Raw genomic sequence first — 57125 nt, forward strand, 5'->3', positions numbered from 1 at the left:
TCTACTATTTTTGAACGCAAATCGATGGAGTACGCTTTCATTGTCATTCTCGATGCACTAATATTTACTGTACCTCATTTACCTCGAAACTGCTGTAACATTGTTGCTGCAAAAGCGGTTTTTACTTCATCCACCTCACTTGACTCATCCAACTTCATTTGCAAAAATTGCCGAATCAGTGGATATAGACGATATATTCCTTTAGCCTGAGATTTTAATAAATGCAGTTTACACAATTCAGCTATAGCTTTCTCGCAGAGTTCTTGTTCATCATCATCTTCTATCCGCTCAACAAATAACGGAATATCAGCCAAAGCAAACAAACTCAGCCAACAGCCTAATTCTTGTGCATTTTCATCCAACTGTTCCCAACTCAATGCAAAAGCTTCAGCCACGCCATATTCATAACGCATCAATGGGTTAGCCTTGGCGACTGCTTCGTGTTCCAGTCGCTTTTTCTCCAGCCGCTTCAGCAGTGTCTCCAAAGACAAATCTGGCATTTTATCCAGATATCGCCCCACTAACTCTAATGCCAAAGGCAAATATCCCAAGAATTTACAAATTCTTCTCGCAACCCAAGCCTCCTGTTGCAGTCGTTCTCTGTCAACCAGCGATTTTAATAATTTCATCGCCGCCAATGGTTTGAGAACACCCAAAGGTAATTGTGACAAAGTTCTATCAAATCCCTGGCGCGTTGTCAGCAAGATTTTAAACCGGAGTGATTCTGGGGGTAGATAACGCTGAACCTGTTTTTTGTAGTCAGTGACATCATCAAACACCAGCAGTACTTCACCTTGTTGCCAATTTTGCCAGCAGTACTTCAGCCTATCTGCTAATTCCCAGTTGTCCGGTGCAATGAGTTTAAATTTCAATTCAGCAAATCTGAGAATCTGAATTCCCACATCTATTCCCTGTGCTGATAACCAGCAAACCCCACCTTGATAATTCTGCAAATGCTGTTTGGCGTATTGGGTAGCGAGTTCAGTTTTGCCTACTCCACCCATACCCGCCACAGCTACAATGGCAACTTCCTGAAATGTTTGTAATTGCTGGTGCAGGTTTTGTAGTTCCGCCTCACGTCCCACAAATTTTTCAAATGGGACAGCAGGGGGAATATTTTGATGAATTTCTTTAATTGTGGGGTGGGCATCTTGCCCGCCATTATATTTCCTTGTCAGGCAAGCCCGTAACTTTTCTAGCTTACCCCGCCTTTCAGAATTGGCTAACTCAGGATAACTCTGGGCGAATTTGTCATAAACCTCAGTCATCCGTTTTTTGAAAGCAGCAGCGCCGATGTTCAACTCGCTGGCAACTTTTGCCTCACTCTTACCTGAGTTTTCAGTCTTCAAACGCTCTACAAAAGCTGCCGTTTGCTCTGGAGATAAGCTATGAGTAGCAGCTTCTTGTGCTAGAAAATCAGCCCATTGCATAGACGGCTTGTGAGATTTCTTCTCGATTCTACTTAATTTCTACTTTATCTCTACTTTGTCTACATCTTTAGGGAATCTCCTCTCTTCAACGCAGAAATATCATTTGCATAGAAACATTTAAAAGAGGTTCAAGCCGTGAAAACTGCCTTAACAACTCCAGTCAACTCCAATCAAACTACTCAAACTTCCCAATTGATCCCCGTCTCGTCAACATCGCTAGAGAAACCATCTACCTGGATGCGAGACGGGTACAGTCCTACTGAAATCATCCTTGCAATGGCAATTTTGACTTCATTATCGATTGGGGGAATTGCTACTGTGATAGTTGCGATTACGGGTTTAGTCAAAACTCTAGTACCCGTGATGGTGCGCCCGACAAGCGAAAAAACTAAGTAGCTCTTGCCTTTCTTTAATCTGCGTTCACAAATTCCAAATAATCATTGCTAAGCTCCTTCACCGCCAAGTCATAGAATTGCTTCCCATGTTCCGGTGTAGCCAAGCTAGGATTTGATCCCATGCGTCCATCTGGGTAATGCGCTCGAAAGTTAGCAGCACCATAAATTCTGTGTCCAGTTCCAACTTCTGGTGAGAGGGGTGCTTGCTTAATCGCCTCTGGATAAACGTATTGGGTGAGCGCTACTTCACTTGGGGTGGCATGAGAGCCTTCTTGGTTGCCATATAATTCTTTAGCAAGCTTATAAACAGAACCGCACATAAACCAGTTAGCCACTTGACATTGCACCCGTTGGGCATTCGCAATCTGCAAATCTTCTAAGTGGGCGTAAGTTTCCGAGAAAGCAGCTTTGAGAGTAGCAATATTGCCGCCGTGTCCGTTGATAAAGTAGAACTTGGTAAAACCAGCTTTAGCTAAACAAGTTACATACTCTTGAACTACCCGAATCAAAGTACTGGGACGCAGACTGATTGTCCCAGGAAAGGCGGTGTGGTGCAGTGCCATCCCCACATTGATTGTAGGGCCAACGATCGCCTGGGTTGCATCACCGACACCACGGGCGATCGCTTCTGCACAAATCGCATCAGTGCCAATTAATCCCGTTGGCCCATGTTGCTCAGTGGAACCAATAGGTAAAATAATACCCTGAGACTGCTGTAGATAAGCTTCGACTTCCTGCCAAGTACTTAAATGAAGTAACATTTTTTATAATTTTCCTCATTAAAATTGCGGTAGGAAACAACCTTTGCTTGATAGATCACATCTTCTATGATTAATTCCCCACTAGTACAATTATGAACTCTCTATCTTTCACATGGAGTTAATCACTATGAAATATCGTTATTTCTGCCAAATTTTGATTGGGTTAAGGTAGATTCTTGCTCTACAATAGTCTTTTCATCACACCATTTTTGGCGTGACATTATGTATTAAATCAAACTTCTCAAATGAGCAAGCGCTATTTTTAGCATTCATTCTACCAAAAAAAATAATGGTAATGAAAGTATCGACAGATATATTTTAAAAAGTTTCCGGCGATTATTTTTTCAGTTTATTAAAAATGATTTATCTATCACTTTTGTTAACAATCAGATAAAATCTATTAACCTTAATTTCAATAGCAATTTTAATGAATATCCAGGCAGCAAGAATTACGACAAAGATGAAGCCACAAAATCCTACAATTATACTTTGGGCTGTTAGCCATCAATTTAGCAATAATTAGTAATAAATTTCTGCCAAATATTATTTAGGGGATGAAGTTGCAACGAGTTTTGTAATATACGGATACAAGTAGTTTACTAATGCCACTTTATCCTACGACTCTCGTTGCGAACCTCCCTACAATCAAAATCTGAACTGAGTTATGAGATGTTTGGGTTTTAGAAAACAAAGCAGATAAAAATGCTTCGGAACCAGCACATCTCTACTTTTGATTAATCAAAGTAATAATGTTTTTTCACGTCACTTGTTATTTCCCATACACAGGACATACCAGCAGGAAAAGTTACTAAATCGCTTTTACCCATCTGCACTGGCTGTCCACCATCAGGAGTAACAGTTACATCACCTTCTAAAAAGTAACAAGTTTCTTGAGAATCATACGTCCAAGGAAACTTTGATATTTCCTTTTTCCAAATTGCCCATTTGGACACACCTAATTGATTAAGACGCTCTTGACTGGGTTGATGCTCAATTTTAATTTCCATGCCATGTTTACTTTGGTTATTTTCAGCAGTAGGACTGAATATCTTCTCCACACTGATCTACTAAATAACACAAAGCGCGAAAACGCAAGCCTACAAGTTGATCATAAAGGGGATTGAGCTTGCACATGGGGGGAATATGTCCAATTTTGCGACCAAACAGCATCACATCACGCTCAAAGGGACACTGAGCAGGAATCAGTTTAGCAATAAACTTAGCTAATTTAGGATTCGGAATTTCGAGTTTGTCAAGCCATATACGTAATGGTTGCAGTAAATCTAATTTAGGCTGAGCAAACTTGTTTTTAGCCCCTACTTTCTGGTTTTCTCCTACAGCATTAATAAAAGCAGGGAAAACAATACGCCGATTATTTGTTTTGATCATTGTTGTAAGCAAGGTTTTCCTTGTGTTGATAAACTATTCGCCAATTTGAGATGTTACTGGGCAACATATTTCTGTCATTTGTTTTGTGCTTATATATATGAAACAAGCACAAAACAAATAATTAACATGGAGTTTTGGAACAGGTAAATGGTTTAACTAATTGATATTTAAACCCACCAAATTATGAATAACTGTCCCACTAAATACAAAATAACAAAGAAATTATAAAAATGGTATTTCTTTAACTTATTAATTGCTGACACCCAAAAGAGCAATGTCATATCTTGAATATAAATGTTTGGTTTTGAAACTACACAGTACCTTGAGATGTACTTTTGCAGACAAAATTGCGGTTTTGCTCTGACTCCAGCTAGAGATTCTAGGATTAGCCCTTCATGAAAACAGATTCTAGGGTATTGAGTATCAAATGAAATGTCATGGATGTTACATAAACTGACCTGGATATTATTTAATAAGTTGCAAAACCCGGTTTGATAAGTACAAGCTAATACATTTGTGCAATGAACTGTAATTTAGGTAAAAATGGTTACAGAAATCTGGAAAGAATACTGTGTTTGAACCCAAATAAGACCGAAAATTTAGAGCTTGGTCTACCAATATTTGTTGACAAAGCTACTATTGTATATGTTCCTATAAAAAAACTATCTTTGGTGATGCCAGCTGCGGGCTATGCCTACGCAGCTGTAAACGACGTAATTGCTATGGTCGGTGGTAAAAAAGAAATATGGCGATCGCATTATTAATCAGTTAATCAGCAGTAACAGAAACGACAATTTTAAGCCTATACCTTAGCGAAACCTCGCTACTAAACTATTCTAGAGCAAGTTTAGCGCTCCCTAACTTCTGGGTATTTCCAAGCTTTTTAGAAGATAACTAGATAATTCACAAAATCCTTCTCCTTCGGCAGATGTAGTTACATAAGCAGGCTGATATTGCAATTTATTGACATATTCCAGCACATTTGCCACGCCCACAGAAACCGGAAAATAACTCTGATTAAACAAGCTTTCATCATTGGGGCTATCGCCAACGGTGACAATTTGTTCTGGCGAATACTCCAGCAAGTATTCACGCAATACCTGCAACAAGCCCAGAGCCTTATCTTGCCCTTGGGGTTTAATATGGCACTGCACATTGCTGTAGGTGAATCCCCAACCCATCTGCTGACAAAGATTATCCAGGGTTTGTAGTTCACTAAAACTCAAAGCAGCTACATCAAAAGTCCAGTCAGTAATGCGAAAGCAATTGTCAGCAGATTCCTGAATTTGGGGAAATTTGGTTTGTAATTGCTTAAAAGCTGTAGCCAAATGCTGGCGATGTTCAGCTAAATCGGGAATAGGTGTTAAGGTTAGTGGTTTCTGGTTCTTGGATGGAAAGAATAAACCGCCATTTTCTGCCATAGCCCCTGCAATCGGCATCAAGCTACTCAATCCACTTACCCAACCGGCTGAACGTCCCGTGACAATTAGCACTTGGATGCCAGATGCAGCTAAATCCTCCAGCGCTTGCAAGAGTGTAGCAGTAAATTTTCCTCGTTTAGTTAGAGTGCCATCCATATCTGTGGCAACAAGACGAATATTGCTCAAGCAAGTAGATGAAATCTCAGACAAGGGTCTTAGGTTTGTTGAACCCCCAGCAGGGACGCTCAAGTGTCTGGACATATGCAGTTTGAGAAAAGCTGTAAAAAATATTAATGGTACAGCAAGATGGTATTCAAGATTTGGGCATCCTAAAAATCAGGAGTCAAGTTTTTCAGTTTGTCAACTATGCTCACTTCGATGTTTCTTGCCCAATCCCCAGGGTCAAAGACTAAAAAGGCATTTCAGGAAGTGCCAACAAGCGATCCTCAAACACCACCTTTTTTAGTGATAACCTCTGGAGGGTTGGCTTTAGCGGTGATTGCTTTGATTGTGTATAGCAAACTCCAGATGAATCAGCTGGAGAAAAAAATCAGGTTTGAAAAATTCCGCGTGCGAGAACTAGATAAAAAGTTTAAGCTGGCGCTAGAAACAATTCGCAAAATGGAAACTAATCCCGATTTGGTCAACTCACGGGACTTTAACCTAGATTATCTGCGAATGCGGATGTCAGAGGAGGTGTTTCATTTTGCAATCCTTAATCAAGTTAAGATCAAGGTCAAAGATAAAATTTCTCAAGCTCTGCGTCCAAATCAAGCTCAACAAGGAACATTAGGAATTGCTAATAGTACTGGACGACAGGTCGATGAAACTTTTGATGTAGAGTATGAAACTGGTAGCCCAACGAACCCTGCTAAGCGAGTACTGTTTCGCATCCAAATCCGGTTAATGAAGTTACCGACGCAAGCGACTTCTGCAACTATTAGCCAAATTATTGACTGCATTGAAACTTACCTGAGTCCAATAGAAGATGAAGATACTTGGCAACCGACAATTCAAGGTCGGATTGCTTCCATGCATTGGGATCAAAAGGCTAAACCTACACCTCTTTTAGTGCTAGAACAATCGAATGAAGGCGTGAATGTGACTTTTCGCACTAGTCGCCAACCAAATGCTCCAACTCAACCTCAGCAACCTGGAATCAAAAAATCAGGCTCGGCTAGACAATAGACCTGCTTTAAAACTTTGTTTTCAGTATTCCTTGTGATTCGCTAGATTAAATATTCTTATTGACTAAAAACACTGTAACGATGATACGGAATTATTTTGAGCGCTTTGGCAAGTTTTAAGTAAATAATTTGACATACGTAATCCACAAATAAGTGTGTATAATTCTGTAATTAGGTATTAAAATTTACAGACTTTTAATTGTTATTTCATGTTGAAGCTAGTACCAGTTACCTTAATAGCAACAGTTCTCAGCCTTGCATTAATAGACAACCCCAGCGCTACATTGGCTGGAACCTGCGCTTCTAAGTGCGGTTCACGCCCAGTTCAGTTTATACCTGGTCAACGTGTCCGCTTGGAAGTGGTAAATACCACATCTGGCTTAGTAAAACTAGAGAAACTGCAAGGAACCGCTGCAATTCCCTTGCAACCTCGGCAGAAATTACAATTGGAGCAAGAAGACGGTACACAACCAAATGTCTCTCTTGTATTCTGGGATGAAACAGGGTTGCCACTCCAAGCAGTTGTTTCTAAACTAAACTTTGGTACATTACGTCTAGAAATCCGTCCTGGTAATAGTTACCCAGGCGATCGCTCTCTCTACATACTCAACGATGGTCGCGTAAACGTATTTTAAAACCCACATTATGATTTTGGAAGCAGTAATGCTCAGCGTAAAAAATACTACAGAGCAAGATTTTGAAAGCGCTTTCCAACAAGCCTCAGATCTGATTTCGTCGATGCATGGTTATATATCCCATGAACTCCATAAATGTCTTGAAGTTAGAGGCAAATATTTATTGTTGGTGAGATGGGAAACTTTAGAGGCGCACACAGTCGGATTTAGAGGATCTCCTGAATATCAGGAATGGAAACAACTTCTGCATCATTTTTACGATCCATTTCCGATAGTTGAACATTTTGAACTCATCTTATAAAGTAAACAGCTGGTAGAGTTTTTTGACTTTTGGGTATAAGTAACCAGAAGGGTGAAGCCATACTTCACCCTTTTGACTGTAAGCTAATACCTGATAGCTGACAGCTAATAGCTAAATGCCTGATAGACCTTCATCCGAACCCCCAAAACGCCACAGACGCTTGCCTGATCAGCGCTGGCAGATTTCCCCACAGCAAACGGAATTAGCCCAAAAGCTGGCGGTTGCGACAAATATCTCACCCACAATCAGTCAGCTGTTGATTAATCGCGGTATTGAAACACCAAAACAAGTAGAAACATTTTTAGATCCAGAGTCTTTAATCTTGCCTTCACCACTAGAAGAATTCCCAGATTTGGCGATTAGTTTGGAGTTATTGCAAGAGGCGATCGCTTGTCAAAAAAAAATCGCCATTTGCGGTGATTACGATGCTGATGGCATGACTAGCACTGCTTTATTATTGCGTAGTCTCCGCGCTTTAGGCGCACAAGTAGATTACGCTATCCCCAGTCGGATGCATGAAGGCTATGGCATTAATAAACGCATTGTTGAAGAATTTCACAGCGAAGGTGTATGGCTGATTCTCACTGTAGATAATGGCATTTCAGCATTTGAACCTATTGCCAGAGCTAGAGAACTGGGTCTTGCGGTTATTATCACCGATCACCACGATATTCCCCAACAATTACCACCAGCTAATGCTATCCTCAACCCCAAATTGATAGCAGAATCTTCACCATATCGCGGTGTTGCTGGCGTTGGTGTTGCTTATATCCTAGCTGTGTCTTTAGCACAACATCTCGGTCAGATGCAAGGTTTGATTCAGCCAATGTTAGCACTGTTTACATTGGGAACGATCGCAGATTTAGCTCCCTTAACTGGTGTGAATCGCCGCTGGGTGAAACGCGGTTTACAGCATTTACCGAAATCTCAATTACCTGGAATACAGGCTTTAATTCAGGTAGCTGGGGTGCAGGCGCGGGGAGAGGGGGAGAGGGGGAGAGGGGGAGAAATAACTAATGGTTCCTATCTGCCAAAATCCCAAATCCCAAATCCCAAATCGTTGAAGCCAGAGGATATTGGGTTTCGCCTAGGGCCGCGAATTAATGCTATTGGTAGGATTGGTAATCCCCAGACAGTGATTGAACTGTTGATTACAGATGATATGGGGGTAGCGCTGGAACTCGCAATGCAATGCGAACAAACAAACACCAGTCGTCAGCAAATGTGTGAGCAAATTGAACAAGAAGCGATCGCTTATGTAGAGACAGAATTTTTTACCTCTCTACAACAAGATCGTGTGTTATTTATTGTTCAACCCAACTGGCATCATGGTGTTATTGGAATTGTCGCCTCCCGCTTGCTAGAACGCTACGGCGTCCCGGTGTTCATCGGTACTTATGAGGACGAGGAACACATACGCGGTTCAGCAAGAGGAATTCCAGAGTTTCATGTGTTTGAAGCTTTGGAACATTGTCATGATTTACTTGGCAAATTTGGCGGACACAAAGCAGCCGGCGGATTTTCTCTAAAGGCGCAGAATTTACAGGCGTTGCGATCGCGTTTGAGTGAGTTTGCTAACCAGTGTCTTGAACCCCAGCACCTTAAACCTCTACTCAAAATTGATGCTCAACTCAATCTTAATGAAATAAATCAGCAGTTTTATCAACAGCTTAATGCCCTACACCCTTGCGGTATGGACAACCCTGATCCGATATTTTGGACACCTAATGTTCAAGTAGTTGAGCAACAAACCATTGGCAAGGGTCACATTAAACTAACACTCATCCAAAATATTGATAATCAACAGTATAAAATCAAGGCGATCGCCTGGCGTTGGCGCGACTATTTCCCTCTACCACTACGAGTGGATGTTGCATACAAACTACGAGAAAACCACTTTAACGGCAACACCACCATCGAGCTAGAGTTAATAGGTGTAAGACTCACACAGTCTCACCAAGTTTTTACCTCGCCACGTACCCCATCAAGTACCACCTTTGAATATCACCAGCGTCAGTATACTTGTGGTTTTTATAAAAATGGTTTGGGAACAGAATTAAGAATTAAAAATCCTGAAGGCAAAGTCTTAGTTATGCAGCCAGGATATATTATTGGTTTACTAGGTACTAATCGTGAGAATGCCAAAGAAGTTGATTTATCTCAACCACAGTATGACAGTATTATCCAAGCTGCCCTTAAAGCATTATCAGTCCTGAGTGCTGAGTTATGAGTTATGAGTTATGAGTTTTAACTTCAACAATTTTCTTCAGTTCAGCAACGCCAGTTGCCACAATCGAGGGAACCCCGAAATTCTTAATCGGAGGAAGCCGTCGCTCAGACTTCTCTCCTGCAACACACTGGCTCCTTTACACTTCTTTCTACTAAGCACTCACTACTCAGCACTCAGCACTCTTATAGATTTCCGTTGCGAAATGCCAGCACAAAGATTACCACTGGCCCAGCAATTATAATTAGAGCCACAGATAGTAATTGGAAAATAACTTCCCAATTGATACTGGTGAAGGTGTTAAATAAAGCGTCCATTTTTTCTCTTTTCCTCTCAATAGCCTTAAAAAATTCAATAGCTCAGTTGCAAAACCCGCCTTCGATCATATCCGGCGAGCGCCAGTCGCATTTAATTTACTTCACAAAAGTATAAGAAAAAACATAAAAACGTAAAATAGAGGGACTAACAACTCTTAACAAGGGGAAAAGGATGGTTTTTCCTTTGCCCCCTTACCCCCTTACCCCTTTCCCTTTACCCAATTCTCAATACCCAATCCCCAATCCCAAACAAATGGCAACTTGGCAATGTGTAAAACAATGTGGAGCCTGCTGTAATCTTGACCCAGCAGAGCGTCCAGACTTAGATCAGTATCTTTCACCAGCAGAACTGGAACTATACCTCAGCATGGTAGGTGAAGGAGGATGGTGCGTTAATTTAGACCGTACCACACGAGAATGTCGCATCTATACTAATCGTCCTCGTTTCTGCCGCGTAGATCCAAAAATATTTCAAGATATGTATGGGATTGAGCCAGAAGAACTCAACGATTTTGCCATTGACTGCTGTCGCCAGCAAATAGAGGGAGTATATGGCGATCGCAGTTTAGAAATGCTCCGCTTTGACCAATCTGTTGGGCTGTGATTTCGTTTCTCACTCTCTTCCTACTTTGTGGGGTTGCAATTTATTACAAGAATCTGAGAATATGATAAGAATATGAAAGTAACCTAGGAAGAAAATTACTGCCTGTGAAACTTGATTCTGCACCTTTGGGCTTTTCTGGCATATCTCAAACTGAGATCGAGCTAGAACTGGAAGACAGCATCGATTCTAAATTAACTACTGCGACGCTAATTGAGCCAGTTCAGCCTGTAGTTGCCGATAGTCCTCAAAAGCAGCAATCAGCAGTGGTAATTTTTGGTACAACCTTCATCACCATTTTTCTAGCAGAAATCGGAGATAAGACTCAGCTATCCACTCTGTTAATGAGTGCAGAATCTCATTCACCGTGGATAGTATTTATGGGATCTGCGGCTGCACTGATAACCACTAGTCTATTAAGTGTACTTTTAGGTAGTTGGATAGCTAGCCGACTCAGCCCGAAAATTGTAGAAAAATCGGCAGGAGTGATGTTGCTGGTGATTTCTCTAATGCTATTTTGGGACGTGTTTCACGGATAGTCATTTGTCAAGAGTCAAGAGTCAAAAGGTATTTTCTTGCCCTGCCCCTCTGCTCTGTTTATCCCCTACTTTCTCTCCATTCCCCACTCCCCCTTAATCAATATGGACTGGCATCTTTTAGGATTGAGCTTTATTACAGTTTTTTTATCAGAGTTAGGTGACAAAAGTCAGTTAGCGGCGATCGCGCTTTCCGGGCGTTGTCAATCTCCGCGCGCTGTATTCTTCGGTGCAGCAGGCGCATTACTATTAACAAGCCTTTTGGGAGCATTAGCAGGGGGAGCAGTAGCAGAATTATTACCCACACGCTTATTGAAAGCGATCGCTGCTGTCGGGTTCGCTATCCTCGCTGCACGCTTGCTGTTTTTTAACAATGAAGCTTCCTCGGATTCTGAGCAAACGCCCTAACTAAATCCTTTAGATTGTGCATTTAGATAAGCCATACAGCAAAAAGACGCCAAGTATTTCTTAGCGTCTTTGTGATTTCTATGTAAGATTTAACCTTTAAAATTGCTGTCGCCAGCACCAGCTTAAAAGTGTGCCACCAGCTAATAGCTTGACTATTTCTAATAGCCAATAACCACCATGCAGTAAATTCATTGTCGATGGAATTGCAGCAGCGGCTTCAAATAGATTGAGTTGAACTCCTATGGCGCACATTTGCGGAGTTAAGAAATAGGTGTCAAGCAGAGCTATAGTTAGCAGCAACGCAGATAAAACAATACCGCCAAGACGCCAGTGAGATTGAGTTTTGCTTAAAGCCAGCGCCCCAGTTAATACCACAGCAGCAGATAATAATTCCATGCGATTAAAATTCCAAAAAATCACATAGCCTGCTGTAGTAAAACCAGCTTGATTCATCATTCCAGAAAGATAAAGACTAGGCATAATTACCCAATCTAAAACTACACTGGCACTGAGCCAAAAGCCCAAAGTCAGCATGATGGCGGTTTGCCAAATTGGCCGCTTTAATTGAAAGCTAGAACTAGAAATAGCAGTCATAAAATAATTGCCTGTGTTGTACTTTTAGTGTGTAGCCTTACCAGTTAGTTTGACAACAAATATCAATTATCCTTTACAAAGTAATTGCCACCTCAAAAGCGATCGCTGTTATTTTTGGCTAAATCCTAATATCTTTGAATTTTGCTTGAGAAATATTACATTAAAATAAATTTCTTCAATTTAGAAAAACCTGTAAAAAATCAGTCCAAGTATAATTTTGGACTGAAAAATAAAAATTACTCATTTAAGTTAATGAACTAGCTTTAGGTATTGCTATTTCATGCATTAATTCAGACGCATTGTAGTTATCAGTGATAACTTGTGGACAACGCATACAGGCTGCCCTGCCTTCTTGTTGCCACCAACGACAATCTCGGCGTATGGAACAGGGAGGCAGTTCCGCTGCTACTGTGGGCAATTTCTCGACAATGTGCATTGCTAGGCGACAGTCTCTACCATCAAAATGCTGGCAACCTTTAGCCGCGCAGGGTGCTGCCGTCCGAAAAACTTCAGCGGGTGTAACTGGGCTAACTTTTGCCATCAGTTCATCTGTCACAAGTGTCGGCTGCTTAAGATAAGCTACACGGGGTTCTGTCACCGTCCCACTGATTAAACCAAAAACAACACTATCCGCCATTTCTGGTCTAGCACTTGGGCAAAGTGTGGTCTTATTAGTACCAATATTTTCCATCAGTAGAGCCTCCAACAAAGAGTACTTTTTTAACTTGAAGGCTGTAAACTAAGCTACTGGCGGATTAGTGGCAATTATCCCAACTGTAATCGGCGGCTTAACTGGCCGTTTAGGTGGTGTGTAAACAGAAATAGGCTGAGCAACCAGAGTCGAACCACCTACAATGTTTGCTGCTTCATCATCAGATAAAGTTGGCAAAGTATCTTCTAAATGTAAAGCTTCGTTCCGTCTTGCTACTGCATTCTCAACTGCTTGTTCAAGCAAATCTGTAATTTCAATTCTTTGTTTCCTTTCCATATCTATGCTCCTCTTAATTTTGGGAACTTGACTAAATTAGGTCTAAGCGCTAAGTAGTATTATTGCTTAATTATTCCTTAAATTGTAGACAATAAGAAAGTTCTTCAGCTAAATGTTAAAACTTTATATTCCATAGAAATAAACTATTTATGTCCCTAAAATTTTATAAATTATCAGTTGTTTATTACTACTTTTCCAGTCTACACCTCTGTATTTTGTATAATATTCCTGCTTAAGAACCTGTAGTTAATCCAGCCTTAAACTTCCATATTATTAAAGTCTCACATCTTGCAGCATTTTCACGAAGTCAGAGGGACGAAGGATCATCCTTCTTCCTTCTTGTTCAAGGCAGGTAAGACACCCAGCGCTACAACAAATTTAGAACTTACGCACTGAAGCCTGAAACCTAGATCCCCCCTAGCCCACGCCAGTCGCTTCACTTGGGGAGACCCCATCGCCTTTGGCGTCTCCCCTTGGGAGAAGACCGCGCTGGCTCCCCTTTTTAAGGGGGGAACTTCTAAAGCCCCCTTTTTAAGGGGGTTGGGGGATCTGAGTGCGTAAGTCCTGAAATTATTGCAAGAGTGTATCTTTTATAGAGGCGCAAAGCTAGCTTTATGCCTCTACCGCTGTATCCAAATGAAAGCCGTTAGAGTTAAATATTAACAAAAAATTGAAACATTTATGTCTCAAATATTTCTGAAAACAATAATAACTACAGAGCTTATTTCTCATGAAATGTCCAGACGCCCTCATCCCAATCTGCATCTGATGGGGGTGATTGCAACCAATGCTGACAACGTCGCAGATGTAACATAGCAGCTTTGTCATTCTTATCAGCTGACAAAACTTTGGCAAACTCGGCTTTAGCAAAGGTAAACTGGCGATTTAGATAATACTCGCGTCCTTTGTGATAATGCTCAATCACTTGCAATTTTTCGCTACTAATTGGCTCAGAACGCAAACTTACCAATTCGTATATGGCCACTGGCTCATTTCTACCCTTGACGCGAATGTAATCTAGTTCCCTCGCCCAAATATCATCTTGGCAAGGTTGATAAGTGTTATCGCTAATAATAATGTCGCAACCATATTGTTTACTAACACTTTCTAGTCGGGAGCCAAGATTAACACCATCACCAATGGCGGTAAATTCCATCCGCTTACTAGAGCCAATATTGCCACTGATCACGGTATCAGAATTGATGCCAATACCGATATTAATCCTTGGTTTATTAGCTATATAACGACGTTGATTAAAATCTTGTAGGCGATGGCGCATTTCTAGAGATGTTTGCACTGCCATCCAAGCGTGTTCTTCTAATGGTAAAGGAGAACCAAACACAGCCATGATCGCATCACCGATGTATTTATCAAGAGTACCTTTATGTTTAAAAACTGCCTCTACCATTGATTCAAAATATTCATTGAGCATACTCACCACTTCTTCTGCTTCCAAGTTTTCTGTCAAAGTAGTGTAACCACGAATATCAGAAAATAAAATTGAAACTTCTTTGCGATCGCCTCCTAATTTAGCATCATCCAATTTCAGCAATTCTTCCGCTAATTCCTGGGTCATATAGCGGTACATTGTACTTTTGAGGCGCTTTTCATCACTGATATCTTCCATCACAACCAGCGCCCCACGGACTTGCTGTTGATCGCTAGCATCAGCAATTGTGTTAATCGATAAATTAATACTGTGCTGTTCTGTACCAGTGGTCAGGAGTGTGCGATCGGGGTAATATTGCTGACGACTTTTTAAGTCTGTTCCATGTAAAGCATCCTGACACCACTTGCTAAAGTCGCTTTCTTTGATGCCAATCACATCATTAACTAATTTACCTTCTAAACGGTCTTCTAATTCCAGCCCCAGCAAACGTTTGGCACTTTCATTTGCAGCGATAATTAACCCGGCTTTATCAGTAGAAACCACTCCATTGGAAAGACTACGCAGAATGTCCCGCTGCATTTGTTCTTGTTGTTTGACTGTGGCAAATAACTGAGCATTTTGTAATGCCACACCCGCTTGAATATTAAAAGCTTCCATGAACTCTTCATCGTTGCGGTCAAAGCTAGCTTGGAAGCATTCGGGAGCCTTGGGCCAATACGCTGGATTATAAAGCGGAAAATCCCCTGATTTCTTTTTATTTACTAGCTGGGTAACACCAATTAATTCTTGATCGGCGTTAAACACTGGCATACACAGTAAACTACAGGTGCGATAGCCATTTTGCTGGTCAATTTGTTTGGCTGTCTCAGAATCAGGATGCTCATATAAATCAAAGGGAATATTCAGCTTTTTGCCAGAAGCAGCTACTATGCCAGCAAAGCCTTTACCTACAGGTATTCGCAACTCTTTTGTTGAGCCATCGTCTTGGGTGATTTTCGTCCATAATTGATGACGATCGCGGTCTATTAACCATAGGGTACTGCGATCGGCGTTCATCAGTTCCTTCGCTTCATCCATCACCCGTTTTAGAGTATCTTCTAAATCAAGACTGCTTTGAGAGAGCGACTTAATCGCTTTCATCAGCGCCGCCACCGCTCTTTGTTTTTGGGTTGCTACATAAAAAGAGCGCGACGACTCTAAAATCAGTCGAATTGAAGGAGCAAATTCTTGAAATAATTGTTCGTCAGCACTTGTAAAGCCTTTGGTATCAATGCGCTCTGCAAGTGGAGCATCTGGATTATTAACAGAGTTTAATTTATTTAGTAATTGCACCACTGCAACTAATTGCCCATGTTCATTCAACAGTGGCAAAGCCAGCATGGTGTAAGTGCGATAGCCAGTTCTTTTTTCTTGTTCCTGGGCAAAATGCGATCGCGGATCGTTATAAAAATCAAAAGGAATATTGATAACTTGCTTGAAAGTGGCAACTTCACCACCAATGCCTTTATCTGCTGGGATGCGAATTTCTAAAGAGCGATCACCCTCTGCCTCCGCTACTATTGACCAGAGTTCTTTTTTTTCTTCATCTAATAAAAATATTGTCGTGCGATCTGCCCCCAGTAATTCCCCGGTTTTCAAGGTAATTGAATGCAACATTTCTTGCAGAATTGTTTCAAACCCCTGATAATCAAGCATTGACAGGGTTTGATGGACAATCTGTAATTTTTGCTCGACATCCTTAACAACCTGTTTAAAAGTATCCTGAGTTAGAGGAGCAAGAAACGTAGAAATAGTTCCTTGCCTTGTGGCAAGAGCACCCACAGGAGCAGAATTTGGTTGTAAGTCATGGTTTTCTTGGTTACGAACACCAATCATCAAATCGGCGGTTTCCCCAGAACTACCTTGATACGCTGACATAACTACCATTTGATATAACAGGATTAGATTTTAGTAGGATGTTTAACAATGCAATTAAATTTATGTAAGTAGTGCTAAAAGCAACAATTGCTAGACATTATCCACAGTTTAGTCGCTTGTACAGTTAGCGTCATCCTGTAGAGCAAGGGGGATAAACTATCCAAAATTACTTGCACAACCGCCACAGCCTCACCCTCTACCTTCAAAAGCGGTGTAGTTTGCCATTCACATTCAGTAACCGGAATTTTCCTAACCTCCTGCGTGAAAACTGGCTATGGAAGTACAATCCAGTAGAAATTTCGCCATTGTGGATTACTTATGAAGCTTAACAGCCCACTAAAGAACAGTTCGGTGTAAGTAATCTGCCAAATCCATTGAACATCCAACCTGAAGATGCATTAGCTCGGCGTTGTTGAATCCAGGTATGAATTTACCGGGCTACGCCCCGCTTCTCTACGAGACGCTCCGCGAATGCTAACACCCAGAGACGCAGCGAAAAGTTCTGTTCGCCTCCGGTCTCCGTCAGGAGAAGGAGGGTTAGCCCGACCCAGGAAACTTTTCAAGACAGAGGCGCAGAGAGTAAAAGTTTAAGATGTTAAGTTTTGAAATTTCATACTTCAATTCAGCAATGCCATTAGCTCTAACTAATCTGCGATCGCTAGGTTTGCAGATATTACCATCTCACTTCACTATCATCTACTTGACTGGCAATACTTGTGCAGGTAATGTATACTTTGTTCCCAAATATACGGTTAAACTAACAGTTTCCTGTTCAAAATAGTCAGGTTGCCAGATTGAGATAGCAGCTGCTTCTTGTACTGGATACGTCTAATAAATTAATCTTAGTAGTCTATACGCAGTTAAGATGTTTAACTTACAAGAGTATAAAGTTGTGTAACAAATGTTTGGCTATTGCATAAAACTTACATAAAAGACGTAGATATAAAAGGAGACACTAAATTTCCGTCAGAAAAATTTCTAGATTACTAAGCTGCTTTTTGGTTTTCATTAATCTTCAGAGCAATTCATTTCCCAATGTTTGACTCAATTGCTGTTTTGTGAAAGAGGTAAATTTACAGATGATTTATAGATCAGGGCTAGCAAGTACTTTGGTGAAGAGTGGAGTAATGATTGCTTTTGCAATCCACGATCCACCTGATCCACGACCTTTACTACCTAAAATACAACCACTTACTGTCCCCAAAAAAGTCCCTAGCCAGTCTCCAGATACATCTAACCCCAGTCAGTCTCCAGATACATCTAACCCCAGTCAGTCTCCAAATACATCTAACCCCAGTCAGTCTCCAGATACATCCAACCTTATATAAGAAATAAATGACTCAAAGTGGCAAAGGTTGCTATTGGCAATTGGTTTTAGCAAGTCCTTTAATAACTGCTGGGGCATTAGCCTTTAGCATCGTCTCTCCTTTTGCAAATTCTGCCTTTGCCCAGAGTCTCATTACTCCAGATAACAACTTAGGAACTGAAAACTCTCAGGTTATTGAAAACTACCTTGGTAATCCTAACGAAGCTCTGACGGGTGGGGCAACTCGCGACAACAATCTTTTCCACAGTTTTCAGGAATTCAACGTTAGAGAAGGAAGATCTGCTCTTTTTTTGAGTCCCGGTAATATTCAGAATATTCTAGTTAGGGTAACGGGTAGTAACCGCTCCGATATTCTAGGCAAGCTTGAAACTTCTACTGGGTCTAATGCCAATTTATTTTTGATTAATCCTAACGGAATTATCTTTGGGCCAAATGCCACACTCAATGTAGGTGGTTCGTTTTTGTCCAGTACAGCAAGCGGGATCAAGTTTACTGATGGCACAGTTTTTAGTGCTACGGATCCCCAAACACCACCCTTGCTGAAAATGAGTGTACCAATTGGACTGCAATTTGGAAGAACTGCGGGAGAGATTTATCAGCAGGGAGCACTAGAGGTTCCAGAAGGTAAAACTTTGGCGTTGGTGGGTGGCAACGTCACCCTTAGTGGCAACGATAAAAATGATCTGAATCGTAGAACTCTAAAAGCACCAGGTGGTCAGATTGCTGTAGGAGGAATACTGGGAACAGGAACAATCGGGCTGAACTTAGATAGCAACAACCAACTCTTAAGCTTTCCTAATGATGTAGTGCCAGCAGATGTATTACTCAGCAATCTAGCTGTTGTTTTGACCGATGGCAATAGCGGTGGTTATATCCAGCTCCAAGGCAAGCATATTACGCTCACTAATGCTTCACTAATTCAAGCAGACAATAAAGGTAATCAAAACGGTAGAGGAATATCTATCCAGGTAGAGCAGTTAACTCTAAAAGACGGCTCGCAAATAAAAGCTTTTGCTCGTGAGGGTACGGGATCTGGTGGTAGTTTAACAGTAAGGGCAACTGACTCTATTCAAGTGATCGGAACTCATGCAGATGGTTCTCCTAGTGCTTTGTTGACTCGGACTGATGATGAAGGTACGGCAGGCCCTTTGACTATTGAAACTAGAAAGTTAATTATTGAAAATGGAGGAAATGTATCAACTACTGCTTTTCGGGGTAAAGGTAACGGGGGAACATTGACAGTAACCGCCTTAGATTTTGTAAAAGTGAGTGGAAATTCTGCTTCTTCTACAGAGAATCCTAGCGGCTTATTTACTCAAACTCGAACTACCGGAAATGCAGGTGCTTTGACAATTAACACTTCTGCATTGATTGTTCAAGATGGAGCAGTAGTATCAGCTGGTACTGGTAGCAATAGTCAGGGCAAGGGTGGGACTTTAACTATAAATGCCTCTAACTTTGTTGAAGTGAGCGGAACATCACCAATTGGTAAGTTTCCCAGTGGTTTATTTGCTCAAAGTAGAGGTAGCGGAGATGCAGGTTCTATTTTACTTACCACAAGGCAATTGATTGTGCGGGATAAGGCTGAAGTAACTGTAGCCGCCTTGGGTTCAGGGAATGCAGGCAACCTGGATATTGCAGCTCGCGAAATCCGTCTAGATGAAGGAAAACTGCTGGCTGATACAAAATCAGGGAATGGTGGCAATATTACACTGAAATTACAAGACTTGTTACTGTTACGTAATAATAGTCAAATCTCTACTACGGCGGGTACTGAGGCTGCTGGTGGTGGGAATGGTGGCAATATCACTATAGATACCCCTAATGGCTTCATCGTTGCTGTTCCTGATGAAAATAGCGACATCAGCGCTAATGCTTTTATGGGTTCTGGTGGCAAGGTCGAAATCGCAGCTTATGGTGTCTTTGGTATAGAACCACGTAGTCGAGAAGACTTAGCCAGACGCCTGCAAACCAACGAGCCAGCAAAACTAGACCCACGACAACTACAAACTAACGACATCACGGCAATTTCCCAAACAAACCCTACTTTAAACGGTGTGGTAAATATCAACACCCCCGGTATCGACCCTAATGAGGGATTAACCAAATTGCCAACCCAACCAGTTGAGCCAAAAGTAGCCCAAGTTTGTAAAGCTGGTACAGGCCGAAATCAAAACAGTTTTACCATCACTGGCCGCGGTGGCGTGCCTTCTAGTCCTACGGAACCCCTCAGCGCTGATGCTGTTTTAGCAGATTGGATTACTCTTGACATTAGCAAAACTTTATCTAATACACCTGTTACGCAAAATCCCACTAAGCCCAACCCAGAAACCATCGTCGAAGCTACAGGGTGGGAAATAAATGCTAAGGGAGAGGTAGTTCTCACTGCTAATGTATCCAATATTGAACCTCATAATTCCTGGCAAAAGTCAACTGATTGTAGTGAGCTTCAAGCATCGTTTTAAACTATGAGATGAGGTAGTAGTTTTAGAACGCTTCTGAAGCATCAGTAACAATAGACCTCTTGCATAAATGCTTAAATTGTCATGTTGAGCCGAGCGAAACATCTCGGAGATTCTTTGCTGCGGAACTAAGGCGTAGCTTGGCTTTTGCGTAGGGGTACACTCCACTACGTTCTGGTCAGAATGACACTAATAGTTTTCTGACTTTTGCAAGAGGTCTAATCTTGAGAAAATATTTTCCTTTGTGGAATAAAAAACTACGCCCACTTTTTCGCATGGTCTTTAGGCGTGAGGAATGGGACATTGGTAATTATTCCCTGTGCCATATGCGGGGAGTGGCTTGACGACAACGCCCACAAGAGGACGAGGTATTTCGCCTATAAATCAACTCTTAATAAGAATCACACTTTTCATAGTGTTTTTTTGTAATAAAATTAGCATTTTATTCTCATTTTTCATAGTAATTATTGGCAATAGAAGATTTTTCATGTATTAAAACCTTTTTTCGGCGAAGGTTTTAACAGATTAATTTGTCAAAAAAAGATTGCTATCTTTGAGGAGAAAATACTTATGCCCATTGATGATATTAGTAAAAATTTGTTGTCGAATCAAGGGCTAAATTTTACTCCTATTTCCTCAGTAGATAGCTTCAATAGTAAGGATGACTACGGCTTGAGTCTCAGCGGACGTAGTAGCTTCAACTCAGCTATCAATAGTTTAGAAGCAGATGATACTAATGTGCGATCGCTCAATAGTAGTGGTTCAGAAAATGTTACTACTACTGCTTCTAGTACTGGGAATTATAACTCTACCTATGGCTATGGCTTAATTAATGGAGCAGCAGCCGTGGCTCAAGCTGCTGGTAGAAATACTTTTGCTGATGTTCCTGACCTTGGTGGCAATAATTGGGGAGCAGATCTTGTGAAAACTCCAGAAGTTTGGGCACAAGGGTACACAGGTAAAGGTGTTGTTGTCGCTGTTGTAGATACTGGGGTTGACTACAACCATGAGGATCTAAAAAATAACATCTGGACGAATACCAAGGAAATAGCTGGAAACAGTATTGATGATGATGGCAATGGCTATATTGATGATGTTTACGGTTGGAACTTTGCCAACAACAATAACAACATCCAAGACAATAATGGTCATGGTACTCATATTTCTGGCACGATCGCAGGAGAGAATAATAACTATGGTGTCACTGGCATTGCTTATGATGCCAAGATTATGCCAGTCAAAGTTTTGAATGAATCTGGCTCTGGTTCCTCTACTTCTGTAGCTAATGGCATCTACTACGCTGTAGACAATGGAGCTGATGTCATTAACCTCAGCCTAGGCAGCAATTATTCTAACCGCACTCTCAAGTCAGCCGTTGAATATGCTAGCAGCAAAGGAGTGATTGTTGTTATGGCAGCAGGTAATGATGGCGAATCATTACCAGACTATCCTGCTCGTTATGCAAACAAGTCGGGTATTGCAGTCGGCGCAGTTGATCGCAATAACACAATAGCTGATTTCTCGAATCGATCTGGCAGCAATGAAATTACTTATGTTACAGCTCCAGGCATTGGTATTTACTCCTCAGTGCCAGGAAATCAGTATGGCAGATATAGCGGTACATCTATGGCAACTCCCCATGTTGCTGGTGTAGTTGCGCTGATGCTCAGTGCTAACCCCAATCTGACTGATGCTCAAGTACGTCAAATCGTCACAGAAACGGCAGGAAATAGTACACAAGCTTCAACTTCTAGTTTTGATAGTTTCGATGTTAATTCTTTGGTGAATCAGACAATTACACAGACAGAAAATTATCTGACACCAGCTTCAACTTCTAGTTTTGATAGTTTCAATGCTAATTTTTTGGTAAGTCAGACAATTACACAGACGGAAAATTATCTGACACCAGCCAATAATTTTAATACCATTTATCAACTTGAAAATAATGACATGTTGGTTAATTCAGAATCATGGTTGCAATTCCAATACTATGACCAGGTTCTAAGCACCAATACCAACATTCCCGATGGCAATAATGATAATAACAATGGCAATAATCCTGATTTTGGCAACCTACTACAGATAATCCAACGACGAATAGAGGCGTATAGAAAATTGTTGGGTTTTAGTTGAACTGGGGATTGGGGACTCTTAAGAAGGGTAAAGGGATGATTTTTACCTTTCCCCTTTACCCCTTTCCCTTTCCCCAATGCCTAATGCCCAGTTCAAACCTATCGCACTGAAAATGCCTCGTTAAACCGCCGCGTTACAGGCTCGGTGATGAATGTCAAAATCGACTTTTTACGTGTGACAATTTCACCGCTTGCTGCCATACCTGGTGTAAATTCTACATTTTTACCCTGTACGTTAACTGAATGTTTGTTGAGTTTAATTCTTGTGGGAAAAACTAAGCCTAATTCTTTATCAACAATTGAATTCGGACTAACTTGCACGACTTCGCCTGCAATAGTACCAAATTCCTGGAAGGGGAAAGTTGCCATTTTTACTTTTGCCTTCATTCCCTGACGTATAAACCCAATATCACGGTTAAGGACTTTCACCTCTAACAGCATTTCTTCACCTTCGGGTAAAATTGAGAGCAATTCTTCACCCGATTGTACTGGGCCTTTAGTCGCTTTGACTCTGTAAATCGTACCGTCAAAGGGAGCCTCGATTGTTTCTAAAGCTTGTTGCTTTCTCGCCTGCTCTAGTTCACCTTGAACGGTGGTCAATTCTTCTTTGCGCTTGTTCATTAGCGTCAAAATTTCACTTTGGCGTTCTGATGCTACGCGCTGGGCTTGATTGCGTGCGGTTTGATAGGCTTGTTCAGCTTGGCGAATTTCTTGGATTTGAGCAGCAATATCTTTTTCTAGGGATGTAACTTTGTCTTGAGCCTCTGTTATTCTATTTTGGGCGTTGACTACTTCATCTTGGGCTTTGGTGATATCTGTCTTTGCACGAACTAATCTTTCTTGTGCTTCGAGGTAATCGACTCTTGGGACAGCGCCAGGAGAAATTAAGGTGCGTAAATTTTCTTCTCTTGATTGAGCGATCGCCAAGACACTTTCAATTTTGACGCGGATACTTTCAACATTAGCCAGATTGGTCTTGGCGTTACCGACACTGCTTTTGGCGTTGACTAAGTTGTCTTGCAATCGGGTCAACCGGACTTTCGCCTGATCGATGAGTGCCAGTTGACGATTTGCTTCGGCTTCCGCCCCTGCTTGACGCGCTTGGTAGTCTTGCAGGCGAGAGTTTAAAAGTTCATCTTGCAGTTTTGTACCAGCAATTTTGCCGCCAGTGCGTTCTGCATCTAAACGTTGCAAGTCGTCCTGAATCAATTTAGTAGATTGAGCGAGGCGGGTTACATCGGTTTTTTGTAAGTCTGGATCTTTTTGAACTAAGATTTGACCTTTGGTGACGCGATCGCCTTCTTGCACTCTGACAGCAACAATTGACCCCCCGCCCAAGGATGTCACAGGTCTTACCTGTGTGGAAGCAATTAATTCCCCTGGTGCTGTCGCTACTTCATCGACTTTCGAGAAGTGCGCCCAGGCGATCGCCCCAAAAACGATGACGCTAATTGTCCCCGCCAATAATCTCGTATATAAGGGTGGTAATTCCTGTACAGCCTTCCCCAATTCAAAAGTTAGTTGTTCTTCTGGTTTGGCGAAGCGCTCTTTTGTTTGACGTGCTTGAGCAGCATTTGTAGCTATGGGAGATCTCATAGAATTTTAGATTTTGGATTTTGGATTTTAAATTATTGGGGATTGGGGATTGGGTATTGGGTAAGGGGGAAAAGGATAGTTTTTCCTTTTCCCCTTTTCCCCTTCTTAAGAGTCCCAGTCCCTAAACTGCTAGATAGCGACGCAAAAAACTTTCTAAAGTCTCCAATTGAAAGTTGAAAATCGCCTCTAAATTGGCAATTTCTTCTTTTGTACAGAAAAATTCATTTGCGAGCAATGTCCGATAGGTTCCCAAAGCTGTTTGTCCTTGAGGATTAAATAGACCCAATGCACTCCGTAACCCATCAATCACAAATAATGGCGAGTTAATTACTACTGGTTCTTTGTTGAAGATCCGACCAAAAATTTGGGGAATATCTTCTCGTAATAAAATCTCCGGGCCTCCGACGGGTAAAATCTGGTTACGAGCGCCTTCAGCTGTTACAGAGTCTACTACTATCCTTGCTAAATCGTCGGTACTAACAATTGAAGTCCGGTTTTTGCGATCGCCAATGAGTAAATACAATTCAGTTTCGCGAAACCGTTCCGCTAATGGCAACAAGTTTGATGCTAATCCAGCTGGGCGTAAAATAGTGTAATTTAAGCCACTACCTTCCAAGTATTGCTCTACCGCTCGTTTGGCTTTGAATGTCGGAGCATCTTCATATCCTCGGTCAGCTCCCAATACAGAAATAAAGACAAAGTGCTCTACTGCATTAACTTTTGCTTGGTCAATGAGTTCAATATTGGCGCGGTAGTCCAAAGATAAAGCATCGCCATCAGAACCGTGAGCGCTGATAATACACCGAACGCCTTGACTAGCTTTTTGGATATCTTTTTCCAGGCGTAAATCACCGATAAAGATTTCTGCACCCCGATGTTCTAACTCGCTGTAGCGCGAGGTGAGGCGGACAAATGACCGCACGGATTGCTCTCGTTGACGTAGGAGTCGCACAACTCTGCGACCAATTCCTCCTGTTGCTCCAGTTACCAGAAACATATAAATACCTAAATTCAATACTTTCAGCTTTTATAGTTCTCGAAATACTTGGTCTATGCTCAATTTATCAATTCTTGAACATGAAAGATGAGCATATTTTTATACTTAGTAATCATGCTCAAGATATCCTCACGCCAACGCAGGCGAATTAAGTCACACTTTATCCATCTTAATACTCCAAAAACTATCCCCCACATCTTTGTAGATGCAGGGGATAGCGTAATCAGGTTAGTTTTATGGGTTTAACAGGTCAATAGCTTGTTCAAGGGACATCTTAGCCTTGTGCAAGTTCAAGCCTGGAAATTCATTCCTGGGCTGCATAGCGAAAGTCTTCTACAGAAGACTGAGGCAAGGTTTTAGTCTATTTTTATAGGCTGAAATCCATGCCCACAGTAGAGACGTTGCATTGCAACGTCTCTACATGGTCTATCTGTCAGATTCTTTTTTTAAATTGGTATTACACATTTGATAATTACTTCGCATTTCCTACACGTCCGCCTCAGAATTAATTCTGCGGCTCATACCAAAACTCAGCTAAAGCTGACTGAAATTGTTGTTTTCACAATTCGTAATTGCGAATTGTTTGGTCATATCTAAAATTCAACAATTACCGGCACATGGTCGCTGGGTTGGGTTAATTTTCTGGGTGCGACATCAATAATGCAACTTTTGGCCCGCTCGTAAAGCACAGGTGTAAGATAGTGGTGGTCAATCCGCCAACCTAAGTTGCGACGAAAGGCCGCAGCGCGATAGTCCCACCAACTATAGTGTCCACCTTCTGTTGTGAATTTACGAAAGACATCGGCAAATCCTAGGGTAAGAATATCCCGTAAAGCTTGGCGCTCTAGTTCGGACGCCATAATGTGATTGTTTGTACTAACTTGCTCGTGAATATCTTTGGCTTCCAAAGCGATGTTGAAGTCGCCGCATACACAAATAGCAGGTTGTGATAGCAAGAGCAACTGCAAATACTCTCGCAGCACTTTCAACCAGCGCAGTTTGTATTCGTATTTCTCAGTTCCTACGGCTGCGCCATTGGGAACATATAAATTCACAATCCGAATCTCATCAATTACGCCTGTAATCACCCGTTTTTGCTCATCCCATTCGGGCTGTAGTTCTGGCAGAAACGCTGTGAACCCATTACTTACATCTACGAGCGGTTGGCGGCTAATTAGGGCTACGCCGTTATAAGATTTTTGTCCCGATAAGTAAAGATGATAACCTAATTGCTCAAAAGGCGATCGCGGAAATTCGGCATCTAGAACCTTGATTTCTTGTAAGCAGAGGACATCAACGGGATTTTTACTTAACCAATCGATCACCTGTTCTAGGCGAATGCGAATCGAGTTGACGTTCCAAGTAGCGATTTTCATTAGTTATTTAACAGTATTGAGTTGAATTTGAATTAAGAATTATGTAAATTATGCACGTTTATTTAACATTAATAATTCCTTTCTTCATTTTCCTATTTCGCCTAAAAGAGGCTTTGTTGAATTGATCCCATCTAATTATTTAGTATTTTCAGCTACAAAATATGCAATTTTGTAAGTTTTGCTACAAAATCTTTCAGAAAGTTATGATCCCCAAGATAGATGAAGTTAGTAAATGATCAGCTGTAGCTTAGAAGTGTAGTTAAGTATTGCTCACAAGTCTGAATTTGTCGGTGGCGAATTGGCGGTACGGTTAACCGAATATTGCGCTTTTAGCAATCAATTAGGTTAATTTAAATGTCAGAAGAGTAAGTACAAATGCTCTGCCTCATAAAATGTAATTCATTACTATTGAGGACAATTTCACCGACTAAATCAAAACCACTTATGAAAATCGCTCAAGTTGCCCCCTTATGGGAAAGAGTTCCCCCTCCTAGTTATGGAGGAATTGAATTGGTAGTAAGTCGCTTAACCGATGAACTAGTTCGTCGTGGTCATGAGGTAACTTTGTTTGCCTCTGGCGATTCTCAAACTCTGGCTCGTTTAGAAGCAGTTTGTCCGCGTCCATTGCGCTTAGACCCCAGTGTCAAAGAGTATGAAGTATACGAAATGCTAGAACTAAGCCAAGTTTACCAACAGGCTACCCAATTCGATATTATCCATTCTCATGTAGGGATTTCGGCATTACCTTTAGCGAGTTTAGTAACAACAACCCCGACTGTGCATACTCTGCATGGCAATTTTACAAAAGATAACCGTAACGCCTTTAGCTACTACCAAAAACAACCATACGTCAGCATTAGTAACGCGCAGCGTCAACTTAATCTCAACTATGTTGCTACGGTTTATAACGGGATTGATCTCGAAGATTACAAGTTTGTCGCCGAAGCGGAAGAACAACCATATTTAGCATTTTTGGGACGCTTTTCACCAGAAAAGGGCCCACAACATGCGATCGCCATTGCTAAGCAGACTGGTTGGCGCTTGAAGATGGCAGGAAAAGTTGATGTAGTAGACTCTAGGTTTTTTGAACAAGAGATTGCCCCCCATATTGATGGTCAGCAAATTGAATATTTAGGCGAAATCAACCACGCCGAAAAAACTGAACTTCTGGGCAATGCTGCAATAACTCTTTTTCCAATTACTTGGCAAGAACCTTTTGGTTTAGTCATGACTGAATCAATGGCAACTGGTACACCAGTGATTGCCATGAATTTAGGTTCTGTACCGGAAGTAATTACTCATGGCGAAACAGGTTTTGTCTGTCAAAGCTATGAAGAAATAGCGGACATGATTCCACTAGCTTTGGAATTAAACCGCCAAACCTGTCGAGAATATGTAGAAAACAATTTTAGTGTTAGCCAAATGGTTAACGGTTATGAAGCTGTCTACAGACAAATTATCAAAGACCGCATAAAATCGAATGGCCGCATTCATGCAGCCAAAATTCAGTTTTAATCAACAACTTTTTTTATCCATCTAAAACAACTTTTTTTAAGGAGGACATTGGTATGAGTATGAGAGCCAACAGCTGCCCGTGTTGCGGTGGTTCCCTCCTGCGTCATGTTCGTCATGGTGAACTGTATTGGTTTTGCCAGTCGTGCAGACAAGAAGTACCGCTGTTAACTGTGACTCGTCTGCCTAATCCTAATGTGGAAACCCGAAGCACGGGCGTGCTGCCGCAGCCAGCGGTAAATTCTTAGGATTTCAAAATTGTAGGATAAATTACAACTTAATTTAATTACCTACTTTTTAGAATCCAAAAGCGATTTAATTTTAGCCTATCAATTAACTCCAACTGGTAAAATCAGGTGGATCTAGTTGATAGGTTAAAAGCTTTGTTAGCAGCGTTGCTTTATGGGCAAGAAGATTTACGTCTAGAAGAAGTTGCTGACCCTACTCCGGCGACTGGCGAGGTGGTAATTAAAGTAGGAGCTGCAACAACTTGCGGCACCGATTTGAAAGTCTGGCGTCGTGGTGGTCATGCGAAGATGCTGAAACCACCAACGCTGTTTGGTCATGAAGCTGCTGGAAAAATTGTAGCAGTGGGTGCTGGTGTCACAGATTGGCAAGTGGGCGATCGCGTCGTTGCTAATAATTCTGCTCCGTGCATGAATTGCTTTTTTTGTCAACGTCAAGAGTATTCGTTATGTCCGAATTTGACATGGAATAATGGAACTTTTGCTAAATACTTGAAAATTCCTGCAACTATAGTGCAGCATAATTTGTTGCAGGTTCCCGATGAGTTGCCTTGGGAATTGGCAGCTATGACCGAACCTTTAGCTTGTGTGTTGCATGGGGTAGCACGTTCCAACGTCAAAGCCAAAGATAAAGTAGTCGTCTTGGGAGATGGGGCGATCGGGCTGATGTTTGTGGCGGCGTTGAGTAGGAAAGCTGAGGTTTTACTGTGGGGAGGTAACGACCAGAGGCTAGAAATTGGTAAGAAGCTAGGTGCAGCCCAGACCTTTAATTATCATCAAAGCTCAGATATTCCCGGTGTCGTGAAAGAACTCACACAGGGATGGGGTGCAGATGTAGTGATTGAAGCTACTGGCGTACCAAGCGTTTGGGAAACTGCGATCGCCTGCGCTCGTCCTGGTGCAACTGTGAATTTATTCGGTGGATGTCCACGAGATACCACGATTACCGTCAACACAGAACAGCTACACTACAGTGAAATTACGCTAAAAGGGGTGTTTCATAACACACCGGAGTATGTGCGAGCAGCACTTTCACTGATAGCCAGTCGCAAAATTCCCTTTGAATTACTCATGAGCGAACAGCGATCGTTAAAGGATTTAGAACAGGTATTTTATGACATGAAGGCGCGTAAAGTAATTAAGGTAGCGATGATTCCTTAGTTGTTTGCAGGGTACAGCAGATGATCTGGCTCTAGCCAAACAATTAGAACCAATAGCCTCATGGAATGAAAAGCCTACCTACTCCCAAGTAATTGTCAATGTAAAGTATGATATCAACGAGACAAGCACTGCATTGCTCTCGATACTCTAGTTCAATGAGTCGGTCTAAACTACCAATTGTGATTACAGGCAGTGATGTAGAGATGCCTTCCTCACGGATTGTTAGTTCTAGCGAATCTTTCCCTTTTGCGTTCCGATTGGCAGTCAGCAAGAGCATTCGGTTTTCTTGAGCAAACCGCCAGATTAAACGGTCACTAGCATCAACTGCTAAATCAACCTCTTCAAACATCACAAAACTAATAGGCAGTAGATCAAACCAGCCTTCAGAAGACAGAGTTCCTTGTAGCAGAACAATGTAACCTCTCAGATTATGATCAACTAGAACGATCATGTGCTAACCCAAGCTTCGATTTCCAAGCTTGAAGTTTAGCATGAACCGCTTCCTGTCCTGGTTTCGGGGGTAGTTTTTCAATGGATGCCAGGCGTTCACGATTTCGGGCATCCCAATATTGACGAATTTCTTCTCTAGTTTGCAAAACAGTTTGATACTCTGCTTCTACCTCAGTACGATTGTTATCAATGTACGACAGTACTACATTAAGTTGATCTTCTGTCAACGGGAGCCAATTCAGGATTAACTTCGGTGTCCATCCTGCCGCAAGATGATCCATAACATCGTAAATTGTGGTGCGGGTACTTGCGATGGTCAGTCCGCGCTCTGTACGAATGATAACGGCTTGCCCATTTGAAACCGAAGCCATGTTCGTAGCCTCTGAGATATTCATCTCTATAGTACTTCATGGAAAAAACAAGGCGATCAGAGTTCCCAGGCTTGTTCGCTCTTTGCGTTTCCGTACCCCTACGCAAAAGCCAAGCTACGCGTAGCGTCTTCCATAGGAGAAGGGTAGCGAGTGATGTTTGACGCTTGAAGTAATCTTCTTGAAAAACGGGAAAACTATGGTTACTCCCTGATGGGGAGTTGTTATGTAAATCCCGAATCGGAAAATGCTCAAAAAATCTCTGCTTAACTTTTTGATTTTGCCTTTTTCTTTAGTTCCCTGGCTGTGCGTGGGAATGCTTGTTGATTCCAAAGCTAATGCTTTACCAGGCCAAAGTACAGAGGAAGTGAGTACGTGGATTAAAGCACATCCTACGCTTCGTCCTGGCATTGGTGAACGATTGTTTGTCCAAAAGAGTGATACAGCCGCTCAGAGATTCACTTTTCTCGCATCGGTATTGCCTCCCGGTAAAGTGGCATTTACCCAAGACCGTGGCAGAATCCGCACTGAGCGTATTACTATGTATGATGCCATTAACGGCATGTCAGTTGCTCGGCTCCAAGAATCTTTGCGGGTGATTTATAGTTTGGATATTTATCAAGACTACGATCGCGCTCAAGTCGTGTACCAATATCCCAACCAGAGTACAGTTAACTCAGCACGTCATGCCAAAACTCCCATCAGAGAAGCTTTACAGGGAGAATTGCGAGTAGGCGATCGCTACGTCTACTGGGTGGAAATTGCCCAACCCAAAGCACGAAAAGCTTTCACAGGTCAAATGACGATTTTGCTCAAAACTGATTTGGACAAGTTGCAAGCAGAACTGCAAACTCGTTAATCCGATAAACAATGAAGGATGAAACCTGAAAATTTGGAAATTTCATCTTTCATACTTCCTAAAGCCTCCCCAACCCCACAGGAGCTAGGGTTTGCCACGTACCAGAAAAGATACTTTCAGATGCCAAGGAAATTCTCAGCAAGTCTTCCTTTAACAGTGGCGGCCAATCAATCCCAGCTTTGCGCCCGGCGGCAAATAGCTGTTGAGGCTTAATGCCTAACTGATAAAGGGTCAAAGCCAGTTCTCGGTCTAGACTGGGGGCATCTTTGAGGGCTTCAAACACCACTTTTAATGCCAACAAAATTGAGGTGATCTGACCGGGTACTGGGGGTTTTCCCTGCTTCATACGCGTTAACAGAGCATCTGGGTTTTCCTCAGTTGCGATCGTCTGGTCAATGAGGATTTTGCGAGCTGTTTCGTAGTTCATTTCTCAAGCGTAACCCAGATTATGGTACATAGGGATGGTGTTGACTGCTACTATTGTGTCGGCCATGGATTCTGGTAAAAACGCTACATCATCATACCCTCATCTCCAAGGCGATCGCTCTTATTCAGCTTGCTAAAAAGTTTCTCAACCACCTAATCGCCTCACTTATTGTCTGCTCATTTGCGATTTGGAGACACTGCTGTACAATTTTTGAAACGTTAGGAAAGTAGCTACTTTCTGTAACTACATAATTTTCGCCTTGCAATCTATAAATTAATAACTGGTTATTTTTTAGCAGCCAAACCTCTGGCACTCGATAAGGTAAATAATCATTTATATCTGTATAACTAGTAACATCTACTTCAATTGCCAAATCAGGCGGAGGGTCGTTTTGCCAGTCAATGCGGTTCTTGCCTTGAACTTGCGGCCAATTTTCAATGTAAAAACAATAGTCAGGTTCAACACTGCTGGCTTCGCTCATGCTCATGGTGATGGGTGTAAATGAGTCGTACAAGCGGTTTAAATGGTCAAGTAAGGTTATTACTATCAGTGCAAGTAAACTTGTCTTTTTCCAATGTTCAAGCAAAGGAGCCATTAATAAAATCTCTCCTGGCCGATATTTAACACGAGGTACGGTGCGATCGCCCAACTGCAAGAGCAGTCTTTGGTAGTCTTGCCAGTTTCCCAGGAGTTTCAAGACAGCGCCAGGAGGCAACTCGATTTTTTCTGGTGTAATTACGGTATCCATCTATATTTCGCGCCTATCCTACACTCTTGCATCCATAAATCTGATTTTAGCCCCAAAGATTGTTTCAATCTCTAATACGGATTTTGATTAATTGGAACTTTAGCCATGTGTGTTTTCCAATGGATCTACTCGACCAATGCCCAACTCAAGCAATTTTTTTTTTACCCCACCATGGTCAACGCAGTAATAGTATTTTTTATCCCGAATGTTTGCTAGGTAATATCCTGACTTGCCTCCATTAATTCGGAACAATTCAATTACTACTTGTCCTTCAGTAACGCCATAAAGTGTATTAATATCTTCATGATTTATTGTGCTGGTTGCTACGAAGGTTTCAAGATTTTTGATAAACCAACGCCCAGATCTGCATTCAAATATGCGAAAGTAGCTTGGGTAGATAATAGTAATATCCATAGGATAAAATTTGATAAAGTAAGTAAAGCCCCTACCCCAATAGGAGCCTTAAGTTAATTGTTTTAATCCCTAATAGGATTTTGATTAATTGGAACTTGGAGTGGAAACATTGGTAATGATGTGGTCACGAATGCCATGTTTCAATCCCTAATAGGGATTTTGATTAATTGGAACTCTTCGTTGTACTTGCTGCCGCTCCCTTTCTTTCTTCCTGGTTTCAATCCCTAATAGGGATTTTGATTAATTGGAACTTTTTTACTTTTCCTTGTTTTGGTTGGTAGATGATGTTTCAATCCCTAATAGGGATTTTGATTAATTGGAACTCCCCCGTTACCCTGTCTACTATCGTTTTTGCACGTTTCAATCCCTAATAGGGATTTTGATTAATTGGAACATCTGGATAACCCAACATGCCAGGAAAAACCATTTGTTTCAATCCCTAATAGGGATTTTGATTAATTGGAACTCTATCAAATGGTAATCCTCCTACCCAAGTTACAAGTTTCAATCCCTAATAGGGATTTTGATTAATTGGAACATTTCTTTAGCTTCGCCTTCCTGCTCGTATGGCTCTGTTTCAATCCCTAATAGGAATTTTGATTAATTGGAACATGTTTCAGATAATTTTGATGCCCAAAATTACAACGTTTCAATCCCTAATAGGGATTTTGATTAATTGGAACTTTATCACGAGCGGCGCTATTGCTTGGATGAGGCGTTTCAATCCCTAATAGGGATTTTGATTAATTGGAACCAAGCAAGAGAGCAACAAGCACAACAGCTAAACCGTTTCAATCCCTAATAGGGATTTTGATTAATTGGAACTACTCTATCTATACCAATTGATTTACCAGCAGGTGTTTCAATCCCTAATAGGGATTTTGATTAATTGGAACTCGAGTTTCAGATCGCCGATGAAGTTAAAGTAGACGTTTCAATCCCTAATAGGGATTTTGATTAATTGGAACAGTCTTTTATTGCTTCTCGTAGCTGGCGTGTTGCTTGTTTCAATCCCTAATAGGGATTTTGATTAATTGGAACGGTGCTATATATTAGAAGTATGGAAGGGAGAACAAGCAGGGCGGCCGCATCATGTCAATAAATAAAGTATATTCTCAATAGAGTTAAAACTAATGTCATTAAGTCTTGCTTATTGCTAAAAATTTAGGCGTAGGCGCAGCCCGTCGCAGACATCGCTTTGGGGCTTAAAAAATAATCAAACGCGAAATCCTGATTTTTTCGTTGTTTCTTAACCTTCGTTGTGATCAAGAGTAATTTAGATGCGTTTGCCCTGGGAGGGCAAGGGGTTTCAATCCCTAATAGGGATTTTGATTAATTGGAACTTTAGCAATCCTTGATTTAAAGAAATTTTTAAATGTTTCAATCCCTAATAGGGATTTTGATTAATTGGAACTCCAGATACAGATGATGATGGAATTCCAGATATTGTTTCAATCCCTAATAGGGATTTTGATTAATTGGAACTAATTTTGCGATTGGTGTATTTTCTCAAACAAATGTTTCAATCCCTAATAGGGATTTTGATTAATTGGAACTAAAGGGGTTAGATATGATGCCGGATTATTCGATGGTTTCAATCCCTAATAGGGATTTTGATTAATTGGAACTCATCATGAAAACAGTAATCTTCTCCAATCTTTTTGTTTCAATCCCTAATAGGGATTTTGATTAATTGGAACATGGTAGCCAAAGCGCGTAGAAAGATTCGATCCAAGTTTCAATCCCTAATAGGGATTTTGGCGTTGCTGAATCAAGATATGAATCAGGCGAGCGCTGCAACCATACGAGTGGTACACATCTTGACTGGCAGTGAACCATACTTAAGATAATGTATTAGCAATCGAATAGAAAATTTCAGCATTTGTTCTGTCTTGGAGCAACAGAAAGTTTTACGATGTAGTCGAGCAAGATAATGACGAAAATGACTGTTTTCTCCTTCAACCCTAGTCATATAGGTTTTACTAACAAGATGGTCTTCGTCGCTAATAAAACAAGGATAAACTGGGTAACCATCTGTAACATAAAGATAAGAATGCCAACAGCTTACAGTCTGCCACAAAAGCTTAAAAGTGTCGGAACTGCGATTCCCCAAAATCCAAGCCATAACACCGGGAATGTGCTTATTCACTGCTGTCCACAACCAAATTTTGTTTTTTTTTACCAATAAATGTTTCCAACTCATCAATTTGGGTAATCTCTGGTATTTCATCCTGTTCGGGTGTATCAGGTAAAGTATTACCAAGCTCTTTTACCCAATTGATGACAGTCGTATGATGCACTTTTTTCACCCGTTCTATTGTACGAAAGCCAGAACCATTTACGTACATCTCTAAACATTCGCGCTTAATTTCTTGTGAGTAACCTTTCGGTTCATAGAAATCAATAAACTGACGGCTACATTTTACACAAATGTAATTTTGTTTACCTCGCTGTTTGCCATTTTTGTGAATATGAGTTGATCTACATCTTGGACATTTCATAGCGATCGCACTAATTCATATTTCTATTCTGCAACGCCGGGATTTTGATTAATTGGAACTGCGGCGACGACGACATAAAGTCGGGAAGCGAACAGGTAAGTTTCAATCCCTAATAGGGATTTTGATTAATTGGAACCCAACAGAGAAGCCCATTGGGACGGATGAATTAATTGCAGGTTTCAATCCCTAATAGGGATTTTGATTAATTGGAACCGTGCCATCCGCCAATATCACGCTGCCACCTTGAAGTTTCAATCCCTAATAGGGATTTTGATTAATTGGAACCTAGATAGTAGTGTTGTCAAAAATGCTGCATTCAGTTCAATCCCTAATAGGGATTTTGATTAATTGGAACCCAAAGTGTCACTGGTGACAGTACCAAAGTGGGTGTTTCAATCCCTAATAGGGATTTTGATTAATTGGAACGGGGGATGAAAGTACTTTTCCCGTTTTTGGTACGGTTGTTTCAATCCCTAATAGGGATTTTGATTAATTGGAACGAGAGAAAAGCTACTAAGGGGGGAAGAATTAAACTGAGGTTTCAATCCCTAATAGGGATTTTGATTAATTGGAACCTGACTAGAAACAGCTTTTTCCCATTTATCAGGGTTCCATGTTTCAATCCCTAATAGGGATTTTGATTAATTGGAACCATCTGGGGTAAGACTCGTCAGGTCTGTGAAGCTGTTTCAATCCCTAATAGGGATTTTGATTAATTGGAACTATCTTTGCAAAAATATGGAATTAAGAATACAAGTTTCAATCCCTAATAGGGATTTTGATTAATTGGAACTTTGCTTGGACAGTTTGATGATTTCACATGATCGGTTTCAATCCCTAATAGGGATTTTGATTAATTGGAACTTGTGTGTTTTGTGTAGACCAGTATCAGTTCTACTTATGAGTTTCAATCCCTAATAGGGATTTTGATTAATTGGAACCCAGACTGTTGTTCTGTAAGGGTCTCCAAACTTGTTTCAATCCCTAATAGGGATTTTGATTAATTGGAACATTTAGGATTTGGGACGATCGCTGCCATTAATGGTTTCAATCCCTAATAGGGATTTTGATTAATTGGAACTCTAAATTTAGCCAAGTCCCATACAAAGAGAGAGTTTCAATCCCTAATAGGGATTTTGATTAATTGGAACCTTTGGTTGTTTGCCCCAACTGCAACACCACTGGCGTTTCAATCCCTAATAGGGATTTTGATTAATTGGAACGGAACATCAGATTTCCTTGATTGAACTCCTATTAATATGTTTCAATCCCTAATAGGGATTTTGATTAATTGGAACGGCTGGAGCCTCAAAGCCAAGCTATATTTAGTTTTCAAGGTGCGGTTGCGCGATTCAAGAGCAATCATAGCATTAGAAAAGTTGCTTGGGAAGAGAGCGGGAAAAATGTGAAGGCTGAAACATTATTTTTATAAGCATTTCAGGGATTGCGCGGATGAGGAATAGGTTAATAGTGGGCTGAAATCCTTGCTGGAATTGAGATAGAAGGATTTTTTTAGGCTATGGAATTTGTACACCTACCCTTCCGCGCATTTGTCATACAGGAATCTAGCCAGCAGGGGACTCAGCAAAGAAAATTGTTTCGTCCCGTGGCTGTTCTCCGCCAATACGTTCGATTTTCCCCTGACAACAGCCACAAAGAAAGTAAAAACGCACGCTGTCAGTGTCGGGTTTAATCAATTTGGCTAAGCGCGATCGCAGTTTAGCATACTGGGTAGAAGTCAAATCGCACTCAAACACACTCAGTTGCATCCACTGACCATAAGACTTGAGAACAGAATGGATTTTTGTACGACGCTTGTCTTCTGGAATGTCGTAGCTGACAACAATATACATGGAAGAGAGGGATGGGGAAGTGGGGGGAAGCAAGGGGAGCAAATAATTAATGACAAATTACTTGAGAACTAAGAACAATTGAAACGTCTATATTATCCAATTTGTAAATGGAGCAAATAATTAATGACAAATTACTTGAGAACTAAGGGCGGATATTTATCAATTTCATTCATCAGATACTTACCTAATAACCTCGCTTGAATTTCAAAGGCTTCTTGGTAGGTGCATTTGTGTCCCATGACTGGATGTTTAAAATCCGATTGTTTCTTTTGTTCGTAGGCGCGAAGAAATGCATGCAGTCCTTCTTTGGTTAAAGACACAGCACCACTGAGGGGTTCGGTGGTAAAATCGGCTAAGGTGAGCGATCGCTTGTTAATCAGTGACAGCACTACAGCATCCACTATTAAAGGGCGAAATTCTTCCATTAAGTCCAAGGCTAGGGATGGTCTACCGTAACGCTCAACGTGTAAGTATCCTAAATAAGGATCAAAACCAACAATATTTACCGCACTTTGCACATCGTGACGTAGCAATGAATACCCAAAACTCAAAAGAGCATTAATAGGGTCGGTTGGTGGACGGCGGCGTCTGGCTTCAAATTGAAATTCTGAAGTTTTGATTAGCTGGTTAAAACAACCAAAATAAGCTGCACTACCAGCTCCTTCTAAGCCTCTGAGGGAATCAATACTGCTAGTCTTGTCTATAGGTGCGATCGCGTGTTCGAGTCGAGTGATATTATTACTCAGAGAAAGATGAGGATATTCTCGCTGAGTGCGAAGTAAGGCGTGACGGTAATTTTTCAATTTACCCCGTACAAAACCTCTAACTAAATGTATCGCTGGTTGTGATTCTCCTATTGCTTGCCATTGGGCTTTACGAACAAATATATTTTTGGTAACTTCTGGTTCTAAACGTCCTAAATATTTTCCATTTTGTGTAAGAAAAGTTAAACAAATGTGGCGTTTTAAAAGTTCATCAAGGACGGCGGGAGAAACAGTAGCCCGACCTAGTACTACAATTCCCTCTATTTTAATTAAGGGGACATCTAAAATAGTTGTTTTATCAGCTTTGACGGTGAGGCGTTCGTCAACTTTGCCGATAAAGGCATCGGCTTGTGTTATGTAAACTGTTCCCATTTTTGATTTTTCCTAGTAATAGTTTGTTTGGCGAATATGATTCGTCAGGGAATGATTTAATTTACTTCTTGATAACTTTTGACTTTATCAGTTGCTTTGGGTAAACATTGCGAATAAAGACTGCATCCTTGGCAGCGTTTGCTGTAAACTGGTTTTGGTATTATCCCTGTTTCGAGGATATTTGTTACAGATTGAATTGTAGCGATCGCACTTTGCCGTAACTCTGCATTAATCTCTACTAATTGACGTTGATGAGAGTGAGCATAATAGATATATCCAGTAGGAATACTTTGCCCTGTCATCTCTTCCAAACATAAAGCTTGAGCGCAGACTTGCAACTCATCGTTATCCCATTCGCCTTTACGTCCTCGTTTGTATTCCACTGGATAAACCTCACCAGATTCCGCTTCAATTAAGTCAGATTTTCCGATTAGTTTGTATTGCTCAGATTTCAACCAAATCGCCCGAATTTGCCAAGTTTCTCCTCGCTGTCCATCGCCTGTAGTATGGACGCGATCATGTAAAGTTGTACCTTCAATTGTGTATTGATTATCGCTAAATTCGCCTGCACAAAACATCCGCCAGCACCGATGCGGACAATAGGCATATTGGTTTAATACCGCAATAGGAATATATTCGATTTCATTCATAAATGTATATCTTTGTTAAAGTTACGGATAATACAGACGGCGTGCCATGCCCATACCCATTGGTGTTTTACGGCCAATTCCCGCATACAAAGCAAAGTCAGATAAGGCATTAATTTGCTTGATTTGTATCGGTTCAATTTCTCCTAAAACCCGATAGCTAACTTCTCCAAGAATGCCAATAAATTTACTGCGGGAGTCAGCTAATATTTCTGTATGAATGTTGATAAAAGATGGAAAAATTGACTCAATAGCAATATGTGAAAATTCGATACCGCTGTATTTGTTCCATCGTGAAAGCAGAGAGTTAAAGACAGATTCCCTGGTAGGGAGAGTAGTATCATACTGCCCTTGACGGAAGGCGGTGGGTGTACAGAAGTTAAAGTGAATAGTGCGATGGCTCTCGCTAGCTTCCTCGTATAATTGAGCGTAGGTGTTAGCATTTGCCCAAGGTTGAATAGATTGGGGTGTGCCTTGAATGCTAGTAATATATAAATCAGCCGGGCCAAGATGCCAAGGGTGACTGGGATTAAGATTTAACCACAGTTGAGTAAGTTTGCCAAATAAACTATCGTCTAATAAAGAGATGCGCCACCAACAAGGTGTCCCGGTGGGGATGGGTTGTTGATATTCCCATTGCAATTTAGATCCCCCCTTACCCCCCTTAAAAAGGGGGGAATTGGTTTGTAGAGGAGAGAGGGTGAAGGCTTTATCTGCGGTAGAATCATGCAAGCGATCGCCTAGTTCTTTATCTACAGAGCTAACAAGGGTTAAAAATAGAGCGTGCAGATGTCTACCAGTGAGAAACTGTGGTGGAATAAGCGATTGAGGAAGCAAATTCAACACTAAGCTATGAGGCATACTTTCTCTTTTTGGTTGTAGACTGAGTGACTCTTGACTCGACAATAAACTCTGGAATTTCCTGGAGTTCAGCTTCACTCAAACTATACTGTTCACAAACTAAACTCAAGCGATTTCCTGGAGTTTTGACAGCGTTGACAGAATGAGTTAAATCACCTTGGAAATAAACTAAAGTATTGAATTGGGGTTTAATTTGTCCAAGTTGACGTTTATGCGATCGCAATACCAGTTCTCCCCCCTCCATATCTGCTGGTACGCGCACATAAAGAACGCTGACAACCGCAGGCGGCTCAATAGTTTTGCAGTAGGAACGCAAAGAGCGATCAATATGTGGATCAACGCGGGAGCCTTCTTTTAGCTGCAAAGGATTGAGGTAAAATGCATTACAATTCGGCTGGAGAGCTAAATCTAAGTAAGGCTTGAAGTAGGGGAATTGTTGCTCTACTTGCGGTAATCCAGAACGTTGAAATACTACAGAAAATCCTTTAGTGGCGACAAAATCGCGGTTGAGGTTATTGATAGCAAAGTAAGGACAAGCTTGGATTTCTCCCCACAAGTTATTTAGGTAATCGCTGGGGAAAGCGTTGGTTTGTTGTTGATAGTGTTTCACAGTGGATGTGAGAGAAATATACTTATAAATTGATGTTCTACAAATTCTCGCACCAATGGTGCGAGAATTTAATTACTTATCCCGCAATAAAGACTTCATCATCTGGAAGACGTAGCTGTTTAAATTTCATTGCCATTGTTAAAATTCCTGACAAGCCTGAAAAAAATCTATATTCTTTCTCCATATCATTACAAACAATGGTTATTGGATAAGAAACAATTCCTTGCTTGTTTAATTGGAAAATAACAGCAGCATTTGTTCTTGGGCAAATAATTATTCCTGGTAAAAGATGCCTACTCAAAGCTTGTATTAGGGGTGTGGGTCGTATTGCCCCTCCAGCAGTGCGGATAATTTGACAATTTTTAAAAGATGTTAGTTTGTTCAGTTCTGTACTGATAAATTCCTGCCAGTTATCAGTGTAGCGTAATTCAAAACTCAATTGATAAGTTTCAGTAGCGCGACTAGTGACTTCAATATAATCACCATTTTGGACAAATTCACAATAGCGTAATAGGTGAAAAGAATCTAGTTTTGTTTCCTCCGATTCATCTAGAATAAAACCATGAGGATCACGAATGGAAAGACTTTCAAATAGAGTAGAGCGAAAATTAAATAACGGTGCATAACTGGTACTAAAAACTTCAGCAAATTCTTTTAACTCAGTTAGTGCATCTTCATCTTCTTTAAATAAATCTACGTATTCGTCTAAAGTTGTACGTCCAGCTTGTAAGTCATCCCAATCTTCAGGGAATTTAGCCTTGATAAAGGTTCTGACAAACGCTTGACCACCTTTGATATACTTCCAATCTTTTTTGATATCTTTGGAAGTTTTTTTCGCAATAGTTTCAGCACCTCGTAAAAGTTTCATTCTATAGCGATAATCATCCCAAGTTCTGTTGCCTTCAAAAATAGATTTTAGAGTATTGAATAACTCCAAAATCAATTTTTCTTCAGCTAAACCTTCAAGCATTTCTTCCAATTCCAACAAGGGACGGGCAATTTCTAGAAATGCTTCTGAACGCCAGTAAGCTTTTAAAAAAGGCTTATCTAAACAGGGAAGTGTTTCAAGTAAGTTTTTTAGCGCTGTACGTCCTCCAGTAGTATCTAAAGAGGTTAAACCTTCTTCCCAAGCATCAGCAGGTAAGTAAGCAATAGCTTCTGAATCAATATTAGTTTCAGATTTACCCAAAACACGCCCTACTCTACCAATTCTCTGCCAAAATGCGGCGCGATCGCGTGCTGAAAAAATCAACCAATCTAAATTTTGCCGTTTCGGTTCAGGATGTCTTTCAAAGTTAAATCCTACATCTACAGTGCTAGTAGCCAAAATGATTTGACACTGCATAGCCCTTTGTCTATCTTTTTTTGGCGCAGGGCCTGTAATGCGTCCGATGTCATCACCAAGTCCTTGCTGTCTTAAGAAAGTTGATAGACAATTAATATTATCAAGAGAGTCAAGAATTACAGCACCATTTTCATCAGGTCTTTCTCGAAAACGTTGTATAACTTCTGCTGCTAACTCTGCTAACCACTCTTCCTTACTATCTGGTTTTGGTCTTAATTCCAGATTAACTGCTGTTTGTGATGGTAAAAGATTAGAATTACCTACTTCTCCATCAATTCTTGCTATTTTAACACCAGCCTGTTTTAAATTCTGCAATGCTAATTCACAAGCTGGTTCTGGTGTTGCTGTCAGCAATACTACTTTACGTCCGTTCTCAAAAAAGCGAAAAACTTGAGAATAAGCGAGATAAAACAGCATTCCTACTAGCTGTTTAGCATCGTAGAGATGAAATTCATCAAAAATGACTGTCGAAAATTTGGTGTAAAAACTACTGGCGATATTACCTCTATCTAAGTTGTTATATGCAAAGAAAGTTGCATAGTAAAAGATATCAGGATTTGTGACTAAAATGATGGGCGTATTAGCCCCAACATCAGGAAAAACTGTAGCCGGATTCCGTAATACATTATACAGCTTTTCCCCTGAACGACTGCCTACTTTATCGTTAGACCAGCTTTTAATATCTTTAGCAGAAGCTGATTTGACTACATGAGGTAAATTAGCCTCCTTAACAAACTTTTTTGCAGCTTCTGTTTGCTGTTCAATCAAAGCATTAGTTGGAGCAATGTAAACAGCACTTTTATTTGGCTGATGTTTTAATACTGTTAATCCTGCGTTGGTTTTACCTGTGCCAGTTGGTGCTAAATCAAGGATAATATCTGCATCCTTAGATTGTTCAAATACATCTACTTGATGCTGAAGTGCATTCCCCATAAAAGATAGTTCATCTGGCAAAGATGCACAAGCTGAAATACTACGCGGTTCTAATCTGATAACTAATCTTTGATTACTCATTGTTACTTTCTCTACCGCAAAAATGTAACCCTGCTGGTACAACCATTTCCCCAACTTGCCAAGCAGCACCCCGAAAACGAAGATTTTTAATGATGGGTGCAGGAGGAATAGAAATTAAATCGAATGCTAAAGCCTCTATTTGCTGTGGTAAATCAGCAGCATTTAGATAATGTTGACTTTGATATTCACTTTCTGGTAGTAAAGTCACAGGAAATTCATTCAGCACATTCACTTTGACTTTACTCATGAATTTACCAAGGCGAATATAATTTGGTAATTGGTAATTTCCAAATACCAAAGTTTGAAATTTATTTCTGCGTTCAATCATCCGCAGTCTTCCGGTTTGCGGAAAATTACTTGGTCTAAATGAACTTGGTTTTTTGCCTTGGCGTTGTAATGGTAAATCTTCCCGCGCGGTAGCAACACGGTTATTAGTCATTGCATACCAGTAAGAATCAGAAAGAGCATTGAAACGTTCAAATCTAAATGTCACTCTACCTACTGGTGAAGCTGGTAAGATATAACCAGCTTGTGCTATTGGTTGCAAATCTTCTTTGTAGGTTGGTCGTCCTGTAGCCTGACCTTGGAGGCGATAGGGGGAATTTACCCAACCTAAAGCATAGGTAAGAGCATAATTCCCAATTACCCCCTCAGTATAATAGGTATCAGACAACTCCCTAGAGGCAAAAAAGACTGGTTCAAGACAGTATAATTCAACAAGTTTTGCCTGCTGAAAAGGAATTGTTGACATAACCTAAATCTCTACTTCAACTAGTGTATTTTTGCCTTTCGCTTTAGCCTTTTTCTTATCAGGTGCAACCTGACGAAAGGATTCATAAGATTGGCTTAAACGCTTGAGAAAATTATCACGTTCAGCTTCTGACCAATTAGTTTCTACATCAGTCACTAAATTTGCTAATTCTTCCTCAGATAGCTGCACAGAAACCCCTCTCTTATTTTTCCAATTAGCAATTACTTGTTTGCTTGCTGTAATTAATTGATTAATATTCAAAGGGTGTTCCAAAGGTTTACCTAATACATCATAAGTAGCTTGTACAAGTTCCAGAGAACTAGGAAGTTCGGTAATACTACCAAATACGCCTAATATTTGGTTTTCCATGCGTCCAACACGACTGGAAACTGCACCATAACGACTTGTGAACAGAATGTTACCGATGATATAGCGTAGTTCATCCGCAGTTACATCTTTTAGGGTGACGACATCCAGAAAATGAACTCCTGGTTTGATATATTCGCTGGTATTTAAAGCTGTTGAGGCGTTACCTTTTTCATCGCGCATTGTACCAGTTTCGTAGATGGCGTTTATGGTGCGATCGCCTACGACATCACTAGCAGGTAAAATACTAAAAGCATCTTCAGTCCAAATGCGGCTTTTTTGAGCGCCACCACCAGCAGCGAAGCCGTAGAGGAAACAATCTACACACATTTCACAAGGTGCATTAGTATTTAAAGAACAAAGAGAGCCATCTTTAGGGTTAGTGTATAAAAGCTCATGCGCTCTTAAATGTTCTCGTCCGTAGCGTCTTTCTGGTGCTACTTGTTTACGCTTAGTCATTACCAAGCGTTGAATTATAGTTTTTTGATTTTCACCCTCTAAACCAGCCTGGACAAATTCGCTACACATTGGTTCACCTGAACCTTCTGTGCGAAAGATAGTTTCAGAATGAGTTGTTCTTAAAACAACTAAAGTAATAAAACGTCCTTTGGGGAAATTTTCATAACTTGTTGCTAGTACCGAGGAAAGTTTTGAAATGGACATGATGAAAAACTCCTAATTATTTAAACAGTTGTAGTTGTTTCGACAGAATCATCTTCAGATTGACTTTTGAGTTGTTTACGTGCTTCTTCAAGGAAGAATAAATAAGCAGCTTCTAAAGTTTTTTGATCAGATAAAAACTTTTCAGGACGTGCCGAATAAACCTCCTCATATAGTTTTCGTAATAGCTCGTAATAACGCTTGACCTGTTCATACTTTGTTGCACCTACGCCATGCTCACGGATACGGTCTAAGCGAGTATGATATTGCTGTATTAAAGCAGCAAAAATTACATCTAATCCCAAATAAGGCTTTTGAGAACGAATAGCAGCAATAAAAGCTGTAAACGGTTCTGCTTGAGCAGTTCGTTTAAAAGAACTTCCCCAAATTTTTCCCTCTGCTGCAACTTGAGCAGCTTCTTTAAGATATTTAGTTAAGAGTAAGTTTTCATCAGGCATAAAGCTCTCCAACAAAGTATTTAACGGTTCACAAATGCGACTCCAAATAACACTCAAGTTTGGTTCATCTTGTTCCCGCAGAGTCCAACGTAGCAAGACATAATAAAGTTCAATTGGTCTGACACAAGCACGAGCCAAATCATACAAACAATCATCAGCTTTCTGAATACTTGCAACAGATGTTGCTAGGTTGCTAATACATTGCAGTCTCTCAAGAATTTTTTCTGCATCTTGGCGCTGTTGATATTGTCCATTTCCCAATAAAGTTTGCAGTGCAGAAGGAATTCCCTCTATTCGTCCGTAAACATTACTAGATAACTCAACTTCTAGATTGCTACTCAAGGTAAAAGGAAAGCCAATATCTAAAGACAATGAAATTTCTAAAGCAAGTCTCAGTGATTTTAGTAAAGCTAAAGAATTATTAACATCTCCCCAAAGTAAAGGAATAATGACAGATGTATGAACAAAATCAGGACGCTTTGGCAATGCTAAACCAACTACTTTGTTAGCTTTAAATTCAAGCTGATTATCTTTATATAATTTCAATTCATCAATGGTGACAGTACCACCTTCAGCATTTGTTGCTGCAAGTTGTTTTAAAAGTCCACGCCAAATTCTCAATAGTTCTGGAGCAGAACCTTTAGGTAATGCTAAGTGCAAATAAAGCGGGTCTTGTTTTTTTATAGCAGGAAAGTTCGCCCCAACTGCCATTAATTGGTAAGCTAAAGCTGCAATTGAATCTGCTTGTCTTTTCGGTTCTGCACTAATACCTCCCGGTAAGCGATTAGAAAAAGCTTGTACCTTTGTACCAGGAGGCATATTATCTGAAATTAGCTCATCTATATCTGTAGAAGTAGAACCTAAAGAGCATCTTTGTCTGGGATTTGCTTCTACATAAGCATTTAAATCATTAACTCCATTTAACCGAATAGCAAAAGGTAAATTTACCATTCGGCTAACGGCTGCAATCATTTCTTCAGATACTTCTGTTTCTTCAGATATTTGTGTACTTTCCTTTCTTAGTTGGAAAGATTCTTGTAGAGCTTCTTTAATACCCTCAATTCCTTTAACAGCAGCCTTAGCAGCAAATAAAGGTCGCCCATATTGACCATTAAACGGCTCAATTGCAGTACGCTGAAGTTCAGATATACCCGTATGATGGGCGATTTTATCCCAAACTTCTTTAGGACTTAATCCGACTTCTCTATAACTGAGGTAAGCTGCCTTTAAACCTTCAGATATAGCAAATTCTTCCGCATTACTTACAGGTAATAACTGAAGTTCAGCCGCTTTTATTAGTGCATCTGCACCAGCCGCTTCACCCCATTTAGCTACATCTTTAGCAATCTTGTCTGATTTATAACCAGCTTTTTTCCTTTCTAAAAGAGCCTCAACATTTTCCAATACTTCCTCAATATTTTGTTGGATAGCTTGATGAGAAACCTTAATACCATCCTTGGTAGCTCTGACAAGTCTTTCGATATTATTACCAAAAACTTGGTCAATTTTAGTTTGCCAAACAGCAGCTATTTCTTTTGTCAAATCTACATTTGCTAAAGCTTCCCCTTCAAAAAGTTCGCCATCAGGGAAAATTGCTAAAGGATTTAACCCATACTTTTGCAAAACCTCTTCGCAAGCACCCAGCAATAGGGCTGTAATATAGCCTTTGTCTTCAGAGATGCGGATTCTAAAGAGGTTACATCTTCGCCCAAAAGCAACGGTTAATTCTTTTTCCAGTTTCCGAAAACGTTGTGCATCTGGAATTCCTAAATCAAACAAGTCCGCAGCTGTAAGCATCGCCGCCCAACGTTCAATATTTGGGTCTTCTGGTAAAAATCTTGCTCCATCGCTGACGTTATGACCTGAATGGCGCTCAATTAGCTTTCTGACTAACTCCAAATCATCTTCTGAGACAACAAAGCTAAGTACACAAGCCTTTTCAAGTTGTTCTCGTAAAAATTCCTGATTTCTAGCCAGGGTTTTAACATTGCGTCCTTGGGAACCTTCTAGTTTATTGAGGTCATGAACAGCCGTTGCAGCTAGTAGCAAAGGTCTTTTATCTTCTGGGACTTCTGCTATTCGGCTGACTGTCAAAATGAACTGACACGCCGAATCGAGGTGTTCTGCAAGGGTTGTACCCGTTCTCACACCAGTTTGATGACGATGTGCATGGTTTTCATAAAGCTGGGGGCGAATTTCACTGAAATAAATCTCCTCCAAAGTTTTGGGAGGAACATTTAAAAGCCGACTGCGCTTAATCATATTGAAAGATATAAATTTAATACCAAACTCAGTCTCGCTAAGTGGTCAACAATCACCATAGTCTGTCTTAATTTCTTGTGCCACTAGTACGAGTTTTTATTGAATGAATTTTCAAGCCCTATTTTCAGGTGGGCGAATTCTGACTCTATCTAATTCAGCAGTTACAATTGCACCAGAGAATAATTCGTTTCCGTAAAGCTGAAGTACCCGCAAACAAACTATTGATTGTTCTTTGGTTGAGAGATTAACTAAGCGCAAGATACCACAGTGAGGATTTCCCCGCAGAATTGCTAACTCTCCAAAATCTTTATCAAGGGTGACTAAAATCCTACCTTCACGATAGGCGGTTGCTAAAATTTCCTCGTCACCTGGATCTTTTGGCCAATCTCCAGACCAAACTACATCATACCCAGTTGTTTGTAAATCGTTACGCACCCTAGCATTAATGCAAGTATCTAGTAGTATCTTCACCTTGGGGACTCTATGAATAAAGGTTCAACTCGTTCATGACCAACTAACCTTCGTGCATAGACTAAACAGGCTTGTATATCTTCCCGTTCTAACCAGGGATAAGCTTCTAGCAAAGTTTCAATAGTATCTCCTACTGCTAACATTCCTAAAATATGTTCAACAGCTAGGCGACGGCCTCGAATAATCGGTTTACCGCCAAAGATTTGAGGGTTAAATGTAATTCTTTCTAGTAATGTTTGTTCGTTCATGGTTTATACGATGACCTCTAATACAAGGTTTATCGAAACAAATATTGGAGTCAAGGGAAATTCTGGAGAGCAAATGATCATCGGTCATTGCCGTTGATCTCACTAGCTGCAATCAGCAGTCAAAATCCAGTCTATACTCGTGCTGCTGACCTTGAGTGCGGCGTTTATTAAACTGAGGCATTAACATAACTTCATGAATCCCTATCAGGGGTTGCAAGCCAGGATATAGCTCTGGCTTTTTTCGTATCTGCCTAGCGAGTAACATTGTGTTTTTTTGGTATTGAAATTACTGATTAACTTGGTATACATATAAAATAACTGCAAATACCATTTGTGTCAATAGTGTAATTACAAGTTACAGATGCCAAGAAAAAAAGAAACGATTACACTGTCAATTCCACCAGGAACTAAGGAACAACTAGAAGCGATCGCTCGCCAACTCAATATCACTTGGGGTAAAGAACCAAGTATTTCGGGCTTAATAGTGGCGATCGCACAACAATCAGTAGAGGTCGGAAAGCCTTTTACGCTCGACTCAAATCAAGTTAACGCCTTGCAAAAAGCGATCAAAGCCCTGAGTGATGCAGGCCAGATAGGGGAAGCTCAAACTATACTTACACTTTTATTAGAACGTAGTAATCTTGAAGCTCCCTTGCGTCAATCGCTGATGAAGCAGCTGAGCCAACCTGCTCCTATATGGCGAATTCAGATTGAAGACTTAATTAAAAGACAACAACCTTTCTACCTTGTCTATCAAAATTCTCAAGGTAATGAACTAGCCTATACAGTTCGCTATGCTGAGGTTCGTTTTTTTGAGAAACGCTTTTACTTGCTGATTTGGTGTGAAGAAACTCAAGATGTAGAAAACGATATTCCTGATCTACCGGAACTATGGCACAATCGCTGTTTGCGTTTAGACCGGATTGAATCAATGGCAACTATACCTGCTAGTGGGAATTGGCACGGAGAACTAGATTACCTAGAAGTGTACTTGCAATTTCGTGGTGGCTTGGTGAAAGCCTATCAACCTAAAGAAGATGATATCAAAGATGAAATCATTGGAGATGTGCGTCAAGTAGTGCGGCGAGTTGTCAATGATTTCTGGCTGATTCGAGAATTATCACGGTATTGGGAAGATTGCGTGATTGTATCACCTGAGAGTCTGCGCGATCGCCTCAAACAAAAACTCCTCACCCTGTGCCAGTTGTACGATATCGAAACCAAGAGTTAAATTTTGTGGGGTAAGCATCTTGCCTGCCCTTAATCATACATCTGGCTCAATCGGTTGATATTCTTGAATTGTTCCACTGTGAATAATCCATAATTTACCAGTAACTTCTGCTGCATCTAATCCTTGAATCAGCATTTTTACCGCTTCTTGCCAAAATGTAAAATTAGGACGGGAAGGTAAACGGACAATAACAATTCCTGCATAGTCAGAAGGATTATATCTCAGACGATTTCCAAAGCCGCGATCGCAAGTAACTAGGCATCTATCCTCACAACGACAAACATCAATTACTTCTTCATCAGGTGCGGAACTCAAACCTTGCCCTGGTACTGTTGCCACATCGTGTCCTGCTAAACGCAACAAACTCACAACACGAATATCAATATTCTCATCAAGCTTTAAATTCACCGATTTGTTTACTTTTTTTCAGTTAAAGGAAGTTCTACAAAAACATCCCGCGCCATTTCTGCACCATAAGCAATACAAGCAAGTACATCTTCTCTTTCTATACTGGGATAAGCTTCAAGAATTTCCTCTATCGTTTCTCCTCCTGCTAAATAGTCAAGTATCAAGGATACCCAAATACGATGTCCACGAATACAAGGTTTACCAAAACATATCTTTGGATCGATGGAAATTCTCGACAGCAGATTATCTGGCCGCATATAAATTTACCTCTAATAACCTCTACTCGTAACTTATTCACCCTTCATCATACTTTGGTTTTCAATGCCGAGTACCTTTTGGTTTAGCCGCGAAGTTATGCAGTACGCGCCAGATTGTGTTGTGATTCTACCGGAGAATCTGCGCGATCGCCTCAAACAAAAACTCCTCACCCTCTGCCAGTTGTACGATATAGAAATAAAGGAGTAAATCATGCTTAAAGATATTATTGCAGTTGAACCGAGACAAAACTATCAACTGTACATCCGTTTTGAGGATGATGTAAAAGGAGTTATTGATATTAGTAAAATTGTCCAATTTACAGGAGTATTTGCGCCTTTGCAAGATAAAGAATACTTTGCCACAGTCGAAGTAAACTTTGAATATGGAACAATTCAATGGGATTCAGGAGCCGACCTTGACCCAGATGTTATTTATTCTATGATTACAAAACAGCCAATTCCCGAATATCAGCTTAGTGCTGTTTCAGCTAATTCTGCTGATTATTTTGACTAATTGCAGGGGTATAACAACTAACAATTATTCACTGTAAAATCTGGTCAATCATCCGATTCGCTTGGGAAGCATAACCGCCGCCAAATAAATTGAAGTGATTCAAAATGTGATACAGATTGTAGAGTGTTTTTCTCTTTTCATAATCTGCATCTAAAGGAAACACCTCGTTATAACCTTGGTAAAACCCGGCGGAAAAACCACTAAATAATTCTGTCATGGCGATATCAACTTCGCGATCGCCAAAATAAGTTGCAGGATCAAAAATTATCGGTTCTCCCGATACAGTACACCCAGCATTCCCACCCCATAAATCGCCATGTACCAAGGAAGGTTGCACTTGGTGTGCTAACAATTCTGGGATAGCTGCTAGTAGCTTTTCTTGTTGAGGAAAATTTCCCCCTCGTCGTCTTGCTAACTGAAATTGATACGAGAGCCGATGGTTAGCATAAAATTCCGCCCAGTCTGCTGTCCAAGTATTGATTTGGGGAGTGGAACCTATAGTATTGTTAATTTTCCAACCAAAACCTTGACTGCTACTAGCTTTATGCATCACCGCCAATTTGCGTCCCATCTCTTCGCTAGAATTGCTGTTACCACCAAGTTCCAACCATTCCAACACGATGTAGCTAGAATTATCAGCCATCCCCCAACAAACTGGTTTTGGGACGCGAATACTAGCTGTTGCTAACATATCTTCCAAACCCAGCGCCTCAGCTTCAAACATGGCAACTTGAGATGCTTGGTTGAGTTTGACAAAGTAGTTTAGCTTACCATTCGAGACAGCATAACCTTGGTTAATACACCCACCACTAACCGATCGCCGTTGCTGACTCTGAAATTTTTCACCAGTTACCTGGCTAATCTGGGCGTCAATTTCAGTCCACATCATATAATTTTGTCATTTGTCATTTGTCATTTGCCCAATAATCAATTTATTTTTGACTACTAAAACGGCTTGAGAACAACTACACCATAAGCATCTGGAGCAAGATACTGGTTAGCTGCAAATAACAATTCAGGAGCGTTCTGGGCGTGAATATTAGCTGGGTAGTTAAACGCTGGTTCTAAATCTCCCACCATAGACTGATAGTAACCATACAACCCAGCGCGATCGCTTGGTGTTTCATTGCCAAAAATAAACCTGTTAGCGGCTCGCCGCCGGACGCGAGCGATTTCGGATTCTGTAACTAACTCTGTTTGTAACTTGCGGATGTGTTGAGCGATCGCATCTTCCACAGCTTGTAAATTTTCCACTGCACACTTAGCCGAAATATAAAACGTTCCTTGCAGTAGATTGCTCATATTGCTCACTGCGATGGAAGACACTAATCCTTGTTCTTCCCGCAAATCATATACTAATCTCGATGTCCGTCCTTGTCCTAAAATTCCTGCCAAAACATCCAATCCATAAGTTTGATCTAGGTGAGCCAAACCTGGAACCCTCCAAACCATGACTATCCTTGCTTGTTGGAGACTTTCATCAATAAACTCTCGATGGACAATTTCTGTAAAAGCAGGTTCAGGACTAATGCTTACCTCTTGACTGTTGATTCTTGACTCTTGACTCTGATTAATTTGTGCAAATCCCTTAGCCACAATTTCAATTAATTCTTCTTCAGGTAAATTCCCCACAGCCACAGCAGTAATTGATTGGGGTTGATACCAACTAGCGTGAAAATCTCGCATTTGCTGGGGTTGAAGTTGGGTAATTACTTCTTCTGGCCCCAATACTGGACGGCGATAGGGTAATAAATCAAACGCTGTCTCCATTGCCCGTCGAAACGTGCGGCGGCGGGGATTATCATCTGAACGTCTAATTTCTTCTAAGACTACTAATCGCTCACGTTCAAAGGCATCATCAGGAATACTGGGATTAAATACTACGTCTATTTGTAGTGGAGCCAGTTCAGCAAAATCTTTAGGAGCAGTGGTTATATAGTAATGAGTATAATCTTGGCTAGTAGCGGCATTGGTAACAGCACCCCGTTCTTCAATTCGCCGTTCAAACTCGCCGCTAGTCAGTCGCTCGGTTCCCTTAAAAATCATGTGCTCTAAAAAGTGAGCCATACCGTTAATAGTATCTGATTCAACAGCCGAGCCAGCTTTAACCCACAAGCTCAGATTAACGGCTTCAACTGGCATCTGCTCCGCGATGATTGTCAAACCATTAGGCAACTGCCTTAGGTTTGGAGCATTGAGACGAGGAAATTTCAGCAGGGTTGAGGTCATTGCTCGTGGTGAGTGAGAGTTTTTTACTCCTTTATCTTAACTACGACTCAAAATAAGCACCGTCATCATACAACTGCTGGCAATTAGCACACAGAGGGCTATGACTGTCACACAAGTTTTGTTGCAAGTATTAATGTGCGTTATGACAGGCGATCGCATTTCGCACCGATTTTAAGCTATTGGCCGATGACTACAAGCGATCGCCCAACAGCATTTACGACCGTCTCCTTAATTATCGAGCATTTAAAACTTTAGATTTACAGATTTTCCCAAAATCAAATAAGAGTCTTACCGATAGATATAGTATTCTATGTAAAAATAAAAATGTACTAGTTTAAGTGCAAAAAGCGCATTCACTAAATTAGCCAGAGAAGAGTACTATTCACGTGTAACTGAAAATCATTCCCCATCAATCTTTACAGATGCCTGCACGAAGACAATCTTCTGTTTGGTCGTCTCTAGCTGATATTTGCCACGGTACTATTTTTAACCGAGGATTTGTGCTAACGGCAATTACAGCAGTTGTTATGGGAACCTTAGAGTTGAATATTGGCACGTCACTACTAGCAAAGCTTAAACAGGCATTGTATAAATAAACAGGTAATGCCATCAATCCAATGTAAATTTTCCTATTCATACAAAACCTCAGATCACAATTTCCGATTGCGCCATAGCAAATACCACCTTAGATGAACCGGAGTTTAAAAACTGAGCTTTGTATGTCAAAGATTTTGTATCAATTTACTAAATACTGCTTACTTGAGAGACGTAATTTGCAAATTATCGGTTCCACCCTATTTGTAGGGTAGGCATTAGCTAAAAGATGACTTCCTACTTAACTTATACAGATGCAACGCCAAAAAACCGGACAAAAATCCCCAAGCAGCCAAAAACATATTTTGATAGCTGCTGCCCCGGATAAAATAGTTAACAAATGTTGCCTACTAGCTGACTCATGACGCCTTCACAAGATGTAGATACTGTACAGCAACCCCCGCACACGCCTGCTTCAGACACTCCCGATATCGACCAAGAAGGATACGGCAACTCAGAGACCGATCCTTTCGATGAGTTACCTGATGAAGTCGAGATGTCCCTTTTCGACCACCTAGAAGAGTTGCGACAGCGGATTTTCTATTCGCTGATTGCGGTAGCAGTGGGTATCATCGGCTGTTTTTTTGCCGTCAAACCGATTGTCCAGCTATTGGAAGTCCCAGCCCAAGGAGTAAAATTTCTCCAGCTTGCTCCCGGAGAATATTTCTTTGTCTCCTTCAAAGTTGCAGCATACACAGGTTTGGTACTTTCCAGTCCCTTTATTCTTTACCAAATTATCCAGTTTGTCCTCCCAGGATTGACTCGCCGCGAACGTCGCTTGCTAGGGCCTGTAGTTTTGGGGTCGAGTGTGCTGTTTGCAGGTGGGTTAGTATTTGCCTATTTACTCCTTATCCCCGCAGCTTTGAAATTCTTCATTAGCTATGGAGCAGATGTAGTAGAACAACTATGGTCGATTGACAAATATTTTGAATTTGTGCTGCTTTTGTTATTCAGTACTGGCTTAGCATTTCAAATTCCCATTATCCAATTGTTACTCGGTAATTTAGGAATTGTCTCTTCTAAAAAAATGCTTGCTGGTTGGCGCTACGTGATTATGGGAGCAGTAGTTTTAGGAGCTATCCTTACACCTTCTACTGACCCCCTAACCCAAAGTCTTCTGGCGGGAGCAGTACTTGGGCTTTACTTTGGTGGCGTTGGGCTAGTTAAGCTCACAGGTAAATAACAGTCGCTACCATGCGAGAACCTACCTTTTAGGCGTCTAGCCATCTATAAGATCCAATTCAAAATAAAAATGTCAATTCTGAAGTAAATGGCACAAATTAGCTATGATGACTTTGAAAAAATTGAGATTCGTGTTGGCAAAGTCATCAAAGTAGACGAGTTCCCCAAAGCTAGAATACCAGCTTATAAATTGTGGATCGACTTTGGTGATTTGGGTATCAAAAAATCTAGTGCCCAAATTACCAGACTTTATCAGCAAGAGGATTTAATCAATAGATTAATATTAGCTATTACCAATTTACCACCCCGTCAAATCGCTGATTTCATCTCGGAAGTTTTAGTCTTAGGTGTAGTTTTAGATGATGGGGAAGTTGCGTTAATCCAGCCAGATAGAGATGTAACTTTGGGCAAAAGAGTTTTATAGGAAGTTTTAGTAATATTTATGTATTGTTTGACTACATTTAGTAGGCTGAGAAGTTATCAGCTTTTGACTGCTGAATTTAGTGTATAATCAAATATTTAAAAATAGAAAAAGCAAGTCATAATATCCATTCTGAAGAACGCTCGCCTAAATCTAGAGGAATGCTAACAGCTTTGCCGAGTCGGGGGCGATCGCGTGTTTCAATGATAAATGTTTGTACTTGTGTTGTCCCACCCAAAGCGTGAAGATAATTGGCGATACTATCAAGATGCTCTTGGTACTCTGCCTCAGTTAACGGAAAAGAAGCCTGCTCTAAGTATTTCCACATTATTTGCAGAAATATTTTCCCCTGTGTCCGCCGCAACTGCACATCGTAAGAATATCCCCACTTATCAAGCAAAATTTGGCGTAATTCCTGTCCTGTCATAGCTTTTCTCAATTAGATTTTACATTTAGTTATGATGTTAAGTTCCGTAACTCAAGTATGATAGGGATATAAAGAAATGTAATGCTAACAGAAAAGATGCTAGATATATCTTGGAACACAGAAGTATGGCATCGTTGTGGGCGTTAGCATTTCGACTTAGACAAGAGTTGCTCAAGTACTAGTACTCCTGTCAAAATGCTTAGCAAAATACATAAAGAGCGCGTAGATTATGGCTCAATTTTCTGAATCAGCAGACGTGCCCGATATGGGGCGTCGTCAATTCATGAATCTGCTCACTTTTGGGACTGTCACTGGAGTGGCTCTGGGTGCATTGTATCCCGTTGTCAAGTACTTTATTCCACCCGCTACTGGTGGTGCTGGTGGTGGTACAACGGCAAAAGACGAGCTTGGTAATGATGTCAGCGTTACTAAATTTCTAGAAAACCGTAATGCAGGCGATCGCAACCTAGTCCAAGGACTAAAGGGCGACCCCACCTATATTGTGGTAGACAGCAAAGAGGCGATCAAAGATTATGGCATTAATGCCATCTGTACCCACTTAGGTTGTGTCGTCCCCTGGAACGTTGCCGAGAACAAATTTAAGTGTCCTTGTCATGGTTCTCAGTACGACGAAACTGGTAAGGTTGTCCGGGGCCCAGCACCGCTGTCTTTAGCTTTGGCCCATACCAACGTAAACGACGACAAAATCGTCTTAACCCCTTGGACTGAAACCGACTTCCGCACCGGCGAAGAACCTTGGTGGGGTTAATAATTTTGTCCTTATGTCCTTAGTCATTTGTCCTTTGTTCAGGGCTTAATGACTAATGACTAATGACTAATGACCAATGACTAATTCAATCGTTGTCCTTATAGAGATGAGAAATGCTTTCATAACAGCGAGGTTAACTCGCAGTGCTAGAGCGATTGTTAAAACATTGCTCATAGCGATCGCTACCGTGACATTTTACTTCACCAGCGATCTAGCCCTTCCCCAAGCTGCTGCTGCCTATCCTTTTTGGGCACAGCAAACCTATCCTGAAACCCCCCGCGAACCAACCGGGCGGATTGTTTGCGCCAACTGTCACCTAGCAGCTAAGCCTACAGATGTGGAAGTTCCCCAATCGGTACTACCTGACACTGTATTTAAAGCTGTGGTGAAAATTCCTTACGATACTAGCTTGCAGCAGGTTGGTGCTGATGGTTCTAAAGTCGGCTTGAATGTCGGTGCTGTACTGATGCTACCCGAAGGCTTTAAGATTGCTCCTGAAGACCGGATTTCTGAGGAACTTAAAGAAGAAGTCGGTGACACATTCTTCCAACCCTACAGCGAAGAGAAAGATAACGTTATCATCGTCGGCCCCTTACCTGGTGAACAGTATCAGGAAATTGTCTTCCCAGTTCTTTCTCCCAACCCCGCAACCGATAAAAACATCCACTTCGGTAAATATTCGGTTCACGTAGGTGGTAACAGAGGACGCGGACAAGTTTACCCCACTGGCGAAAAGAGCAACAACACAGTTTACAACGCTTCCGCTACTGGCACAATTAGCAAAATTGCCAAAGAGGAAGACGGAGACGGTAACGTCAAATATGTTGTGAGCATCCAAAGTGAATCTGGTGAAGTTGTCAAGGAGACGATTCCCCTAGGCCCAGAACTGATTGTTTCTGAAGGACAAGCAGTCAAGTCTGGTGATGCTTTGACCAGCAACCCGAACGTGGGTGGATTTGGTCAACAAGATGCAGAAATCGTATTGCAAGATGCATCTAGAGTCCAATGGATGATTGCGTTCATCGCTCTTGTGATGTTGGCTCAAGTTATGCTGGTGCTGAAGAAAAAGCAGGTTGAGAAAGTTCAAGCTGCTGAGATGAATTTCTAAATTCTCTGCTAAATGATTACTTGTATGACAGGCAATAAGCCTGTCTTTTTTTATGTCAATTAAATAAAGCCTGAAAATTTGGGATTTCACTATCTTGGGCAAAATCCAGCAACCGCCTGGAACCAACAGCTTGCTGTCTAGCTGAAGCACCAGATAGAAGTTGAATCCCTGCTTTAGCACGGTTTTCTTTCACCCGCGAGAGAATATATCGCGCTTTTTCCCATGCTTTCT

General features: G+C 40.9%; 60 protein-coding genes, 1 pseudogene and 3 CRISPR repeat arrays (1 of these 64 running past the window's edge). Of the genes and pseudogenes, 24 read left to right on the forward strand and 37 right to left on the reverse strand.

Translation table 11 applies throughout. The annotated features are described in order from the left end of the window. Positions 1–74 precede the first annotated feature (74 nt). Entirely contained in the window at positions 75–1430 is a 1356-nt protein-coding gene (locus tag HCR01_RS28325) for an NB-ARC domain-containing protein (protein ID WP_193199359.1), read from the reverse strand. Between the two features lie 135 nt (positions 1431–1565). Between HCR01_RS28325 and HCR01_RS28330 the strand changes: the two genes are divergently transcribed. Continuing rightward, positions 1566–1826, forward strand: a complete 261-nt coding sequence (locus HCR01_RS28330; RefSeq protein WP_193199360.1) for a hypothetical protein — start codon at positions 1566–1568, stop codon at positions 1824–1826. A 13-nt stretch (positions 1827–1839) separates the two neighbouring features. Here the strand turns inward: HCR01_RS28330 and HCR01_RS28335 are convergent, their stop codons facing one another. From HCR01_RS28335 to HCR01_RS28345, 3 genes are all read right to left on the reverse strand, one after another. Further along, positions 1840–2586, reverse strand: coding sequence for a creatininase family protein (locus tag HCR01_RS28335; RefSeq protein WP_193199361.1), 747 nt, complete (start codon positions 2584–2586; stop codon positions 1840–1842). A gap of 734 nt (positions 2587–3320) precedes the next feature. Continuing rightward, on the reverse strand, positions 3321–3593 hold the full coding sequence (locus HCR01_RS28340) for a cupin domain-containing protein (RefSeq protein WP_193199362.1): 273 nt from the start codon (positions 3591–3593) through the stop codon (positions 3321–3323). 22 nt (positions 3594–3615) lie between these two features. Further along, complete coding sequence (locus HCR01_RS28345; protein ID WP_193199363.1) at positions 3616–3975, reverse strand: Mo-dependent nitrogenase C-terminal domain-containing protein; 360 nt, start codon at positions 3973–3975, stop codon at positions 3616–3618. A gap of 575 nt (positions 3976–4550) precedes the next feature. Here HCR01_RS28345 and HCR01_RS28350 point away from each other — a divergent pair. Beyond that, the gene (locus HCR01_RS28350; RefSeq protein WP_193199364.1) at positions 4551–4739 is read left to right on the forward strand and encodes a hypothetical protein; all 189 of its coding nucleotides are present in this window, start codon (positions 4551–4553) and stop codon (positions 4737–4739) included. 93 nt (positions 4740–4832) lie between these two features. Here the strand turns inward: HCR01_RS28350 and HCR01_RS28355 are convergent, their stop codons facing one another. Further along, a complete protein-coding gene (locus HCR01_RS28355) occupies positions 4833–5657 on the reverse strand; it encodes an HAD family hydrolase (protein ID WP_193199365.1) in 825 nt (274 codons plus the stop codon). A gap of 105 nt (positions 5658–5762) precedes the next feature. On the opposite strand from HCR01_RS28355, the gene HCR01_RS28360 reads away from it, so the two are divergent. The 4 genes from HCR01_RS28360 to HCR01_RS28375 all read left to right on the forward strand — a co-directional run bounded on the left by HCR01_RS28360 (position 5763) and on the right by HCR01_RS28375 (position 9749). Then, complete coding sequence (locus HCR01_RS28360; RefSeq protein ID WP_193199366.1) at positions 5763–6584, forward strand: hypothetical protein; 822 nt, start codon at positions 5763–5765, stop codon at positions 6582–6584. Between the two features lie 208 nt (positions 6585–6792). Continuing rightward, the gene (locus HCR01_RS28365) at positions 6793–7218 is read left to right on the forward strand and encodes a hypothetical protein (RefSeq protein WP_193199367.1); all 426 of its coding nucleotides are present in this window, start codon (positions 6793–6795) and stop codon (positions 7216–7218) included. 10 nt (positions 7219–7228) lie between these two features. Continuing rightward, positions 7229–7519 carry an antibiotic biosynthesis monooxygenase family protein gene (locus HCR01_RS28370; RefSeq protein WP_193199368.1) on the forward strand — a complete coding sequence of 97 codons (291 nt, stop codon included), beginning with the start codon at positions 7229–7231 and terminating at the stop codon, positions 7517–7519. 115 nt (positions 7520–7634) lie between these two features. Beyond that, entirely contained in the window at positions 7635–9749 is a 2115-nt protein-coding gene (locus HCR01_RS28375; protein WP_193199369.1) for a single-stranded-DNA-specific exonuclease RecJ, read from the forward strand. A gap of 182 nt (positions 9750–9931) precedes the next feature. On the opposite strand, the gene psb30 is transcribed toward HCR01_RS28375, so the two are convergent. Beyond that, positions 9932–10063, reverse strand: coding sequence for a photosystem II reaction center protein Ycf12/Psb30 (psb30, locus tag HCR01_RS28380; protein WP_162395857.1), 132 nt, complete (start codon positions 10061–10063; stop codon positions 9932–9934). A 253-nt stretch (positions 10064–10316) separates the two neighbouring features. On the opposite strand from psb30, the gene HCR01_RS28385 reads away from it, so the two are divergent. The 3 genes from HCR01_RS28385 (at position 10317) to HCR01_RS28395 (ending at position 11608) form a co-directional block, all read left to right on the forward strand. Continuing rightward, a complete protein-coding gene (locus HCR01_RS28385) occupies positions 10317–10667 on the forward strand; it encodes a YkgJ family cysteine cluster protein (protein WP_193199370.1) in 351 nt (116 codons plus the stop codon). A 104-nt stretch (positions 10668–10771) separates the two neighbouring features. After that, positions 10772–11203: a TMEM165/GDT1 family protein gene (locus HCR01_RS28390; protein ID WP_193199371.1), complete on the forward strand. Its 432-nt coding sequence runs from the start codon at positions 10772–10774 to the stop codon at positions 11201–11203. Positions 11204–11305: 102 nt separating this feature from the next. After that, positions 11306–11608: a TMEM165/GDT1 family protein gene (locus tag HCR01_RS28395; protein WP_193199372.1), complete on the forward strand. Its 303-nt coding sequence runs from the start codon at positions 11306–11308 to the stop codon at positions 11606–11608. Positions 11609–11704: 96 nt separating this feature from the next. Here HCR01_RS28395 and HCR01_RS28400 read toward each other — a convergent pair whose 3' ends face one another. The 4 genes from HCR01_RS28400 to HCR01_RS28415 all read right to left on the reverse strand — a co-directional run bounded on the left by HCR01_RS28400 (position 11705) and on the right by HCR01_RS28415 (position 16497). Further along, positions 11705–12202 (reverse strand): hypothetical protein, encoded by a 498-nt coding sequence (locus HCR01_RS28400; RefSeq protein ID WP_193199373.1) that lies wholly within the window; start codon positions 12200–12202, stop codon positions 11705–11707. Between the two features lie 244 nt (positions 12203–12446). After that, the gene (locus HCR01_RS28405; RefSeq protein WP_193199374.1) at positions 12447–12893 is read right to left on the reverse strand and encodes a nitrogen fixation protein; all 447 of its coding nucleotides are present in this window, start codon (positions 12891–12893) and stop codon (positions 12447–12449) included. A 48-nt stretch (positions 12894–12941) separates the two neighbouring features. Further along, positions 12942–13190: a hypothetical protein gene (locus tag HCR01_RS28410; protein WP_193199375.1), complete on the reverse strand. Its 249-nt coding sequence runs from the start codon at positions 13188–13190 to the stop codon at positions 12942–12944. Positions 13191–13911: 721 nt separating this feature from the next. Then, positions 13912–16497: a GAF domain-containing protein gene (locus HCR01_RS28415; RefSeq protein WP_193199376.1), complete on the reverse strand. Its 2586-nt coding sequence runs from the start codon at positions 16495–16497 to the stop codon at positions 13912–13914. Between the two features lie 628 nt (positions 16498–17125). On the opposite strand from HCR01_RS28415, the gene HCR01_RS28420 reads away from it, so the two are divergent. From HCR01_RS28420 to HCR01_RS28435, 4 genes are all read left to right on the forward strand, one after another. Next, positions 17126–17278 carry a hypothetical protein gene (locus HCR01_RS28420; RefSeq protein WP_193199377.1) on the forward strand — a complete coding sequence of 51 codons (153 nt, stop codon included), beginning with the start codon at positions 17126–17128 and terminating at the stop codon, positions 17276–17278. A 298-nt stretch (positions 17279–17576) separates the two neighbouring features. Beyond that, entirely contained in the window at positions 17577–17825 is a 249-nt protein-coding gene (locus HCR01_RS28425; RefSeq protein ID WP_193199378.1) for a hypothetical protein, read from the forward strand. A 7-nt stretch (positions 17826–17832) separates the two neighbouring features. Beyond that, positions 17833–20289 carry a filamentous hemagglutinin N-terminal domain-containing protein gene (locus HCR01_RS28430; RefSeq protein WP_193199379.1) on the forward strand — a complete coding sequence of 819 codons (2457 nt, stop codon included), beginning with the start codon at positions 17833–17835 and terminating at the stop codon, positions 20287–20289. 567 nt (positions 20290–20856) lie between these two features. Next, entirely contained in the window at positions 20857–22419 is a 1563-nt protein-coding gene (locus HCR01_RS28435; protein ID WP_193199380.1) for a S8 family peptidase, read from the forward strand. Positions 22420–22517: 98 nt separating this feature from the next. On the opposite strand, the gene HCR01_RS28440 is transcribed toward HCR01_RS28435, so the two are convergent. The 3 genes from HCR01_RS28440 to xth form a co-directional block, all read right to left on the reverse strand. Beyond that, complete coding sequence (locus tag HCR01_RS28440) at positions 22518–24014, reverse strand: HlyD family efflux transporter periplasmic adaptor subunit (RefSeq protein WP_193199381.1); 1497 nt, start codon at positions 24012–24014, stop codon at positions 22518–22520. 121 nt (positions 24015–24135) lie between these two features. Then, the gene (locus HCR01_RS28445) at positions 24136–25011 is read right to left on the reverse strand and encodes an SDR family oxidoreductase (RefSeq protein WP_193199382.1); all 876 of its coding nucleotides are present in this window, start codon (positions 25009–25011) and stop codon (positions 24136–24138) included. Between the two features lie 593 nt (positions 25012–25604). After that, complete coding sequence (gene xth, locus HCR01_RS28450) at positions 25605–26387, reverse strand: exodeoxyribonuclease III (RefSeq protein WP_193199383.1); 783 nt, start codon at positions 26385–26387, stop codon at positions 25605–25607. Between the two features lie 444 nt (positions 26388–26831). On the opposite strand from xth, the gene HCR01_RS28455 reads away from it, so the two are divergent. The 3 genes from HCR01_RS28455 (at position 26832) to HCR01_RS28465 (ending at position 29305) form a co-directional block, all read left to right on the forward strand. Continuing rightward, positions 26832–27902, forward strand: coding sequence for a glycosyltransferase family 4 protein (locus HCR01_RS28455; RefSeq protein WP_193199384.1), 1071 nt, complete (start codon positions 26832–26834; stop codon positions 27900–27902). Between the two features lie 53 nt (positions 27903–27955). After that, positions 27956–28147, forward strand: coding sequence for a hypothetical protein (locus HCR01_RS28460; protein WP_193199385.1), 192 nt, complete (start codon positions 27956–27958; stop codon positions 28145–28147). 135 nt (positions 28148–28282) lie between these two features. Next, positions 28283–29305: a zinc-dependent alcohol dehydrogenase gene (locus HCR01_RS28465; protein ID WP_193199415.1), complete on the forward strand. Its 1023-nt coding sequence runs from the start codon at positions 28283–28285 to the stop codon at positions 29303–29305. A 58-nt stretch (positions 29306–29363) separates the two neighbouring features. Here the strand turns inward: HCR01_RS28465 and HCR01_RS28470 are convergent, their stop codons facing one another. Together HCR01_RS28470 and HCR01_RS28475 are read right to left on the reverse strand one after the other, a co-directional pair. Next, entirely contained in the window at positions 29364–29756 is a 393-nt protein-coding gene (locus tag HCR01_RS28470) for an ACP S-malonyltransferase (protein WP_193199386.1), read from the reverse strand. Continuing rightward, positions 29740–30126: a DUF433 domain-containing protein gene (locus HCR01_RS28475; RefSeq protein ID WP_193199387.1), complete on the reverse strand. Its 387-nt coding sequence runs from the start codon at positions 30124–30126 to the stop codon at positions 29740–29742. The genes HCR01_RS28470 and HCR01_RS28475 overlap by 17 nt, the downstream gene beginning before the upstream one ends. 244 nt (positions 30127–30370) lie before the next feature. On the opposite strand from HCR01_RS28475, the gene HCR01_RS28480 reads away from it, so the two are divergent. Next, positions 30371–30982, forward strand: coding sequence for a hypothetical protein (locus HCR01_RS28480; protein ID WP_193199388.1), 612 nt, complete (start codon positions 30371–30373; stop codon positions 30980–30982). A gap of 58 nt (positions 30983–31040) precedes the next feature. On the opposite strand, the gene HCR01_RS28485 is transcribed toward HCR01_RS28480, so the two are convergent. From HCR01_RS28485 to HCR01_RS28555, 15 genes are all read right to left on the reverse strand, one after another. Then, a complete protein-coding gene (locus HCR01_RS28485; RefSeq protein WP_193199389.1) occupies positions 31041–31409 on the reverse strand; it encodes a Dethiobiotin synthetase in 369 nt (122 codons plus the stop codon). 124 nt (positions 31410–31533) lie between these two features. Further along, a complete protein-coding gene (locus HCR01_RS28490; protein ID WP_193199390.1) occupies positions 31534–32157 on the reverse strand; it encodes a Uma2 family endonuclease in 624 nt (207 codons plus the stop codon). A 99-nt stretch (positions 32158–32256) separates the two neighbouring features. Beyond that, a complete protein-coding gene (locus tag HCR01_RS28495) occupies positions 32257–32571 on the reverse strand; it encodes a hypothetical protein (protein WP_193199391.1) in 315 nt (104 codons plus the stop codon). 137 nt (positions 32572–32708) lie between these two features. After that, positions 32709–33613: direct repeats of the CRISPR family, unit length 37 nt; unit sequence GTTTCAATCCCTAATAGGGATTTTGATTAATTGGAAC. 264 nt (positions 33614–33877) lie between these two features. Further along, positions 33878–34272: a CRISPR direct-repeat array (repeat unit 37 nt; unit sequence GTTTCAATCCCTAATAGGGATTTTGATTAATTGGAAC). Between the two features lie 82 nt (positions 34273–34354). Further along, positions 34355–35072, reverse strand: a protein-coding gene (locus tag HCR01_RS28500; RefSeq protein ID WP_193199392.1) for an IS1 family transposase whose coding sequence is annotated in 2 segments (ribosomal slippage) — positions 34355–34751 and positions 34750–35072 — 720 coding nt in all. Because the reading frame shifts where the segments join, the coding sequence is not laid out codon by codon here. A 99-nt stretch (positions 35073–35171) separates the two neighbouring features. Next, a CRISPR array of direct repeats spans positions 35172–36370; the repeat unit is 37 nt; unit sequence GTTTCAATCCCTAATAGGGATTTTGATTAATTGGAAC. Between the two features lie 267 nt (positions 36371–36637). Beyond that, on the reverse strand, positions 36638–36925 hold the full coding sequence (gene cas2, locus HCR01_RS28505; RefSeq protein WP_193199393.1) for a CRISPR-associated endonuclease Cas2: 288 nt from the start codon (positions 36923–36925) through the stop codon (positions 36638–36640). Between the two features lie 131 nt (positions 36926–37056). Further along, entirely contained in the window at positions 37057–38061 is a 1005-nt protein-coding gene (gene cas1d, locus HCR01_RS28510) for a type I-D CRISPR-associated endonuclease Cas1d (protein ID WP_193199394.1), read from the reverse strand. Positions 38062–38117: 56 nt separating this feature from the next. Beyond that, a complete protein-coding gene (cas4, locus tag HCR01_RS28515; RefSeq protein ID WP_193199395.1) occupies positions 38118–38711 on the reverse strand; it encodes a CRISPR-associated protein Cas4 in 594 nt (197 codons plus the stop codon). A 21-nt stretch (positions 38712–38732) separates the two neighbouring features. Continuing rightward, positions 38733–39569, reverse strand: a complete 837-nt coding sequence (gene cas6, locus HCR01_RS28520; protein WP_193199396.1) for a CRISPR-associated endoribonuclease Cas6 — start codon at positions 39567–39569, stop codon at positions 38733–38735. Further along, the gene (locus HCR01_RS28525) at positions 39559–40179 is read right to left on the reverse strand and encodes a 2OG-Fe(II) oxygenase (RefSeq protein WP_193199397.1); all 621 of its coding nucleotides are present in this window, start codon (positions 40177–40179) and stop codon (positions 39559–39561) included. The genes cas6 and HCR01_RS28525 overlap by 11 nt, the downstream gene beginning before the upstream one ends. 76 nt (positions 40180–40255) lie before the next feature. Beyond that, a complete protein-coding gene (cas3, locus tag HCR01_RS28530) occupies positions 40256–42538 on the reverse strand; it encodes a type I-D CRISPR-associated helicase Cas3' (protein WP_193199398.1) in 2283 nt (760 codons plus the stop codon). Further along, positions 42531–43289 (reverse strand): type I-D CRISPR-associated protein Cas5/Csc1, encoded by a 759-nt coding sequence (gene cas5d, locus HCR01_RS28535; protein WP_193199399.1) that lies wholly within the window; start codon positions 43287–43289, stop codon positions 42531–42533. Before cas5d ends, cas3 begins: the two co-directional genes overlap by 8 nt. A gap of 3 nt (positions 43290–43292) precedes the next feature. Continuing rightward, positions 43293–44318, reverse strand: coding sequence for a type I-D CRISPR-associated protein Cas7/Csc2 (gene cas7d / locus HCR01_RS28540; protein WP_193199400.1), 1026 nt, complete (start codon positions 44316–44318; stop codon positions 43293–43295). 20 nt (positions 44319–44338) lie between these two features. Continuing rightward, positions 44339–47035 (reverse strand): CRISPR-associated protein Csc3, encoded by a 2697-nt coding sequence (locus HCR01_RS28545; RefSeq protein ID WP_193199401.1) that lies wholly within the window; start codon positions 47033–47035, stop codon positions 44339–44341. 111 nt (positions 47036–47146) lie between these two features. Then, positions 47147–47506: a DUF5615 family PIN-like protein gene (locus HCR01_RS28550; protein ID WP_193199402.1), complete on the reverse strand. Its 360-nt coding sequence runs from the start codon at positions 47504–47506 to the stop codon at positions 47147–47149. Further along, positions 47503–47754: a DUF433 domain-containing protein gene (locus HCR01_RS28555; RefSeq protein ID WP_193199403.1), complete on the reverse strand. Its 252-nt coding sequence runs from the start codon at positions 47752–47754 to the stop codon at positions 47503–47505. Before HCR01_RS28555 ends, HCR01_RS28550 begins: the two co-directional genes overlap by 4 nt. Positions 47755–48115: 361 nt before the next feature. On the opposite strand from HCR01_RS28555, the gene HCR01_RS28560 reads away from it, so the two are divergent. After that, positions 48116–48985 carry a helix-turn-helix transcriptional regulator gene (locus HCR01_RS28560; RefSeq protein ID WP_193199404.1) on the forward strand — a complete coding sequence of 290 codons (870 nt, stop codon included), beginning with the start codon at positions 48116–48118 and terminating at the stop codon, positions 48983–48985. A 33-nt stretch (positions 48986–49018) separates the two neighbouring features. On the opposite strand, the gene HCR01_RS28565 is transcribed toward HCR01_RS28560, so the two are convergent. Next, complete coding sequence (locus tag HCR01_RS28565; RefSeq protein ID WP_193199405.1) at positions 49019–49393, reverse strand: DUF5615 family PIN-like protein; 375 nt, start codon at positions 49391–49393, stop codon at positions 49019–49021. A gap of 8 nt (positions 49394–49401) precedes the next feature. Then, positions 49402–49650, reverse strand: a complete 249-nt coding sequence (locus tag HCR01_RS28570; RefSeq protein WP_193199406.1) for a DUF433 domain-containing protein — start codon at positions 49648–49650, stop codon at positions 49402–49404. Positions 49651–49720: 70 nt separating this feature from the next. On the opposite strand from HCR01_RS28570, the pseudogene HCR01_RS28575 reads away from it, so the two are divergent. Next, positions 49721–49858: pseudogene (locus HCR01_RS28575) on the forward strand (WYL domain-containing protein); the annotation flags it as partial. A gap of 3 nt (positions 49859–49861) precedes the next feature. Next, positions 49862–50164, forward strand: coding sequence for a DUF2442 domain-containing protein (locus HCR01_RS28580; RefSeq protein WP_193199407.1), 303 nt, complete (start codon positions 49862–49864; stop codon positions 50162–50164). A gap of 28 nt (positions 50165–50192) precedes the next feature. On the opposite strand, the gene HCR01_RS28585 is transcribed toward HCR01_RS28580, so the two are convergent. The 3 genes from HCR01_RS28585 to HCR01_RS28595 form a co-directional block, all read right to left on the reverse strand. Next, positions 50193–51050 (reverse strand): fructosamine kinase family protein, encoded by an 858-nt coding sequence (locus HCR01_RS28585; RefSeq protein WP_193199416.1) that lies wholly within the window; start codon positions 51048–51050, stop codon positions 50193–50195. A gap of 59 nt (positions 51051–51109) precedes the next feature. After that, positions 51110–52393, reverse strand: a complete 1284-nt coding sequence (locus tag HCR01_RS28590; RefSeq protein WP_193199408.1) for a M16 family metallopeptidase — start codon at positions 52391–52393, stop codon at positions 51110–51112. 409 nt (positions 52394–52802) lie between these two features. Continuing rightward, positions 52803–53030 carry a hypothetical protein gene (locus HCR01_RS28595; protein WP_193199409.1) on the reverse strand — a complete coding sequence of 76 codons (228 nt, stop codon included), beginning with the start codon at positions 53028–53030 and terminating at the stop codon, positions 52803–52805. A 318-nt stretch (positions 53031–53348) separates the two neighbouring features. On the opposite strand from HCR01_RS28595, the gene tatC reads away from it, so the two are divergent. Further along, a complete protein-coding gene (tatC, locus tag HCR01_RS28600) occupies positions 53349–54170 on the forward strand; it encodes a twin-arginine translocase subunit TatC (RefSeq protein ID WP_193199410.1) in 822 nt (273 codons plus the stop codon). An 87-nt stretch (positions 54171–54257) separates the two neighbouring features. Beyond that, positions 54258–54593 (forward strand): tRNA-binding protein, encoded by a 336-nt coding sequence (locus HCR01_RS28605; RefSeq protein WP_193199411.1) that lies wholly within the window; start codon positions 54258–54260, stop codon positions 54591–54593. Positions 54594–54708: 115 nt separating this feature from the next. Here HCR01_RS28605 and HCR01_RS28610 read toward each other — a convergent pair whose 3' ends face one another. Next, complete coding sequence (locus HCR01_RS28610) at positions 54709–55017, reverse strand: DUF3067 family protein (RefSeq protein WP_193199412.1); 309 nt, start codon at positions 55015–55017, stop codon at positions 54709–54711. A gap of 229 nt (positions 55018–55246) precedes the next feature. Between HCR01_RS28610 and petC the strand changes: the two genes are divergently transcribed. Both petC and petA read left to right on the forward strand, forming a co-directional pair. Beyond that, entirely contained in the window at positions 55247–55786 is a 540-nt protein-coding gene (petC, locus tag HCR01_RS28615; protein ID WP_193199413.1) for a cytochrome b6-f complex iron-sulfur subunit, read from the forward strand. A 106-nt stretch (positions 55787–55892) separates the two neighbouring features. Further along, complete coding sequence (gene petA, locus HCR01_RS28620) at positions 55893–56894, forward strand: cytochrome f (RefSeq protein WP_193199417.1); 1002 nt, start codon at positions 55893–55895, stop codon at positions 56892–56894. A gap of 55 nt (positions 56895–56949) precedes the next feature. Here petA and HCR01_RS39140 read toward each other — a convergent pair whose 3' ends face one another. Further along, positions 56950–57125 carry the 3' portion of a hypothetical protein gene (locus HCR01_RS39140; RefSeq protein ID WP_226889694.1) on the reverse strand. The gene runs 34 nt beyond the window's last position, so only the last 176 of its 210 coding nucleotides appear in the window; its start codon lies beyond the right edge, outside the window; its stop codon occupies positions 56950–56952.

It is taken from the genome of Nostoc sp. MG11, assembly GCF_014904695.1.
Taxonomy (GTDB): Bacteria; Cyanobacteriota; Cyanobacteriia; order Cyanobacteriales; family Nostocaceae; genus Komarekiella.

What these genes read in the sequence shown, in the direction of transcription:
- HCR01_RS28325 (WP_193199359.1), bottom strand. Translation starts at nt 1,430, where the DNA reads ATGCAATGGGCTGATTTTCTAGCACAAGAAGCTGCTACTCATAGCTTA.
- HCR01_RS28335 (WP_193199361.1), bottom strand. Translation starts at nt 2,586, where the DNA reads ATGTTACTTCATTTAAGTACTTGGCAGGAAGTCGAAGCTTATCTACAG.
- HCR01_RS28340 (WP_193199362.1), bottom strand. Translation starts at nt 3,593, where the DNA reads ATGGAAATTAAAATTGAGCATCAACCCAGTCAAGAGCGTCTTAATCAA.
- HCR01_RS28345 (WP_193199363.1), bottom strand. Translation starts at nt 3,975, where the DNA reads ATGATCAAAACAAATAATCGGCGTATTGTTTTCCCTGCTTTTATTAAT.
- HCR01_RS28355 (WP_193199365.1), bottom strand. Translation starts at nt 5,657, where the DNA reads ATGTCCAGACACTTGAGCGTCCCTGCTGGGGGTTCAACAAACCTAAGA.
- HCR01_RS28360 (WP_193199366.1), top strand. Translation starts at nt 5,763, where the DNA reads ATGCTCACTTCGATGTTTCTTGCCCAATCCCCAGGGTCAAAGACTAAA.
- HCR01_RS28365 (WP_193199367.1), top strand. Translation starts at nt 6,793, where the DNA reads ATGTTGAAGCTAGTACCAGTTACCTTAATAGCAACAGTTCTCAGCCTT.
- HCR01_RS28370 (WP_193199368.1), top strand. Translation starts at nt 7,229, where the DNA reads ATGATTTTGGAAGCAGTAATGCTCAGCGTAAAAAATACTACAGAGCAA.
- HCR01_RS28375 (WP_193199369.1), top strand. Translation starts at nt 7,635, where the DNA reads ATGCCTGATAGACCTTCATCCGAACCCCCAAAACGCCACAGACGCTTG.
- psb30 (WP_162395857.1), bottom strand. Translation starts at nt 10,063, where the DNA reads ATGGACGCTTTATTTAACACCTTCACCAGTATCAATTGGGAAGTTATT.
- HCR01_RS28385 (WP_193199370.1), top strand. Translation starts at nt 10,317, where the DNA reads ATGGCAACTTGGCAATGTGTAAAACAATGTGGAGCCTGCTGTAATCTT.
- HCR01_RS28395 (WP_193199372.1), top strand. Translation starts at nt 11,306, where the DNA reads ATGGACTGGCATCTTTTAGGATTGAGCTTTATTACAGTTTTTTTATCA.
- HCR01_RS28400 (WP_193199373.1), bottom strand. Translation starts at nt 12,202, where the DNA reads ATGACTGCTATTTCTAGTTCTAGCTTTCAATTAAAGCGGCCAATTTGG.
- HCR01_RS28405 (WP_193199374.1), bottom strand. Translation starts at nt 12,893, where the DNA reads ATGGAAAATATTGGTACTAATAAGACCACACTTTGCCCAAGTGCTAGA.
- HCR01_RS28410 (WP_193199375.1), bottom strand. Translation starts at nt 13,190, where the DNA reads ATGGAAAGGAAACAAAGAATTGAAATTACAGATTTGCTTGAACAAGCA.
- HCR01_RS28415 (WP_193199376.1), bottom strand. Translation starts at nt 16,497, where the DNA reads ATGTCAGCGTATCAAGGTAGTTCTGGGGAAACCGCCGATTTGATGATT.
- HCR01_RS28420 (WP_193199377.1), top strand. Translation starts at nt 17,126, where the DNA reads ATGCCATTAGCTCTAACTAATCTGCGATCGCTAGGTTTGCAGATATTA.
- HCR01_RS28425 (WP_193199378.1), top strand. Translation starts at nt 17,577, where the DNA reads ATGATTTATAGATCAGGGCTAGCAAGTACTTTGGTGAAGAGTGGAGTA.
- HCR01_RS28430 (WP_193199379.1), top strand. Translation starts at nt 17,833, where the DNA reads ATGACTCAAAGTGGCAAAGGTTGCTATTGGCAATTGGTTTTAGCAAGT.
- HCR01_RS28435 (WP_193199380.1), top strand. Translation starts at nt 20,857, where the DNA reads ATGCCCATTGATGATATTAGTAAAAATTTGTTGTCGAATCAAGGGCTA.
- HCR01_RS28440 (WP_193199381.1), bottom strand. Translation starts at nt 24,014, where the DNA reads ATGAGATCTCCCATAGCTACAAATGCTGCTCAAGCACGTCAAACAAAA.
- HCR01_RS28445 (WP_193199382.1), bottom strand. Translation starts at nt 25,011, where the DNA reads ATGTTTCTGGTAACTGGAGCAACAGGAGGAATTGGTCGCAGAGTTGTG.
- xth (WP_193199383.1), bottom strand. Translation starts at nt 26,387, where the DNA reads ATGAAAATCGCTACTTGGAACGTCAACTCGATTCGCATTCGCCTAGAA.
- HCR01_RS28455 (WP_193199384.1), top strand. Translation starts at nt 26,832, where the DNA reads ATGAAAATCGCTCAAGTTGCCCCCTTATGGGAAAGAGTTCCCCCTCCT.
- HCR01_RS28460 (WP_193199385.1), top strand. Translation starts at nt 27,956, where the DNA reads ATGAGTATGAGAGCCAACAGCTGCCCGTGTTGCGGTGGTTCCCTCCTG.
- HCR01_RS28470 (WP_193199386.1), bottom strand. Translation starts at nt 29,756, where the DNA reads ATGATCGTTCTAGTTGATCATAATCTGAGAGGTTACATTGTTCTGCTA.
- HCR01_RS28475 (WP_193199387.1), bottom strand. Translation starts at nt 30,126, where the DNA reads ATGGCTTCGGTTTCAAATGGGCAAGCCGTTATCATTCGTACAGAGCGC.
- HCR01_RS28480 (WP_193199388.1), top strand. Translation starts at nt 30,371, where the DNA reads ATGCTCAAAAAATCTCTGCTTAACTTTTTGATTTTGCCTTTTTCTTTA.
- HCR01_RS28485 (WP_193199389.1), bottom strand. Translation starts at nt 31,409, where the DNA reads ATGAACTACGAAACAGCTCGCAAAATCCTCATTGACCAGACGATCGCA.
- HCR01_RS28490 (WP_193199390.1), bottom strand. Translation starts at nt 32,157, where the DNA reads ATGGATACCGTAATTACACCAGAAAAAATCGAGTTGCCTCCTGGCGCT.
- HCR01_RS28495 (WP_193199391.1), bottom strand. Translation starts at nt 32,571, where the DNA reads ATGGATATTACTATTATCTACCCAAGCTACTTTCGCATATTTGAATGC.
- cas2 (WP_193199393.1), bottom strand. Translation starts at nt 36,925, where the DNA reads ATGTATATTGTTGTCAGCTACGACATTCCAGAAGACAAGCGTCGTACA.
- cas1d (WP_193199394.1), bottom strand. Translation starts at nt 38,061, where the DNA reads ATGGGAACAGTTTACATAACACAAGCCGATGCCTTTATCGGCAAAGTT.
- cas4 (WP_193199395.1), bottom strand. Translation starts at nt 38,711, where the DNA reads ATGAATGAAATCGAATATATTCCTATTGCGGTATTAAACCAATATGCC.
- cas6 (WP_193199396.1), bottom strand. Translation starts at nt 39,569, where the DNA reads ATGCCTCATAGCTTAGTGTTGAATTTGCTTCCTCAATCGCTTATTCCA.
- cas3 (WP_193199398.1), bottom strand. Translation starts at nt 42,538, where the DNA reads ATGAGTAATCAAAGATTAGTTATCAGATTAGAACCGCGTAGTATTTCA.
- cas5d (WP_193199399.1), bottom strand. Translation starts at nt 43,289, where the DNA reads ATGTCAACAATTCCTTTTCAGCAGGCAAAACTTGTTGAATTATACTGT.
- cas7d (WP_193199400.1), bottom strand. Translation starts at nt 44,318, where the DNA reads ATGTCCATTTCAAAACTTTCCTCGGTACTAGCAACAAGTTATGAAAAT.
- HCR01_RS28545 (WP_193199401.1), bottom strand. Translation starts at nt 47,035, where the DNA reads ATGATTAAGCGCAGTCGGCTTTTAAATGTTCCTCCCAAAACTTTGGAG.
- HCR01_RS28555 (WP_193199403.1), bottom strand. Translation starts at nt 47,754, where the DNA reads ATGAACGAACAAACATTACTAGAAAGAATTACATTTAACCCTCAAATC.
- HCR01_RS28560 (WP_193199404.1), top strand. Translation starts at nt 48,116, where the DNA reads ATGCCAAGAAAAAAAGAAACGATTACACTGTCAATTCCACCAGGAACT.
- HCR01_RS28570 (WP_193199406.1), bottom strand. Translation starts at nt 49,650, where the DNA reads ATGCGGCCAGATAATCTGCTGTCGAGAATTTCCATCGATCCAAAGATA.
- HCR01_RS28580 (WP_193199407.1), top strand. Translation starts at nt 49,862, where the DNA reads ATGCTTAAAGATATTATTGCAGTTGAACCGAGACAAAACTATCAACTG.
- HCR01_RS28585 (WP_193199416.1), bottom strand. Translation starts at nt 51,050, where the DNA reads ATGTGGACTGAAATTGACGCCCAGATTAGCCAGGTAACTGGTGAAAAA.
- HCR01_RS28590 (WP_193199408.1), bottom strand. Translation starts at nt 52,393, where the DNA reads ATGACCTCAACCCTGCTGAAATTTCCTCGTCTCAATGCTCCAAACCTA.
- HCR01_RS28595 (WP_193199409.1), bottom strand. Translation starts at nt 53,030, where the DNA reads ATGAATAGGAAAATTTACATTGGATTGATGGCATTACCTGTTTATTTA.
- tatC (WP_193199410.1), top strand. Translation starts at nt 53,349, where the DNA reads ATGACGCCTTCACAAGATGTAGATACTGTACAGCAACCCCCGCACACG.
- HCR01_RS28605 (WP_193199411.1), top strand. Translation starts at nt 54,258, where the DNA reads ATGGCACAAATTAGCTATGATGACTTTGAAAAAATTGAGATTCGTGTT.
- HCR01_RS28610 (WP_193199412.1), bottom strand. Translation starts at nt 55,017, where the DNA reads ATGACAGGACAGGAATTACGCCAAATTTTGCTTGATAAGTGGGGATAT.
- petC (WP_193199413.1), top strand. Translation starts at nt 55,247, where the DNA reads ATGGCTCAATTTTCTGAATCAGCAGACGTGCCCGATATGGGGCGTCGT.
- petA (WP_193199417.1), top strand. Translation starts at nt 55,893, where the DNA reads ATGAGAAATGCTTTCATAACAGCGAGGTTAACTCGCAGTGCTAGAGCG.